Origin of the sequence: Candidatus Solirubrobacter pratensis, assembly GCF_000425945.1 — a bacterium.
GTDB classification, from domain to species: domain Bacteria; phylum Actinomycetota; class Thermoleophilia; order Solirubrobacterales; family Solirubrobacteraceae; genus Solirubrobacter; species Solirubrobacter pratensis.
Map to the genome: position 1 here is coordinate 56,667 of NZ_AUEK01000017.1, position 46,015 is coordinate 102,681.

The 46,015-nt window shown below is 71.2% G+C and carries 46 protein-coding genes and 3 pseudogenes (1 of these 49 running past the window's edge); 29 read left to right on the forward strand and 20 right to left on the reverse strand.

The features are described from left to right. Positions 1-94 carry the final stretch of a glutathione S-transferase family protein gene (locus tag H958_RS0121915; RefSeq protein WP_028060216.1) on the forward strand. The gene continues 560 nt to the left of window position 1, outside the view, so only the last 94 of its 654 coding nucleotides appear in the window; the start codon falls outside the window, past its left edge; it ends in the stop codon at positions 92-94. A 49-nt stretch (positions 95-143) separates the two neighbouring features. Here the strand turns inward: H958_RS0121915 and H958_RS0121920 are convergent, their stop codons facing one another. Both H958_RS0121920 and H958_RS48955 read right to left on the reverse strand, forming a co-directional pair. After that, entirely contained in the window at positions 144-557 is a 414-nt protein-coding gene (locus H958_RS0121920) for a tyrosine-type recombinase/integrase (RefSeq protein ID WP_255325446.1), read from the reverse strand. Positions 558-862: 305 nt separating this feature from the next. After that, positions 863-1,345 (reverse strand): suppressor of fused domain protein, encoded by a 483-nt coding sequence (locus tag H958_RS48955; RefSeq protein ID WP_081686147.1) that lies wholly within the window; start codon positions 1,343-1,345, stop codon positions 863-865. Positions 1,346-1,485: 140 nt separating this feature from the next. On the opposite strand from H958_RS48955, the gene H958_RS39490 reads away from it, so the two are divergent. The 7 genes and pseudogenes from H958_RS39490 (at position 1,486) to H958_RS0121970 (ending at position 5,664) form a co-directional block, all read left to right on the forward strand. Beyond that, entirely contained in the window at positions 1,486-3,117 is a 1,632-nt protein-coding gene (locus tag H958_RS39490) for a M20/M25/M40 family metallo-hydrolase (protein ID WP_081686148.1), read from the forward strand. 394 nt (positions 3,118-3,511) lie between these two features. Next, positions 3,512-3,697, forward strand: a complete 186-nt coding sequence (locus H958_RS46565) for a hypothetical protein (RefSeq protein WP_156028140.1) — start codon at positions 3,512-3,514, stop codon at positions 3,695-3,697. 11 nt (positions 3,698-3,708) lie between these two features. After that, positions 3,709-4,323, forward strand: coding sequence for a hypothetical protein (locus tag H958_RS0121945; RefSeq protein WP_156028142.1), 615 nt, complete (start codon positions 3,709-3,711; stop codon positions 4,321-4,323). A gap of 143 nt (positions 4,324-4,466) precedes the next feature. Next, a pseudogene (locus tag H958_RS49155) lies at positions 4,467-4,706 on the forward strand (sigma-70 domain-containing protein); the annotation flags it as partial. A gap of 85 nt (positions 4,707-4,791) precedes the next feature. Continuing rightward, a complete protein-coding gene (locus tag H958_RS45290; protein ID WP_081686149.1) occupies positions 4,792-4,935 on the forward strand; it encodes a sigma factor-like helix-turn-helix DNA-binding protein in 144 nt (47 codons plus the stop codon). Between the two features lie 49 nt (positions 4,936-4,984). Further along, complete coding sequence (locus H958_RS0121965; protein ID WP_028060219.1) at positions 4,985-5,227, forward strand: hypothetical protein; 243 nt, start codon at positions 4,985-4,987, stop codon at positions 5,225-5,227. Positions 5,228-5,289: 62 nt separating this feature from the next. After that, positions 5,290-5,664 (forward strand): FAD-dependent oxidoreductase, encoded by a 375-nt coding sequence (locus H958_RS0121970; RefSeq protein ID WP_081686150.1) that lies wholly within the window; start codon positions 5,290-5,292, stop codon positions 5,662-5,664. A 285-nt stretch (positions 5,665-5,949) separates the two neighbouring features. On the opposite strand, the gene H958_RS39495 is transcribed toward H958_RS0121970, so the two are convergent. Together H958_RS39495 and H958_RS48905 are read right to left on the reverse strand one after the other, a co-directional pair. Continuing rightward, complete coding sequence (locus H958_RS39495) at positions 5,950-6,723, reverse strand: hypothetical protein (protein ID WP_051324665.1); 774 nt, start codon at positions 6,721-6,723, stop codon at positions 5,950-5,952. After that, positions 6,723-7,499, reverse strand: a complete 777-nt coding sequence (locus H958_RS48905) for a DUF2267 domain-containing protein (RefSeq protein ID WP_051324666.1) — start codon at positions 7,497-7,499, stop codon at positions 6,723-6,725. The genes H958_RS39495 and H958_RS48905 overlap by 1 nt, the downstream gene beginning before the upstream one ends. Before the next feature lie 76 nt (positions 7,500-7,575). Here H958_RS48905 and H958_RS47770 point away from each other — a divergent pair, with 76 nt between their 5' ends. Then, positions 7,576-7,761: a hypothetical protein gene (locus H958_RS47770; protein WP_196807490.1), complete on the forward strand. Its 186-nt coding sequence runs from the start codon at positions 7,576-7,578 to the stop codon at positions 7,759-7,761. A 136-nt stretch (positions 7,762-7,897) separates the two neighbouring features. Here H958_RS47770 and H958_RS0121990 read toward each other — a convergent pair whose 3' ends face one another. The 4 genes from H958_RS0121990 to H958_RS0122010 form a co-directional block, all read right to left on the reverse strand. Continuing rightward, positions 7,898-8,164: a UBP-type zinc finger domain-containing protein gene (locus tag H958_RS0121990; protein ID WP_037411118.1), complete on the reverse strand. Its 267-nt coding sequence runs from the start codon at positions 8,162-8,164 to the stop codon at positions 7,898-7,900. A gap of 2 nt (positions 8,165-8,166) precedes the next feature. Then, positions 8,167-8,352 (reverse strand): hypothetical protein, encoded by a 186-nt coding sequence (locus tag H958_RS0121995; RefSeq protein ID WP_028060223.1) that lies wholly within the window; start codon positions 8,350-8,352, stop codon positions 8,167-8,169. A gap of 36 nt (positions 8,353-8,388) precedes the next feature. Beyond that, the gene (locus H958_RS0122000; protein ID WP_081686152.1) at positions 8,389-9,042 is read right to left on the reverse strand and encodes a LysR substrate-binding domain-containing protein; all 654 of its coding nucleotides are present in this window, start codon (positions 9,040-9,042) and stop codon (positions 8,389-8,391) included. A 336-nt stretch (positions 9,043-9,378) separates the two neighbouring features. Next, on the reverse strand, positions 9,379-11,067 hold the full coding sequence (locus H958_RS0122010) for an FAD-dependent oxidoreductase (RefSeq protein WP_231379339.1): 1,689 nt from the start codon (positions 11,065-11,067) through the stop codon (positions 9,379-9,381). A gap of 83 nt (positions 11,068-11,150) precedes the next feature. Here H958_RS0122010 and H958_RS0122015 point away from each other — a divergent pair, with 83 nt between their 5' ends. The 10 genes from H958_RS0122015 (at position 11,151) to zwf (ending at position 22,700) form a co-directional block, all read left to right on the forward strand. Beyond that, the gene (locus H958_RS0122015) at positions 11,151-12,884 is read left to right on the forward strand and encodes an MFS transporter (RefSeq protein ID WP_028060226.1); all 1,734 of its coding nucleotides are present in this window, start codon (positions 11,151-11,153) and stop codon (positions 12,882-12,884) included. A gap of 69 nt (positions 12,885-12,953) precedes the next feature. Next, positions 12,954-14,837 carry a molecular chaperone DnaK gene (gene dnaK / locus H958_RS0122020; protein ID WP_028060227.1) on the forward strand — a complete coding sequence of 628 codons (1,884 nt, stop codon included), beginning with the start codon at positions 12,954-12,956 and terminating at the stop codon, positions 14,835-14,837. Beyond that, the gene (locus H958_RS39505; protein WP_051324667.1) at positions 14,830-15,279 is read left to right on the forward strand and encodes a nucleotide exchange factor GrpE; all 450 of its coding nucleotides are present in this window, start codon (positions 14,830-14,832) and stop codon (positions 15,277-15,279) included. The genes dnaK and H958_RS39505 overlap by 8 nt, the downstream gene beginning before the upstream one ends. Beyond that, on the forward strand, positions 15,279-16,148 hold the full coding sequence (locus tag H958_RS0122030) for a DnaJ domain-containing protein (protein WP_028060228.1): 870 nt from the start codon (positions 15,279-15,281) through the stop codon (positions 16,146-16,148). The genes H958_RS39505 and H958_RS0122030 overlap by 1 nt, the downstream gene beginning before the upstream one ends. Continuing rightward, entirely contained in the window at positions 16,148-16,408 is a 261-nt protein-coding gene (locus H958_RS0122035) for a chaperone modulator CbpM (RefSeq protein ID WP_028060229.1), read from the forward strand. Before H958_RS0122030 ends, H958_RS0122035 begins: the two co-directional genes overlap by 1 nt. 4 nt (positions 16,409-16,412) lie before the next feature. Further along, positions 16,413-19,034 carry an ATP-dependent chaperone ClpB gene (gene clpB, locus H958_RS0122040; RefSeq protein ID WP_028060230.1) on the forward strand — a complete coding sequence of 874 codons (2,622 nt, stop codon included), beginning with the start codon at positions 16,413-16,415 and terminating at the stop codon, positions 19,032-19,034. Continuing rightward, positions 19,031-19,456 (forward strand): thioredoxin, encoded by a 426-nt coding sequence (gene trxA, locus H958_RS0122045; protein ID WP_028060231.1) that lies wholly within the window; start codon positions 19,031-19,033, stop codon positions 19,454-19,456. The genes clpB and trxA overlap by 4 nt, the downstream gene beginning before the upstream one ends. Before the next feature lie 3 nt (positions 19,457-19,459). Then, entirely contained in the window at positions 19,460-20,287 is an 828-nt protein-coding gene (locus tag H958_RS0122050) for an SDH family Clp fold serine proteinase (RefSeq protein ID WP_028060232.1), read from the forward strand. Continuing rightward, positions 20,284-21,174: an ornithine carbamoyltransferase gene (locus H958_RS0122055; protein ID WP_028060233.1), complete on the forward strand. Its 891-nt coding sequence runs from the start codon at positions 20,284-20,286 to the stop codon at positions 21,172-21,174. The genes H958_RS0122050 and H958_RS0122055 overlap by 4 nt, the downstream gene beginning before the upstream one ends. Further along, complete coding sequence (gene zwf, locus H958_RS0122060) at positions 21,171-22,700, forward strand: glucose-6-phosphate dehydrogenase (RefSeq protein ID WP_028060234.1); 1,530 nt, start codon at positions 21,171-21,173, stop codon at positions 22,698-22,700. Before H958_RS0122055 ends, zwf begins: the two co-directional genes overlap by 4 nt. Before the next feature lie 104 nt (positions 22,701-22,804). Here the strand turns inward: zwf and H958_RS0122065 are convergent, their stop codons facing one another. The 3 genes from H958_RS0122065 to H958_RS0122075 all read right to left on the reverse strand — a co-directional run bounded on the left by H958_RS0122065 (position 22,805) and on the right by H958_RS0122075 (position 24,704). Beyond that, the gene (locus H958_RS0122065; RefSeq protein ID WP_028060235.1) at positions 22,805-23,281 is read right to left on the reverse strand and encodes an HPF/RaiA family ribosome-associated protein; all 477 of its coding nucleotides are present in this window, start codon (positions 23,279-23,281) and stop codon (positions 22,805-22,807) included. A gap of 36 nt (positions 23,282-23,317) precedes the next feature. Beyond that, positions 23,318-24,151 (reverse strand): mechanosensitive ion channel domain-containing protein, encoded by an 834-nt coding sequence (locus tag H958_RS43870; protein WP_196807491.1) that lies wholly within the window; start codon positions 24,149-24,151, stop codon positions 23,318-23,320. A gap of 67 nt (positions 24,152-24,218) precedes the next feature. Continuing rightward, positions 24,219-24,704: a general stress protein gene (locus H958_RS0122075; protein WP_028060236.1), complete on the reverse strand. Its 486-nt coding sequence runs from the start codon at positions 24,702-24,704 to the stop codon at positions 24,219-24,221. Between the two features lie 230 nt (positions 24,705-24,934). On the opposite strand from H958_RS0122075, the gene H958_RS0122085 reads away from it, so the two are divergent. After that, entirely contained in the window at positions 24,935-25,171 is a 237-nt protein-coding gene (locus tag H958_RS0122085) for a hypothetical protein (RefSeq protein ID WP_028060237.1), read from the forward strand. Here the strand turns inward: H958_RS0122085 and H958_RS0122090 are convergent. From H958_RS0122090 to H958_RS0122105, 4 genes are all read right to left on the reverse strand, one after another. Continuing rightward, on the reverse strand, positions 25,158-25,940 hold the full coding sequence (locus H958_RS0122090; RefSeq protein WP_028060238.1) for a sigma-70 family RNA polymerase sigma factor: 783 nt from the start codon (positions 25,938-25,940) through the stop codon (positions 25,158-25,160). The genes H958_RS0122085 and H958_RS0122090 overlap by 14 nt on opposite strands. A gap of 165 nt (positions 25,941-26,105) precedes the next feature. Further along, the gene (locus H958_RS0122095; protein WP_028060239.1) at positions 26,106-28,838 is read right to left on the reverse strand and encodes a helix-turn-helix transcriptional regulator; all 2,733 of its coding nucleotides are present in this window, start codon (positions 28,836-28,838) and stop codon (positions 26,106-26,108) included. Between the two features lie 21 nt (positions 28,839-28,859). Next, positions 28,860-29,117, reverse strand: coding sequence for a MoaD/ThiS family protein (locus tag H958_RS0122100; protein ID WP_028060240.1), 258 nt, complete (start codon positions 29,115-29,117; stop codon positions 28,860-28,862). Then, the gene (locus tag H958_RS0122105) at positions 29,105-30,172 is read right to left on the reverse strand and encodes a WD40/YVTN/BNR-like repeat-containing protein (RefSeq protein WP_028060241.1); all 1,068 of its coding nucleotides are present in this window, start codon (positions 30,170-30,172) and stop codon (positions 29,105-29,107) included. The genes H958_RS0122100 and H958_RS0122105 overlap by 13 nt, the downstream gene beginning before the upstream one ends. A gap of 452 nt (positions 30,173-30,624) precedes the next feature. Here H958_RS0122105 and H958_RS46575 point away from each other — a divergent pair, with 452 nt between their 5' ends. Further along, complete coding sequence (locus H958_RS46575; protein ID WP_156028144.1) at positions 30,625-30,792, forward strand: hypothetical protein; 168 nt, start codon at positions 30,625-30,627, stop codon at positions 30,790-30,792. 270 nt (positions 30,793-31,062) lie between these two features. Next, positions 31,063-31,347, forward strand: coding sequence for a hypothetical protein (locus H958_RS46580; protein WP_156028146.1), 285 nt, complete (start codon positions 31,063-31,065; stop codon positions 31,345-31,347). Here the strand turns inward: H958_RS46580 and H958_RS0122115 are convergent. Then, on the reverse strand, positions 31,328-35,731 hold the full coding sequence (locus H958_RS0122115) for an OmpL47-type beta-barrel domain-containing protein (RefSeq protein WP_156028148.1): 4,404 nt from the start codon (positions 35,729-35,731) through the stop codon (positions 31,328-31,330). The genes H958_RS46580 and H958_RS0122115 overlap by 20 nt on opposite strands. 362 nt (positions 35,732-36,093) lie before the next feature. Here H958_RS0122115 and H958_RS0122130 point away from each other — a divergent pair, with 362 nt between their 5' ends. Continuing rightward, positions 36,094-36,753: a LuxR C-terminal-related transcriptional regulator gene (locus H958_RS0122130; protein WP_028060245.1), complete on the forward strand. Its 660-nt coding sequence runs from the start codon at positions 36,094-36,096 to the stop codon at positions 36,751-36,753. Between the two features lie 16 nt (positions 36,754-36,769). Here the strand turns inward: H958_RS0122130 and H958_RS0122135 are convergent, their stop codons facing one another. After that, positions 36,770-37,417, reverse strand: coding sequence for a response regulator (locus H958_RS0122135; RefSeq protein ID WP_028060246.1), 648 nt, complete (start codon positions 37,415-37,417; stop codon positions 36,770-36,772). Positions 37,418-37,843: 426 nt separating this feature from the next. Here H958_RS0122135 and H958_RS0122145 point away from each other — a divergent pair, with 426 nt between their 5' ends. The 4 genes and pseudogenes from H958_RS0122145 to H958_RS39520 all read left to right on the forward strand — a co-directional run bounded on the left by H958_RS0122145 (position 37,844) and on the right by H958_RS39520 (position 40,657). After that, on the forward strand, positions 37,844-38,545 hold the full coding sequence (locus tag H958_RS0122145) for a response regulator (RefSeq protein ID WP_028060247.1): 702 nt from the start codon (positions 37,844-37,846) through the stop codon (positions 38,543-38,545). Positions 38,546-38,997: 452 nt separating this feature from the next. Then, positions 38,998-39,693: a GAF domain-containing protein gene (locus H958_RS39515; RefSeq protein WP_156028154.1), complete on the forward strand. Its 696-nt coding sequence runs from the start codon at positions 38,998-39,000 to the stop codon at positions 39,691-39,693. After that, positions 39,690-39,845, forward strand: a pseudogene (locus H958_RS49160) (hypothetical protein); the annotation flags it as partial. The gene H958_RS39515 and the pseudogene H958_RS49160, both read left to right, overlap by 4 nt. Positions 39,846-40,039: 194 nt before the next feature. Then, positions 40,040-40,657, forward strand: a complete 618-nt coding sequence (locus tag H958_RS39520; protein WP_051324672.1) for a sensor histidine kinase — start codon at positions 40,040-40,042, stop codon at positions 40,655-40,657. A gap of 21 nt (positions 40,658-40,678) precedes the next feature. Here H958_RS39520 and H958_RS47775 read toward each other — a convergent pair whose 3' ends face one another. The 3 genes from H958_RS47775 to H958_RS46595 all read right to left on the reverse strand — a co-directional run bounded on the left by H958_RS47775 (position 40,679) and on the right by H958_RS46595 (position 41,783). Continuing rightward, complete coding sequence (locus H958_RS47775) at positions 40,679-40,828, reverse strand: hypothetical protein (RefSeq protein ID WP_196807492.1); 150 nt, start codon at positions 40,826-40,828, stop codon at positions 40,679-40,681. A 64-nt stretch (positions 40,829-40,892) separates the two neighbouring features. Further along, the gene (locus H958_RS0122165; RefSeq protein WP_028060249.1) at positions 40,893-41,126 is read right to left on the reverse strand and encodes a hypothetical protein; all 234 of its coding nucleotides are present in this window, start codon (positions 41,124-41,126) and stop codon (positions 40,893-40,895) included. A gap of 333 nt (positions 41,127-41,459) precedes the next feature. Further along, a complete protein-coding gene (locus tag H958_RS46595) occupies positions 41,460-41,783 on the reverse strand; it encodes a hypothetical protein (RefSeq protein WP_156028156.1) in 324 nt (107 codons plus the stop codon). Between the two features lie 1,191 nt (positions 41,784-42,974). On the opposite strand from H958_RS46595, the pseudogene H958_RS49165 reads away from it, so the two are divergent. After that, a pseudogene (locus tag H958_RS49165) lies at positions 42,975-44,906 on the forward strand (chitobiase/beta-hexosaminidase C-terminal domain-containing protein); the annotation flags it as partial. 66 nt (positions 44,907-44,972) lie between these two features. Beyond that, positions 44,973-46,015 (forward strand): chitobiase/beta-hexosaminidase C-terminal domain-containing protein (locus H958_RS49170; protein ID WP_407641161.1); only part of this gene is annotated, 1,043 nt, incomplete at its 3' end.

Here is a 46,015-nt window from a genome sequence, read left to right on the forward strand (position 1 = left end):
CGCCTATGTTGCCCGCGGCGAAGCGCGCCCCGCGTACGAACGGGCTTTCGCCGCCCAATGGGCGATCAACGCCGGGAATCCGCAAGCTGGCTGACGAAGTTCTGCATCGGTCGCCTTTGCGCGATCAGCAATCCCGGCGCTCGTCAGCGGCCAAGCGCGACGTGCACTGGGACCATGGGCGCTCGCCGGGCGTGCACCGTCTCGATGATCTCGGCATTGTCGATGCCCTGCAGGTACACGGACGTGATCCCGAGGTTGCTGTGGCCGAGCTGCCGCTGGATGACCACCAGCGGGACGCCTTCGCGGGCGAGTTCGACGGCGTGCGCGTGGCGAAGCTGGTGCGGGGCAAAGCGGCGCCGGACGCCGGCGGCCGCCGCGGTGTCTCGCAACTGTGCGCGCGCGGCCGCGAGCGACCATCGTCGGCCGCGCGTCGGGCCGGTGACGACACAGAACAGTGGCCCCACCGGGAGCTGGAGCCGGGCGGTCTCCCACGGCTGCAACTGCTCCCACGCCCAGTCGTCCATGCCGACCTCGCGGCGGCGTCCGCCCCTTGCCACGACGCACCAGCACGGCGCCGCGCCGCGGGTCGATGTCGGCCTCGGCGAGCGCCAGCGCCTCGCTGATCCGAAGCCCGGCGCGCCAGAGCACGACGATCAGGCCGCGCAGGCGCTGCCCGTGAATTAGCCTCGCCTGCGGCGCGGCAAGACAAAGGGAGAGAGCGCCCAGACGCACTGGCGCAGCGTGTCAGGCCAGCAGCTCGGGTGACGCCGTGCACCGGAACGCGGCTGCCGCTTTGGACGAGATGCGGCAGTCGCGTTGCGGCTCCCGCCGGCAATCCTTCCGCGGCCATGCCCGCTGTCGCTCAGCGACGGAAGAACCCGCGTCGGCGGCGTCTCGGGACCACGCTGGGTCGGTCCGGGTCGACGATCTCGATGATCGAGGCGTCGTCGAGCAGATCCAAGAGGCGGTCGAGACCTTCGTCGAGCTTGACCTGCATCTCGTCGGCGTGCAGCGGCCAGACGGCGAACAGGTCGATCTCATGCCCGTCGTACTCGAGAGTCTCGGCTCCTTCGTGCTCCCGCGTCGGTATCTCCCTCGCCGTCGAGGTACCACGCGACGCTGCCCATGCTGATCCGCTGAGTGACCGTGAAGACGTCGGCCTCTCGAGCTGCAATCCAGCGCTGCCGACCGCGCAAACCTCGTCGCTGACGCGTTGCGCGACACGCAGCGGTGCCGGCGGGCGGCGACGAAGTCCCCGTATTCGACGAAGAGGCGTCCTCGCGCATTTGCGCCGCGGCTCGGTTCGCCGCCTGAGGCGCGGCGCCAGCGCGTTACCAGTCAGCAAAGTTGACGACGGTCGCGGCCGAGACGTAGTATGCGCGCAACGTCATTGCGGGTCTCGGCGGCCGCACGCAAAGGATGCGTGGTGCGCAAAGATGCGCAACGGTCGCGTGGCTCGTGTCGAGCTATTGAGGAGGGTCTCTCATGCCTTATCGCGTGAGACACTGGTGGTTGCCCGCGCTCTGCGCCACCGCTGCACTCTGCCTGCCGGCCACGGCGAAGGCCCAATCGAACGCCGGTTGCGACAACCGGGTCAACGACACGCCGGGCAAGCTGGTGCCGTGCGTGACCACGGACGATCTCTGGAACCATATGAAGGCATTCCAGGCGATCGCCGACGCCAACCCGGGCGCTGACGGCCATCCGTCGCGCAACCCCGGCGAGCCCGGCTATAAGGCGTCGGTCGACTATGTCGCGGATGCGATGCGCAAGGCCGGCTACGACGTCACGCTCCAGCCGTACACGTTCACGTACTCGTCTTACGTCGGGACGCCGAGCTTCAGCGAGGTCTCACCGACCCCGCGGAGCTTCTCGCTCATCAGCGACTGGAACCCCGGTTCCAGCCAGGGTGACGCGACCGGCGCGCAAGTGAAGCCGGCCGGCGGCACCGTCATGCCTCCGGCACCCAGCCCGAGCTCGGCGAGCGGGTGCAGCCCGAGTGACTTCACCGGCTTCGCGGGGAAGATCGCCCTGATCCAGCGCGGCACGTGCACCTTCGGGACGAAGGTGCTCAACGCCACCAATGCAGGAGCAGTCGGCGTGGTCATCTTCAACGAGGGCAACCCCGGCCGCACGAGCGTGTTCTCCGGCAGCATGGTGGACGCGGACGGCAACCCGTTCGTGGCGAGCATCCCAGTGGCGTTCACGTCGTTCGACATCGGCCAGAGCCTCTACAACGAGTACACGGCCGGCACGCCGCCGGTCATGAGCCTGAGCATCCACCAGATCGTCGACCCGAACCGCACCGACTGGAACGTCATCGCGGAGTCCAAGGGCGGCGACCCGAACCACGTCGTGGTGGTCGACGCGCACCTCGACGCCATCTACGGCGCGGGCATGCTCGACAACGCCTCTGGCTCGGCCACGATCCTGGACATCGCGCAGCAGATGCGCAAGGTCCATCCGCTCAACAAGCTGCGCTTCATCTGGTTCGGGGGCGAGGAGCTCGGTGAGCTGGGCTCGGAGTACTACGTCAGCCACCTCTCGGCGAGCGAATTGGCGAAGATCCGCTACGACCTCGACGCGGACGTGACGGCGACGCCCAACTACTCCATCGGCGTCCTCGACCCCGCGGCCGTCGACCTGTTCGGGCGTACCGTCAGCAAGCAGTTCCCCCCGCAGGTGTACGAACCGTCGAAGGTCGCCCGCGACATGGCGGTGAACTACTTCAGCTCCGTCGGGAAGAACCACATCTTCTTCTCGCCGGTGGGAACCGACGCGGAGCAGTTCCAGTTGGCGGGCGTTCCCGCCAGCGGTCTGCTGACCGGGCAGGACTGCTGCAAGACCCAGGAGGAGGTCGACCTGTTCGGCGGGTCTCTCGGCAACTACGAGGGCAACGTGCCGAGCTTCGACGGCGGATGCGTCGACAACCCGTTCCGCTGGTGCGACAACCTGAGCAACAACGATCCGAACGTCCTGACGTTCATGTCGAAGGCGTTCGCCGACATGACGGTGCGCATGGCGTACAACACGAACGTCGTGTGGGCGGGCGAAGACGTCCACAAACCGACGGGGACGCCGGCCGCGGCAGGACCGCGAGGAGCGGCGGCCCAGTAGTCATGCGCGTGGCGCCGGGCGACGCCTCGCCCGGCGCCTACCGCGCTCGCTCAAGCGACGAGACAGCGGTCGCGACCAGTTGCGGCTGTGCGCCGAGTCGAGCCGCGTGAGCTCGCGCAGCCGCCATGAGCCGAACCTCATCGGCGGGATGTCGCTCAAGGACTCGTGCAGCCGGCTGGTGTTGAACCAGCCGACGTACACGACGATCGCGAACTCCGTCGTAGCTCTTCGAGAAGCCGATGCATGCGGACGCGAACCGCTCGGGGTGCTGCACCGACGATCACCCCGAGCTCGCTGCTCGACCTCTGCCAGGTTGCAGGAACATCGGTGCGCTGCAACCTGTGCAGCAGCGGTTCCTACGCAAGGCTTATGCCGCTCGGCGAAGCTTGACGCCATGACGATCGCTCGTGGCCGGCAGGTGCGAGACGTCGTGGACTCGCGGCGGCTGCGGGCGCGTGACGCCGCGGTTTCGCGGCCCGCCCGCGTGGTCCGCTGGATGGCCGGCGAAAGCGCCGGGCAGTGTGGATCGTGCGTGCACGGCCTCGCGCTGCGCCTGCGCAGCGGCCGGGAGGCGGAGTGAGCCGGCCGGCGGTGGCGAGTGCGAGCGCGACCGCCGAGCGGCGCGACCGCCTCGGCGGGACCGCCGGCAACCGGCTGCTGACGAGCACGACCGCCCTCGTGCTCGCCGCCCTGCTCGCGGCCGAGGGCGTGACGATCCTATGGCTGGGCAATCTCCGTACCGAGCACATGTTCATCGGGCTGGTGCTGATCGGACCCGTCGCGCTCAAGCTCGCGAGCACGGGCTATCGCTTCGCCCGCTACTACACGCGCGCGCCGCGCTACCGCGCCGAAGGCCCGCCAGTACTGGCGCTGCGCGTGCTCGCGCCCGTCCTCGTGGCGACGACGCTGCTCATCTTCGCGTCCGGCGTGCTGTTGGTGATCATCGGCCACCGCTCGGGCATCGTGCTGGAGCTGCACAAGGTCGCCTTCATCGTGTGGAGTGGCTGCTTCGGCGTGCACTTCCTCTGGTACCTTCCGCGCGCCTGGAGCACACTCGCGACGAGCCTGCGCGCGACAAGCTCCGAGCGCGCGCCCGGCTCGGGCCTGCGCGGGCTGCTGTTAGGTGCCGCCCTCGGAGGCGGTACCGCGCTCGCGCTGGCGCTGCTCCCGAGCGTTGAGGCGTGGCACAGTGGACGCGGCGGCTAGCAGGCCATCCCCCTCGTGGCGGTGCTGTCCGGTGCCGTGGTCCCTGTTCCCCAGAAGAGCGCCCCGGCTCGCGACGAGATCGTCTTCTTCCCCTGCCCGGGACCCCGTTCTGGGCCTATGCGGCGTGGTGGGTCCGCCAGCCGATGCAGCAGCTCGTCGCCGAGTTCACGCGCCCGGTGATCCTGTCGGACCGCGCCGTCAGGCAGCTCGCCCGCGTGCGCAACGCCGAGCGCGAGCAGGCTCAGGGCAAGGTGCCGACGCTGCACGAGATCGCCTGGGACACGGGACTCACGCGCCGGCAGGTCGAGCACCTGATCGCGGCGTCGCGCACGCCGCGCGCGCTCCACGAGCCGATCGGCAGCGAGGAGTCGGGCAGCACGTTCGGCGACCTCGTCTTACGCGTGCCGACGCGCGCCCAGGCCGGCGAGCTGGAGTCCCTGCTCGAGCAGCTCGACGAGCGCGGAACGGATGATCATGCGCGCGCGCTCCGGGCTCGACGGATCCGAGCGCACGCTGCGCGAGCTCGCGCTCGTGCTGGGCGTCAGCGCCAAGCGCGTGCGGCAGATCGAGGGGCGGGCGCTGGACAAGCTGCGCGAGGGGGTCGACGCTTGAGCTCCGCACTGGCGCGCCGCGGGTGACGACGGCCTATCACCACTGGCCGATGCTGCGTTGCCGGGCGCTCGGCCACCGGGTGCGCTTCGTCGCCGACGGAGCGCAGCTGCGCTGGTACTGCGAGCGCGGCTGCGGTGTGCTGGGCACCAGGGACTACGCGAGCGTGGAGGACGCACGCCGCTACGCGCGCGCCCTCGATCGCGATCGGCGTGCCGACCTGGGCCGCCGCGCGCCGCCGTTCGGGTTGCTGCCGCTACGGCTCGCCCACCGGCTGCGCGCGCGCCGGCAGTAGGCCCGTGAAGGTCGCCGCCAAGCGGGCTGGATTTGCGCGGCGGGCGTCCTATCTGACGTGCGGTGAGCACGACTTACGGCTCCTCCCCCCACCGCGTGTTCGTCGTGGGGGGCGGCTTCGGCGGCCTCGAGGCCGTGCGCGGCCTTCGGTCCGCGCCCGTCGACGTCACACTGGTCGACCGGCGTAGCTTCCACTTCTTCCAGCGGCTGGCGTATCAGGTCGGCGGCAGCGAGCTCGCGGAGACGCTGGCGAAGGCCGCCGGCGCCCCGGCCGCGCGGGGCCGGCGGATCGCGGTCGGACCCGACCTGAGCGTCGGCGGGCACCCGGAGATCCTCGCGATCGGCGACATGGCGCAGGTGCACGAATGCCGCTGGGGTCCTCGGGTGGGAAGCTGCCGATCAGCGACGCCTTCAGCTGCCGCCCGCCGGCCAGCGTGACGGTGAACTCCTTGCTCGAGCCGACGACGTGGTGGTTGGTCACGATGTCGCCCCGGTCGTCATAGACGATGCCCGAGCCGAGGCCGCTCCCCGACTCGATCTGCCCGACCGACGGCGAGACGCGCGCGACCGCCTCCTCGAAGCGCTTCCCGAGCGCCATCGTCTGGTCACGCGCCGGCGCCGGCGCCTCGCGCGGCGGGGCGGTCGTCACCGCCGCCGCCGGCGGCGGCTTGTGCTCGCCGCCGCACCCCGCAAGCAGCACCGCCGCGACGAGCAGTCCGGCCTTCATGCCGCCGCCCGCGGTTGCAGAGGGGCGAGGGCGATGGGCGCGCCGGTCGCCGGGTGGTCGAAGAGCTCCGCCGCGCTGCCGCCCTGGACGCCCAGCTCGAGCAACCGCCGCCGGCTCCCGTCGCGTGTCGGCCAGCCGATCGAGCAGGGCGCGAGCGCGAGCTCGCCCTCGGGGACCGCGTCGCGATCGGCCGCGACGAGCGCGACGCCGCCGGCGTCGCCGATGTCGACGCGCACCCGCTCGCCGGCCTCGGCGGGTGCGCGGGAGAGCGTGGTCGTTAGGTTGCCGGCGCGGTCGATCCACGCGATCGCGCACGCCGGCACGCGCGGCACGCTGTCGCGCGGCACGAGCTCGGTCACGGCGTGCGGATGGCGCGTGACGGCATGGCGCACCGCGAGCGAGACGAGATCGCGCACGGGGCGCCGCGCGCCGCGCGAGCCCACGTCGAGGTAGAAGAGCTCGCGCACCTCGTCGACCACGAACGACCAGGACCAGCCGGCGTCGGGCCCGACGACGATCGCACCGGCGCGGGTGCGGCCGACGCACAGGCGCTCGCCCGCGCCGACGTCATGGACCACCATCCATCCCGGCGGCCCGTGCGCGAGCGCGAGCTGCGCGACGCACAGCCCCGCGGCCAGCGTGTCGCCGGGAGCGACGAACGTGGCGTTGACGACGCAGTCGGGGACGCCGAGCTCCAGGCGCTGCAGCTGCTCGGCGAACGCGAGCTCGCCTGGTTCGTAGTCGGCGATCAGCTGCACCAGCCGATGCATCAGGTCGCGAGCGCCTTGTAGTCGTGCGGAAGCTGCGCCGTCACGTCGCGCCATTCTGCGTCGGGAAGCAGCTCGCGCAGCGTCCCGAGCACGGCCGCGACGTGCTCGCGCGCGGCCTCGAGCGAGATGCCCTCGCGCTCGGCCACGCGGCGCACGAAGTCGTCCAGCGACATCCGCACCGCCTTCCCGTTCCCGCGCTGCTTGCCGCGCTCCAGCGAAGCGTGCAGCTCGAGCGGGAGCAGGGCGGTCAGATCGTCGACCTCGCCGGCGGCGATCCGCTCCGCGAGCGTCTCGAGCACCGCCTCGGTCGCTTTGCGCGCGCCGTCCGGGAACAGGCCCGCGCGGTCCGCGACGCCGTCCAGCAGCGCCTCGAGTGTCACGGGGCTGCAGAACCGGTTCTCCGCCTCCGCCACGAGCGGCGCGAACTCCTGTCGCAGCTCGGCGGTCATGTCGGCGATCTCGCTCGGGTCCACCGTCCTGCCCAGCGCGGTGAACACGGCGTGCGCGTAGCGCTGGGCGCTCTCGACGTCCACGCCCAGGCGCTCGGCGACCCTGCGCAGGAACTCCTCGAGGCCGAAGGGAGCGGCGTCGGTGTCGGTGAACAGCCAGCCGGCGAGCGGCTCCGGAAGCTGCGCGGCCAGGTCGCGCGCCTGCCCCTGAGAGAGCCGCTCGGCCAGCGTCTGCAGCGTCGCCTGCGCGGCCCGCTCGGCGGCCTCGCGGTTGATCGACGCCTTCTGCTGGACCGCGGTGACGAACCGCTCGTATTGCTCGCTCATCGGCCAGTTCGTTAGGCCGCGAGCCGCCCGCGACAACCGCTTGGCGATGCCCGAGGACGGCCTACTCGTCCGGGCCATGCGCCGCACGACGACCCAGCCACCCGATCTCGGCCCGGCGGCGCGCGAGCGCCTCGCCGACGAGGAGAACGAGTTCATCGCCGAGCACGGCTGGGACGAATACGGGCGCTGGCACCTCGGCGTGGACGACCGGATGCCACCGGCCCGCAATGAGCCCCGCGATAGCACCTCGGCCGTCTCGTAGCCTCCGAGCGGCGGCGGGTCCGCGAACTGCGACGGCACGGGCAGCGCCGCCGATCTCGTACAGCTCGGCCACACGCATGGCACCGTCAATAGGCGCGCGCAGTGGCGGCGCAAGGTGCCCTTCCGGCCCGGACGCGTCACACGTAGGTCTCGTCGATGAAGCACCAGCGCCAGTCCTCTCCGGCCTCGAACGACTGCACGATCGGATGCCCTGCCGCGTGGGCGTGGCGCCGCGCGTGCCGTCCCGGGGACGCGTCGCAGCAGCCGACGTGCCCGCACGTCAGGCACAGGCGCAGGTGGACCCAGGGCATGCCGAGCGCGAGGCAGTCCTCGCAGCCCTGCGGCGTGCGGGGGACGACGGGGCGGATCTGGTCGAGGTGGGTGCAGACGACGACAGGGCGCACGGTCAGTCCTTTCTCACGTTCTCGCGGACGACGACGACGGCGCACGGCCCGGCGCGGATGACGCCGCGCGAGACGCTTCCCAGCACGGGCGCGGGGCGACCCGCGAGGAATGCGGCGGCCTCCCGCAGCGCGCGCTCGGACGCGGGCGTTGCGTCATACGCGACCACGACCGAACCGGTGCGGGGCATCCTCGGCGGGGCTAGGCCGCGCGTGGCCGCGCGCAACTACCGCTCGTCGCTGAGCGGCCGATCTGTGCGTGTCCATGCGCCGGCCAGTTCCACGAGCGCGCGGACAAGCGGGTTGTCGTCGGCGGCGCGCCACACGAGGCGAGTCGTGACCATCGGCCCGTCGCGCAGCGGTAGCGCGACCACGCCGGGGTGGTCCAGGCCGTGGACGACAGATGCCGCGATGGTGCCGATCGCGCGGCCTTGGGCGATGACCTCGAGCCCGTGCGCGACGGTCCTGACGTCGTCGTCGGTGGAAACAGGCGGCCCGCCTCGGTGCTCGTCGAGCGTCCAGAACGCGTTCCACCCGGGATGCAGCCGCGGGCCGCCCGGGAACGGCTCGCCGAGCACGTCGGCGACGCACAGCTCGCCCTGGCCGGCGAGACGGTGGCCCGCGCCGACGATCACGACCATCGGGCTGACGTCGAGCGTGAGCGCCCCGAGGCCGGGCTCCAGCGGCGGCTCTAGAAACAGACCGACGTCGGCGCCGTCGAGGAGCGGAACGTCGCGCGTCGGGAAGCCGTCGGGCCGCCAGTCCAGCAGGACATCGGGCTGCTCGAGCCGGAAGACATGAAACAGCGGTCCCCAGCGTGCCTGCGGCAAGCACGCGTCATAGCGGATCCTCACTCGTGACGCCTCGTGCTGATCTGTCATCGCCGCCGAGCCTGGAACGGGTGGGAGTCGCACGACCAAGCGCCCATTGTGCTAGGCCACATTCGCGAGCGTAACAGCGACGGCGCAGCGTGCGGACAAGTCGCCGGCGAGTTGTGGCGTCCCCGCGCGCCTTGAGCGGCCGGCGTGCTCGAGCACGCACCGCGATCGAGCTGGGCGCTGCCGACGATCGCGTTCGTCAGCTACGGCTTGCCGGGCTGGCCGTTCCCGTACGAGGACCGCGGCGAGGCCGCGATCCGCCGGATCGAGCGCGGCTTCGGCCGCTTCGAGCGCACGCTGCGCGTGCCGCAGCGCCTGAACCCGGACGCCGTCCGCTCCTCACCGGGGGGCGGCCATCGCCACACGCTGGAGCTCGCCGTGGGACCGGCCGACGTACGCGCGCACGAGCTTGACCGCCATCGCGCCCTCGCCGACCGCCGACGCGATGCGCATGATCGAGCCGTGGCGCACGTCGCCGGCGGCCAGCACGCCCGGGAGGCTCGTCTCCAGGTACAGCGCGCCGGGCCGACCGGTGTCCGGACCGGTGAGGATGTAGCCGCCGTCGTCGAGCGCGACCTGGCCGTCGAGCCACTTGGTGCGCGGGCTCGCGCCGATGAAGACGAACAGCGCCTTGGCCGGCACCGTCCGGCGCTCGCTGGTCAGGTCGTCCTCTGCCACCACGGCATCCAGGCAACCGTCGCCGCGCAGCTCGCGCAGCTGGTGGTGGAGGAGGACCTCGACGTTCTCGAGCCGGCCGATCCGGTCGGCGAGATAGCGGCTCATGTTCACATCGAGCTCCGGCTCGCGCACGACGAGCGCGACCCGCGCGGCGTAGCGGGAGAGGAACACCGTCGCCTGCCCGGCCGAGTTGCCGCCGCCGACGACCACGACGGGGTCGCCGAGGCACAGGCGCGCCTCGATCTGCGTCGCCGCGTAGTAGACGCAGGTCGGCTCGAAATCCTCGAGTCGCGGGACGGAAAGCCGGCGGTAGTGGGCGCCGGTGGCGATCACGACGGTGCGACCGACGACCGTCTCACCGTCGCCGAGCCTGACCGCGTAGGTGCCGTCGCGTCCCTCGAGCGCGACCGCCTCGGCGGGAACGGTGATGCGGGCGCCGAACTTGCGCGCCTGGATCGTCGCGCGATCGGCGAGCTCGCCGCCTGAGACGCCGGACGGGAAGCCGACATAGTTCTCGATCCGCGACGACGTGCCGGCCTGCCCGCCGGTCGCCACGCCGTCGACGACGACGATGTCCAACCCCTCCGACGCGCCGTACACGGCGGCGGCTAGGCCGGCCGGGCCGGCGCCGACGACGACGAGGTCGCGGACGGTCTCGCCGCCGCCGGTGTCGCGCAGGCCGAGTACGCGCGCGAGCTCTTCGGCGCTGGGATTGCGCAGCACCGCGTCGCCGCGGACGATCACGACCGGCGTCTCCTCCGGCGCGATCCCCAGGCGTCGCAGGAGCAGCTCCGCCGACGTGTCGTCTTCGAGGTCGATCCAGCCGTGCGGGAGGCGGTTGCGTGCCGCGAACTCGCGCAGGCGACGGGTGTCGGGCGAGTACCGCGAGCCGATGATGCGAAAGCCCGCGCCGATCCCGAGCAGCAGCGTGCGGCGCAGCACGAACGCGCGCAGGATCAGGTCGCCGAGCACGGTGTCCTGGGTGGCGAGGTCGCGCAGCCGCTCGGACGGGACCTGCAACACCTCGCCCGGCTGGCGCACGATCGCCGTGAACGGCGACGCCTGCTCCGTCAACAGGCTCAGCTCGCCGAGGAACCGGCGCGGGCCGTGCACGGCGACCAGCTCGGGGAGCGGCGGGCCCTCGTCGAGGATCGCGACCTTGCCCGAGAGGACGACGAAGAAGTCGTAGCCGACGTCGCCGGTGCGGACGAGGACCTCGCCGGAGCGCACCGCCCGGCGGCGCCCGGCGATCTCGATCGCCGAGATCTGCTGCTCGCTGAGCCGGGGATAGGCGCCGCTGGAGTCGGGCGTCTCGACGAGCGCGTCGGTCTGCATCTGAGGGGTGTTCACGCGCGCTGTACTAGGCCGCGGCGGCCGAGCCTCCAACCGTGCTGCTTGAATCGCGCCGCAAGCGCCCTAGATGCGAACCACAGATGACTCGCGCCGACGTCATCGAGACCGACGTACCCGCCCGCCTCGACCGTCTACCGTGGTCGCGCTTCCACTGGCGGATCGTGATCGGGCTCGGCACCGTCTGGATCCTCGACGGCCTGCAGGTCACGATCGTCGGCGCGATCGCGCCGCGCATGACCGAGGCCGGCAGCGGGATCGACCTCAGCTCCGCCGACGTCGGTCTGGCCGGCGCCCTTTACGTCGCCGGCGCGTGCCTGGGCGCGCTCTTCTTCGGGCAGCTGACCGACCGCTACGGGCGCAAGAAGCTCTTCATGGTCACGCTGGGCCTCTACATCCTCGCGTCGGTGGCGACCGCGTTCGCGTTCGCCCCGTGGTACTTCTTCCTCTTCCGCGCGCTGACCGGGTTCGCCATCGGCGGCGAGTACTCGGCGATCAACACCGCCATCGACGAGCTGATCCCCGCACGCAACCGCGGCGCGGTCGACATCGCGATCAACGGCAGCTTCTGGGTCGGCGCCGGGGTCGGCGCGATCGGCGCGCTGCTGTTCCTCGACGAGGGGATCTTCGCCTCCGACGTCGGCTGGCGGCTCGCGTTCGGCATCGGCGCGGTGCTCGCGTTCGCGATCCTGCTCGTGCGCCGCAACGTTCCCGAGAGCCCGCGCTGGCTGTACATCCACGGCCGCCCTGAGGAGGCGGAGCGGATCGTCGACGAGATCGAGGCGCAGGTGCGCACCGAGCTTGCCCACGAGCTTCCGCCGCCCGCGTTCGAGATCACGGTCCACCCGCGCGACGCGATCCCGTTCCGCGAGATCGCCTCCGTCGCGTTCAGGCGCTACCCGAGGCGCGCGGTGCTCGGCGTCGCGCTGTTCGTCGGCCAGGCGTTCCTCTACAACGCGGTGACGTTCGACCTCGGCACGATCCTGCACGGGTTCTTCGCCGTCTCCTCGGGCTCGGTGCCGTGGTTCATGGTGGCGTTCGCCGCGAGCAACTTCCTCGGCCCGCTGCTTCTCGGGCGCCTGTTCGACACCGTCGGGCGGATCCCGATGATCGCCGGCACCTACCTCGCGTCGGCGGCGATCGTGGTCGCGCTCGGGCTGCTTCTGCGCTCGGTCACGCTGACCACATGGACGTTCATGGCGCTCGTGATGGCCGCGTTCTTCATCGCCTCCGCCGGCGCGAGCTCGGCGTACCTGACGGTCAGCGAGATCTTCCCGATGGAGACGCGCGCGCTCGCGATCGCGTTCTTCTACGCGCTCGGCACGGCCGTCGGCGGGATCACCGGCCCGCTCCTGTTCGGCCGCTTCATCCACAGCGGCAGCATCGACCAGGTGGCGACCGGATTCCTGATCGGCGCGGGCGCGATGGCGCTCGGCGGCGTCGCCGAGCTGCTCTTCGGCGTGCGCGCCGAGGGGCGCTCGCTGGAGGCGATCGCCGAGCCCTTGACCGCGGCGAAGGCCAAGGCGAAGCGGCTGCGCCCGGGCCCGGGCCGCGGCGAGATGTTCTACTCGCCGGGAATGGTTGGCTCGTGCTCGCACTCGACGCGCGAGGACGAGGGCACGCGCGAGCGCGAGGTCGAGGCGCTGGCCGATGCCGCGCGCGACGCGGGCCCCGCCACGCGCGCCGACCTCAGCCGGCGCGTCCACGCTCGCGAGTGGGGCCCAGGCCGGTTTGGGGGGGCGCTGCGCGACGCCGTCGAGCGCGGCCGCCTGCGCCGCCTCTCGCGGCGCCGGTACGGCCCGCCCGCGACCGGCTGAGCAGCCGGGTTTGCGATCGGCCGCGGACGGCCTAACGCATCGACTACCACCCCGAGAGGAGGCGTCGTCATGGCCAGAGCTGTTGGGATCGATCTGGGAACCACGAATTCGGTGGTCGCCGCGACGATGGAAGGAGGCCGCGCGGAGGTGATCCCCAACGCCGAGGGCTCCCGCACGACGCCGTCGGTCGTGGCGTTCACCGATGACGGGCAGCGGCTGGTCGGACAGGTCGCCCGGCGCCAGGCGATCCTGAACCCGGAGGCGACGATCTACTCGGCAAAGCGCTTCATCGGTCGCAAGTTCCATGAGGTCGACGAGGAGACGAAGATCGTCTCCTTCAAGGTCGTCGCGGGATCCAGCGATGCCGCCCGCTTCGAGGTCCGCGGCAAGCAGTACGCGCCGGAGGAGATCTCGGCACTCGTGCTGCGCAAGCTGGCCGACGACGCGGCGAAGTTCCTCGGGGAGCGCGTCACCGAGGCGGTCATCACCGTCCCGGCGTACTTCAACGACGCGCAGCGGCAGGCGACCAAGGACGCCGGCAAGATCGCCGGCCTGGAGGTGCTGCGGATCATCAACGAGCCGACCGCGGCCGCGCTCGCCTACGGCCTTGACAAGAAGGGCTCCGAGACCGTGCTCGTGTACGACTTCGGCGGCGGGACGTTCGACGTGTCGATCCTCGACGTCGGCGACGGCGTGGTCGAGGTGCGGTCGACCAGCGGCGACGGCCACCTCGGCGGCGACGACTTCGACAAGCGCATCGTCGACTGGCTCGCCGACCAGTTCAAGAACGACACCGGCATCGACCTGCGCACCGACCCGCAGGCGCTGCAGCGCCTCTATGAGGCCGCCGAGCGCGCGAAGGTCGACCTCTCTTCGGCGACCACGGCCCAGATCAACCTGCCGTTCATCACAGCAGACGCGTCGGGGCCGAAACACCTCAACACGCAGCTCACGCGCGCGCAGTTCGAGCAACTCGTCAACGACCTGATCGAGCGCACACGCGGGCCCGTCGAGGAGGCGCTGTCGGACGCGAAGCTGACCGCCGATGACATCGACGAGGTCATCCTCGTCGGCGGCACGACACGGATCCCGAAGGTGCAGGAGCTCGTGCGCCGCCTGACCGGCGGCAAGGACCCGAACATGACGGTCAACCCCGACGAGGTCGTGGCGATCGGGGCCGCGCTGCAGGCCGGAGTGCTCAAGGGCGAGGTCGAGGACGTCGTGCTGCTCGACGTGCTGCCGCTGTCGGTCGGTCTGGAGACGCTCGGCGGCGTGATGACGAAGGTGATCGAGCGCGGCACGACGATCCCGGCCCGCCGGACCGAGACATTCTCGACCGCCGAGGACAACCAGACGGCCGTCGACGTCGTCGTGTTGCAGGGCGAGCGCGAGCTGGCCCGCGACAACCGCCAACTCGCCCGCTTCAGGCTCGAGGGCATCCGCCCCGCGCCGCGCGGCGTGCCGCAGATCGAGGTCACCTTCGACGTCGACGCCAACGGCATCCTGCACGTCTCGGCGCGCGACAAGGACACCGGCGCCGAGCAGGAGGTCACGATCGCCGAGAGCACCAACCTCGACCAGAGCGAGGTCGAGCGAATGGTGCGCGAGGCCGAGGAGCATGCGTCCGAGGACCGGCGCCGGCGCCAGGAGATCGACGCGCGCAACGAGCTGGACTCACTCGCCTACCAGGTCGAGCAGCTCGTCAACCAGCTCTCCGACCGCCTGCCCGTGCACGAGAAGGCGCGCGCCGAGCAGGTGATCGCGGACGCTCGCTCGGCGATCTCCGAGGAGGCCGGACTGGACCGCGTCCGGCCACTGAGCTCGGACCTGCAACAGCTCGCGCAGGCGCTGCCGGCCGCCGCCGCGCAGGCGGCGCCGAGCGGCAACGGCGCCGAGGCCGCGGCTGACGCCGAAGACGACGATGTCGTCGACGCCGAGTTCACCCGTGAGTGACGAAGCCCAACAGACCCCGACCGTCGAGGAGCTCGAGGCCCGCAACGCGGAGCTCGAGGACCGCTACAAGCGCGCCCTCGCCGATCTCGACAACTACCGCAAACGCGTCGCGCGGGACGTACAGCGGCGCCTGGACGAGGGCACGGATGCTCTCGTCCGCGACTGGCTGGAGCTGGTCGACAGCGTCGATCGCGCGACGCGCGCCGACGGCGACGCCTTCGCGCCGCTGCGTGAGCAGATCGCCGCGATCCTCGAGCGCGAAGGGATCGCCCGCCTGGGTGCGGCGGGCGAGCCGTTCGATCCGGAGCGCCATGAGGCGGTCGGCGTGCGCGAGACCGACGAGGTCCCTGACCGCACGATCGTCGACGTCGCGCGCTCCGGGTTCGAGCGCCGCGATCGCGTGCTGCGCCCAGCACAGGTCATCGTCTCGCGGAGGCGCTGATGGCCGTCGGCTACCAGGACTACTACGAGGCGCTCGGCGTCCCGCGCGACGCGAGCAACGAGGACATCCGGCGGGCATACCGCCGCCTCGCCCGCGAGTACCACCCGGACGTCAACAAGGACCCGGGCGCCGAGGACCGCTTCAAGGAGATCTCGGAGGCCTACGAGGTGCTGCGCGATCCCGAGAAGCGCGAGCGCTACGACCGCCTCGGTTCCAACTGGCGCTCCGGGCAGGACGTCTCGGGGGCGCCCGGCTTCGAGGAGTACTTCAGCCAGGGCCGTGGCGCGCCCGACGGCTTCGAGGACGTGCGGGTCCAATTCGGCGGCGACGGCGACTTCAGCGACCTGTTCGAGGGCCTGTTCGGCGGCCGCGGCGGTCGCCGCTCGGCGCGCCGCGCCGCCACCCGCGACGCCGTGCTCGAGCTCGACCTCGAGGAGGCCGCGCGCGGCGGGCGGCGGCGCGTGACGCTCGGCGACGGGCGCGAGTTCGAGGTCGACATCCCGCCGGGCGTGCGCGACGGCGAGGCGATCAGGGTCCCAGGCGCCAACCTGCTGCTGCGCATTCAGCTGCGCCCGCACCGCCGCTTCCGCTTCCGCGGCGACGACCTCGAGACCGACGTCGACGTCGCTCCATGGGAGGCCGCGCTCGGCGCGGAGGTGCGCGTGCCGACGCTCGACGGCGGCGCGCGCGTGAAGGTCCCCGCGGGCTCGTCGTGCGGGCGGCGCCTGCGTCTGCGCGGCGCCGGGCTCGGCGGCAGCGATCTCTACGCGGTCGTGAGGATCGTCGTGCCCAAGAAGCTGTCCAGGAAGGAGCGCGAGCTGTTCCGGGAGCTCGCCGACACGTCCAAGTTCGATCCGCGGAGGTCCTGATGCCGACGCTGGCGCTGGTGCGGATGAACGGCAGGCTGGACAGGCTCGCGCGCGAGGCCGGGATGCACCCCGATCTGGTCGCGCGCTTCATCCGCCTCGGGCTGGTCGATCCCGCCGAGCCGGGCGCGGGCGCACGGCTGGCGCAGGCCGCACGGCTGCGGCGCGACCTCGGGATCGGCTACTCGGGCGCGGTGCTGGCGTGCCGGCTGCTGGCGCGGATCGACGAACTGGAGGCGCGGCTGCGCCGCTACGAGAGGTGACGACATGGATCCAAACCGGCTGACCCAGAAGAGCCAGGAGGCGCTTCACGACGCGCAGACGAAGGCAATGCGCTTCGGGCATACCGAGGTCGACGTCGAGCACGTACTGCTCGCGCTGCTCGACCAGCGCGACGGCATCGCCGTCCGGCTTCTCGCCCGCCTGGGCGCCGACCTCGACGGCATCCGGCGCGACGTCGAGCAGGCGCTCGAGCGCCGGCCTCGCGTGTCCGGCTCGGGCCAGGGCAACGTCACCGTCACGCGCGCGCTCGGGGTGCTGCTCGACCGCGCCGAGCAGGAGGCCGAGCGGCTCAAGGACGATTACGTGTCCGTGGAGCACCTGCTGCTCGCGCTGTTGGAGGCCGATACGCCGGCCAAGCGGATCCTGCATCAGCACGGCGTTGACCGCGACCGCGTGCTCGAGGCGCTGACCGCCGTGCGCGGCGCGCAGCGCGTCACCTCGGCAACGCCCGAGAGCGCGTACGAGGCGCTGGAGAAGTACGGGCGGGACCTCGTCGCGGAGGCGTCCAAGGGCAAGCTCGACCCCGTGATCGGGCGCGACGAGGAGATCCGCCGCACGATCCAGATCCTCAGCCGCAAGACCAAGAACAACCCGGTCCTGATCGGCGAGCCGGGCGTCGGCAAGACGGCGATCGTCGAGGGGCTGGCGCAGCGGATCGTCAACGGCGACGTGCCGGAGGGGCTGCGCGACAAGACCGTGTTCGCACTCGACATGTCCTCGCTCGTCGCGGGCGCCAAGTACCGCGGCGAGTTCGAGGAGCGCCTGCAGGCCGTGCTCGGCGAGATCAAAGCGGCCGAGGGCCGCATCCTGCTGTTCATCGACGAGCTGCACACCGTCGTCGGCGCCGGCGCCGCCGAGGGCGCCATGGACGCCGGCAACATGCTCAAGCCGATGCTCGCGCGCGGCGAGCTGCACTGCATCGGCGCCACGACGCTGTCCGAGTACGGCAAGCACATCGAGAAGGACGCCGCGCTGGAGCGCCGCTTCCAGCCGGTGATGGTCGACGAGCCGACGGTCGAGGACACGATCTCGATCCTGCGCGGCCTGCGCGAGCGGCTCGAGGTCCACCACGGCGTGCGGATCCAGGACGCCGCGCTTGTCGCTGCCGCCACGCTCTCGCACCGCTACATCACCGACCGCTTCCTGCCCGACAAGGCGATCGACCTCGTCGACGAGGCGTGCGCGGTGGTGCGCACCGAGATCGACTCGATGCCGCAGGAGCTGGACCAGATCACGCGCCGCGTGATGCGGCTGGAGATCGAGGAGGCGGCGCTCCAGAAGGAGTCCGACGAGGCCTCCAAGCAGCGTCTGGAGGCGCTGCGCGCCGAGCTCGCCGACCTGCGCGCCCAGGCCGACGCGATGCGCGCCCAGTGGGAGGCCGAGCGCAGCGCGATCCGCAAGCTGCAGGCGCTGCGCGAGGAGCTCGAGCGCCTGCGGCGCGAGATCGAGGACGCGGAGCGCCGCTACGACCTCAACCGCGCCGCCGAGCTGCGCTACGGCCGCCTGCAGGAGCTCGAGCGCCGGCTGCAGGGCGAGGAGGAGCGCCTCGAGTCCAAGCAAGGCGGCGTCCGGCTGCTGCGCGAGGAGGTCACCGACGACGAGATCGCCGAGATCGTCGCGCGCTGGACGGGCATCCCGGTTGCGCGCCTGATGGAGGGCGAGCGCGAGAAGCTGCTGCGGCTCGACGAGGTGCTGCACGAGCGCGTGATCGGCCAGGACGAGGCGGTCCAGCTCGTCGCCGACGCGATCATCCGCGCTCGCGCCGGGATCAAGGACCCGAAGCGGCCGATCGGCTCGTTCATCTTCCTCGGCCCGACCGGCGTCGGGAAGACCGAGCTCTCGCGCGCGCTGGCCGAGGCGCTGTTCGACTCCGAGGACAACATCGTCCGGCTGGACATGTCCGAGTACCAGGAGCGCCACACCGTCAGCCGGCTTGTCGGGGCGCCTCCCGGCTACATCGGCTACGAGGAGGGCGGCCAGCTGACCGAGGCAGTGCGCCGCAAGCCGTACGCGGTCGTGCTGTTCGACGAGATCGAGAAGGCGCATCCCGACGTCTTCAACACGCTGCTGCAGGTGCTCGACGACGGCCGCCTGACCGACAGCCAGGGCCGCCGCGTCGACTTCCGCAACACCGTGATCATCATGACCTCGAACATCGGCTCCGTGTACCTGCTGGAAGGAATCACGGAGAGCGGCGAGCTCCCCGGGGACGTGCGCGCCCGCGTGATGGCCGAGCTGCGCGAGCACTTCCGGCCCGAGTTCCTCAACCGCGTCGACGAGACGGTGCTCTTCAAGCCGCTCACGCTGGACGAGATCGAGCGGATCGTCGAGCTGCAGATCGACTCGCTGCGTGAGCGCCTGGCCGAGCGCCGGATCGCGCTGGAGCTGAACGAGGCGGCGCAGCACTTCATCGCGCGCGAGGGCTACGACCCGGTGTATGGCGCGCGCCCGCTGCGGCGGTTCATCCAGCGCGAGGTCGAGACGCGCGTCGGGCGCGCGCTCCTGTCCGGCGAGATCGTCGACGGCTCGACGATCACGATCGACGCCGACGACGACGGGCTCGTCGTCGGCTGGGGCGTCCGGGAACGGGTCGGAGCGGCGGCATGACGATCATCGCGTGTCCGCACTGCGGCAAGAAGAACCGGGTCGGGCCGCGCCCCGAGGGCGTCCCGCGCTGCGGCAACTGCCACAACCTGCTGCCCTGGATCGTCGAGGCGGCGCCGGAGACCTTCGACGCGGAGATCGCCGCGTCGGTGCCCGTCCTCGTGGACTTCTGGGCGCCGTGGTGCGGGCCGTGCCGGATGGTCTCGCCCGCCGTCGAGGCACACGCCCGTAACCGTCCCGGCGAGCTGAAGGTGGTCAAGCTCAACGTCGACACGGCGCCGGACATCGGCGCCCGCTACCAGGCCATGAGCATCCCGCTGCTCGTGCTGATCCGCGGCGGCCAAGAGGTCGACCGGATGGTCGGCGCGGTGCCCGAGCGGCAGTTGCGCGACTGGCTGGACCGCACCCTCGCGGCGGCGGCGTAAGCGATGGATCCGCTCAGCCTCCTGTGGCTGTTCTTCATCCTTGCCTCGATGCAGCCGGCGTTCCAGCGCCAGGTGCTCATGACCCGCCGCCGCTACGCCATGGCGGCGATCTCGCGCAAGCGGCAGACGACTGTGATCAGCCTGATCCACCGGCAGGAGTCGATGTCGCTGTTCGGCTTCCCGATCGTCCGCTTCATCGACATCGACGACGCCGAGGGCATCCTGCGCGCGATCCAGGAGACGCCGCAGGGCCGGTCGATCGAGATCATCCTGCACACGCCCGGCGGCATGGTCCTGGCCGCCCAGCAGATCGCGAGCGCGCTCGCCGACCACGACGGACGCGTGACCGCGGTCGTGCCGCATTACGCGATGAGCGGCGGCACCCTGATCGCGATGGCCGCCGACGAGATCCTGATCGACGCGCATTCGGCGCTCGGCCCGGTCGACCCGCAGCTCGGCGAGTTCCCGGCCGCGTCGCTCGTCGAGGTGTCCGAGATGCCCGGCGACCACGAGGACAAGACGCTGCTGCTCGCCGACGTCGGCCGCAAGGCGCTCGTGCAGGTCGAGAGCTTCGTGACGCGCCTGCTCGCGAAGCGCATGCCGCCCGATCGGGCGGCGGCCGTCGCGCAGCTGCTGGCGACCGGGAGGTGGACGCACGACCACCCGCTGCTCGCGCGGGACCTGGCGCTGCTGGGCCTCCCGGTCAAGGTCGGCGTGCCGGAGGACGAGCGCGAGCTGATGACGCTCTATCCGCAGCCGCGCGGGCGCACGTCGCCGGTGGAGTACGTGCCCGTTGAGCCGGGGATGCCGAACCGGCGCGCGCGCCAATGAACGCGCCGCCCCGGACCTCGAGCGATCTGCTGCGGATCGGGGACCTGACCGCGGTGGAGCTCGACGACGCGCTCGCGCTCGCGGGCGCGATGAAGGCGGAGCCGATGGCGCGGCGCGACGCGCTCGAAGGGCGCTCGCTGGCGTGCTTCCTCGACGATCCGGCCACGCGTCAGCACGTCGTCGTCGCCACCGCGGCGCGTCGGCTCGGGCTGCTGCCCGTGATGCTGACGCGGCGCGAGGTGGAGCGCCTGCGCACCGACCCGACGGGCGACACCGCGCGTGTGCTGTCCGCCTACGCCGAGGGGCTCGTCGTCGCGACGCTCACGCAGCGCGCGCTGCGCGATCTCGCGCGCGTGTCCCCCGCCCCCGTCGTGAACGCGGTCTCCGACGAAGAGAACCCGCTGCAGGCGCTCGCCGACCTGCTCACGCTGCGCACGCGCTTCGGGCCGCTCGCCGGGCTCCCGATCGCGTACGTCGGCGCCGGCGAGCTGCCCGTCGTCCACTCGCTGATGGAGGCGGCCGCGCGCGCGGGCATGGAGTTGCGGATCGCGTGCCCGCCCAAGCACCGCCCGATCGGCGAGATCGCCGCGGCGACCGAGGCGCTGGCCGAGGCGCACGGGGGCCGCATCCGGATCGTCAGCGATCCGCGCGAGGCGGTCGAAGGCGTGCGCGTCGTGTACACGGCGGCGTGGCCCGGGCGGTTGGATGCGAGCTACCGCGTCGACACGGCGCTGCTGCGCGAGGCACTGCTGATGCACCCGCTGCCGGCATGGCGCGGCGCCGAGGTGACGCGGGCGGCGCTCGAGGGGCCGCGCTCGCTGGTCGCCGAGCAGGCTGCGAACGCGCTGCCGGCGACCCAGGCGGCGATCTTCTCGGTGCTCCGGTGACCGGCCTAGCGACGCTCGAGAACCCGCTGGTGGAAGGGCTCGAGCGCCTGCCGGCGGACCCGACCGCGCTGTGCATCTTCGGCGCCACCGGCGACCTCGCCCGGCGCAAGCTGATGCCCGCGCTGTACAACCTCGCGCACGAGGGCTCGCTGCCGGAGCGCTTCTTCCTGATCGGCGTCGCGCGCGGCGACCTCACCGACGAGGACTTCCGCTCGCAGGCCGCCGAGGCGATCTTGACCTACTCGCGGCGGCCGCCTGACGCGGCGGTGCTCCGCGCGCTGCTCGAGGGCGCGCGCTTCGTCCCTGGCTCCTTCGGCGAGGACCCGCTCTACGACGCGCTCGCGAGCGCGCTCGGCGACTGCGACGCGCAGGCCGGGGTGCCGCTCAACCGCACGTTCTACCTGTCCACGGCGCCCGAGTTCTTCAGCGTGATCGCCGAACGGCTCGGCGCGCACGGGCTCAACCGGCGCGAGAACGCCGCCGTGCGGATCGTGATCGAGAAGCCGTTCGGCACCACCCTCGCCGAGGCGAAGGCGCTCAACCGGCACGTGCTGGCCGTGTTCAGCGAGTCCCAGGTGTTCCGGATCGACCACTACCTCGGCAAGGAGACCGTCCAGAACCTGCTCGCGTTCCGCTTCGCCAACTCGCTGTTCGAGCCGGCCTGGAACCGCAACACGGTCGACTCCGTGCAGATCACGGCGGCCGAGGACCTCGGCATCGGCGGCCGCGCGGGCTACTACGAGCGCGCCGGCGCGCTGCGCGACCTGGTGCAGAACCACATGCTGCAGCTGCTCTCTCACGTGGCGATGGAGCCGCCGGTCGACTTCAGCGCCGACGAGGTGCGCGACGAGAAGGTCAAGGTGCTGCGCGCGATCCCGCTGCCGACCGAGGACGGGGCGTTCCGCATGGCGGTGCGCGCGCAGTACGGGCCGGGCGTGGTCGGCGGCGAGCCGGTCCCGGGCTACCTCGAGGAGCCGGGCGTGCCGCGGGACTCCATCACCGAGACCTATGCGGCGCTGCGGCTGAACGTGGAGAGCTGGCGCTGGGCGGGCGTCCCGTTCTATCTGCGGACCGGGAAGCGGCTGGCGCGCAAGGTGACCGAGATCGCGATCCGGCTGAAGCCGGTACCGCACCCGGGCTTCACCCAACAGGGCTCGATCGGCGCGCAGCCGAATCAGGTGATCCTCACGATCCAGCCCGACGAGGGCGTCTCGATCTCGCTGTCGGCCAAGATCCCCGGCACGCGGATGCGGATCCGTCCGGTGCTGATGCAGTTCCTGTACGGCTCGTCGTTCCTGTCGGAGTCGCCGGAGGCCTACGAGCGCCTGATCGCCGACGCCATGCGCGGGGACGCGACGCTGTTCACGCGCAACGACGAGGTCGAGGCGCAGTGGCGTATCTGCGACCCGATCGTGCAGGCGTGGGGAAGCACGCCGGGTCCGCTGCCGCAGTACTCGGCGGGCTCTCAGGGGCCGCCGGAGGCCGATCTGATCCTGCGCCCGGGCGACGCCTGGAGACGCATCTGAAGCGCTTCGTCGACCTTGGCGGCCAGGCGCTCCTCGGCGCGCGTGATGCCGGCGTGGTGGAGGTCGCCGACCGGCGATGAACTCCGCGGCCTCCTTCGCTCCTCTCACTCCGGCTCGACGAGCCCGTAGTCGCCGGGCGGATTGTCGGAGTACGTGCGCTGCCGGACGATCTCGCGTTCCTCGGGCGGCTTGAGCCACGGCCGCGCGCGCTCGCCGAGCCCGAGGTCGGCGAGCGCGCGCTGCAGCGTGCGCGGCTCGTCGCGCTGGGCGACGTCGGCGCCGGCCACGCGGCGCAGCTGGCGACGCAGCCGGTCGGCCGCCGCTTCGGCGGCGGCGTCCGGGCCGGGCGCCGAGACATGCGCCGCGAGGGTGCGCGACGACCCGGAGCGGATGTGCGCGTCGACGGTGTACGGGCGTTCGCCGGGTCCGCCGTGGGCGTGCCGCACGGTCGCGCGGACGACGAGCGGCTCGTTGGAGTACCGGGCAAGCTGCTCGAAGTGGCGCCGGACGGCGGCGAGCCGTCGCTCGGGGACGTCGTCGGGCACCGACAGCTCGACCTCGGCTGGACGCGTCGTGGCCATGCGTCGTTGACTACGACGCAGCGCGCCGCGATCAAGTCAGTCGCCGGCGCGCACGAACGGCGCGACCGCGCGCAGCACTTCGCTCGCCAGCTGCGGGCCTTCGGCGGGGTTCAGCGGCGTCGCCCCGATCCGCACGATGACCTCGTCGCCGTCGAGCTCCTCGAGCGTGATCCGGGGGCCGCCGCGGATCGGCGTCGAGATGTGCTCGCTCAGGTGCTGCTCGACGTCCATCGGCGAGATGCCCGCGCGCAGCCGGGCGCGCAGGTCGACGCCGGTCGGCTCGCGCAGCGGCACGATCGCGACGTTGAGGAGGACCGCGTTCGGGACCAGGATCGGGTCGCCGCCGCTGGAGAACGTCGTGTAGAGCAGGCCGAGCATGGAGACCGTCCCCTCGAGCGAGCCGGCCAGCGGGCCGCCCTGCAGGCGCACGCGCTCGCCGACGCGGAACGGGTGCGCGGTCAGCAGCACCGTGCCGGCGATCAGGTGACCGATCGTCTGCTGCGCCGCAAGGCCGACGATCACCGCGGTGACGGCGCCGCCGAGCGCCAGCGTGCGCGGCGCGATGCCGGCGATCCGAAGCGCGACGACGATGGCGGCCAGCATCGTGAGCAGCCGCAGCAGGAAGTCCATCGTGCCCGCCGTCCCCGGCTCAAGCCGGTCGAGCAGCGGCGGGGCGAGCGCTCGCTCGATGTCGCGCCCGAGCTCCCAGCCGAGCACGACGACCGCAACAGCGGTGAGCCAGCGCACCGCGGTGTCGGCGTCGTCGCCAAACAGGTCGCCTCGGAAGTGGTAGATGACGAGGACGCCGACGAGCAGCGGGAGCAGCGCGACCGACTTGATGCGCGCGCGCTTGACGGCGCGGCGGCTCAAGCGCCGTCCCAGCTCCAGCGCGGCCGGGTGCGCGCGTGACCATCCATGGCGCCGCGCCGCCATTCGCCTACCCGGCGGAGGCCGCCATCAGGCGCTGCGCCTCGTCGGCGACCTCATCGTCGACGACGACGTCGAAGTGGTCGGCCGAGAGCTGCCGCGTCGAGGCGAAGTCGCGCCGGCCGCCGCTCAGCGCGTGCAGAAGGACGGCGATCAGCGCGCCGAGAACGGCGCCGAACCAGAGGCCGTCGAGCGCGAGCCAGAACGAGCCGACGACCGGAGCGAACCAGTTGAAGACGCCGAACAGCCAGCCGATCAGGAAGCCGATCACGGCGCCGCTCAGCGCGCCACCGAGCGCCGCGCGGCCGTAGGTCATGCGGCCGGTCACCTGCTCGACGAGCTTGAGGTCGCGCCCGACGATCGCCACGCGTTCGACCGGGAACCCCCGGTCGGCGAGGCGGTCGACGGAGCGCTCGGCGTCCTCGTAGCTGCGGAACGTGGCCACGGCGCGGCGGGCCGACGGCGCGGCGGCCGGGCGCGAGAAGTAGGTGCTCATGCCGCTGCCGATAGGACGCCACCCGAGACCGTCAATCGCGGCCGCATGGCCGGCGGTCGCCTCGACGGCCTGCAGCCGCCCCCTCGACGCGCCCGATGCGGGGGTGGGCGCCGCATCGCGCTGCGCGGTCCGGGTCGCCCTCGATCTCCACCTCACGGCGCACGACACCTTCCGCCTCGATGACGCGTTCCCGCCGCCACGCGGACCGCGGCCGCTCGAGATGATCTGAGATGACGACCGAACCGATCGACGTCGTCGCCGTCAGTCTCGAGGAGGCCGAGGCGCAGATCGCCGAGTTCTGGGTCGGCGGCGTGCTGTTCGCGCAGACGCTCCCGGACGTCGGCCAACTCGTGCTGCGAATCGAGCCCCGTAGCGACGGACGGCCCTGGAAGGTGAGCTTCAGCGAATTGCGTCGCGCCCTGGCCCGAGCGGCCGAGCTGCTGGCGCTGCAAGCTAGACCGAGCTGAGCCACCGGCCGCTCGCGGGCTCCACCGCCGGCCAGGTCACCATCGCCCGCAGCGCCTCCAGCGCGCTCTGCTCGATCTGGCGCACCCGTTCCGCGCTGAGGCCGAGATCCTCGGCGATCTCGCGCAGCGTGAGCTGCACGCCGTCAAGTCCGAAGCGGCCGGACAGGACGAACCGCTCGCGCTCGTCGAGCTGCGCCAAGAGCGCCGGGAGCGACTCCGCGGTCGTCTGGCGGGTGACGCACTCGAACTCGTCTTCGGCGCGAGGGTCGACCAACAGGTCGCCGAGGCGGTCACGGTCGTCACCGCCACCGACCGGCTCCTCGAGTGCTCGCGGGCGAGCGCCGGCGGCCATCAGGCGGTCGACACGGTCCTCGTCCATCTCGGCCGCCGCGGCGAGCTGGGCTCGGGTCGGTTCCGTTCTGTGCTGTTGCAGGTAGGTCTGCCGCGAGGCGCCCAGGCGAGCAAGCTCGCGGTGCGCGCGGTCCGAGAGCACGACCGGGCCGGCGAGCTCAGAGACCAGCTGCTGCATCGCCTGCCGGACCCACCAGGTGGCGTACGCCCAGAACGGCGTGCCGAGCGAGGGGTCGTAGCGCTCGAGCGCACGCAGGAGCCCGACCACCCCCTGCTGCATCAGCTCGCTGCGATCGATGACGCCCCAGCGGACATACCCGCGCGCCACGCGCCCGATCAGCGGGCAGAACGCCTCGATGAGCTCCTCGCGCCGACCGCGATCGTGCTTGGCGGCAAGAACCAGCTCGCGGCGGTCCATGCTCGCGTCGTGCCGACGCCCATTGTCTCGCTGGCGGCCCACGGTCACCTCCCGACTCGCTCGGGCGAGTGTCGATCGCGCAGCCGGCACTCGCGTCCGCCAGGTGCACAGTCCGAGTGGCCAGTCAGTCGCTAGCCGCGGCCGGCGCGCCGCGGGCCGCTCCCGCTAGGCGGCCTGTGGGTCATCTGGAAGCGCGCGGTGAAGCTGGGTCCGAGAGTTGATTCCGAGCTTCGCGAACACCTTGCGGAGGTGGTACTGCACAGTGCGGGGGCTGATGAACAGGCGGGTGGCGATCTCCGGGTTCGAGAGCCCATCGCGGGCAAGCCGGGCGATCTGTGCTTCCTGCGCGGTGAGCTGGTCGCGCGTGTCGGGAGTGCGCACGCGGACGGTCTCGCCGGTGGCCATCAGCTCCCGGCGGGCGCGCTCTGCGAACGCCGCAGCCTCCATCGACGCGAACATCTCGTGCGCGGTGCGCAACTGCTCGCGCGCATCGGTGCGGCGCTGCTCGCGCCGCAGCCATTCGCCGTATAGAAGGTGCGCACGAGCGAGGTCCAGCGCGAAGCGGCAGCGCCCGAGCCGGTCGATCGCCTCGCGGTAGAGGCCTTCGGCGGACGCGGGGCCGCTCACGAGCGCGCGCACGCGCGCCTCGATCCCGAGCGCCAGTTCGGTTCCCGCCGCCCGGCAGCGCTCGGCAAGGCGCTCCACCCCGGCATCGGCGAGCTCGATCCTGCCGCTCCGCGACGCCGCTTCGACCAGCTCCGGCAGCGCCCACGCGGAGAGCATCAGCTCATCCCGGAAACCCGCGCTCTGGGCCGGCGCGAGCGCGGCCGCGTGTTGACCGAGGCCGTTATGGAGCACGGCACGGGCATGCTCGCCGAAGGTGAGCACGACTCCCTCGCTGCGCCCGATCGCCGCCGTCACGCCGGCCTCGATCAGCGCCAGGCCGTCCCTCTCCTCGCCTCGGAAGCCGGCGAGCGTGACCCTCCCGAAGCCGATCGGTTGCATGCCGGTCGCATCCGCGATCTCGTCGGCCTCGTCCAGCAGCGCCTCGGCGGCGGCCAGCTTGCCCTCGAAACACCGCAGCAGCGAGAGCAGGTTGAGCGCGAGTGGAAGCACCGCAAGCGCGCCGGACTCGCGCGAGATCTGCACGTTGCGAGTGGCGAGCGCATGCCAGGTGTCGTCGTCGAACAGGTCCGGCGCGACGCGACGAGCGATCCAGGGCCAGCGCACGTTCTGCGCGCCGCGACCGCCCTCGTCGCGAACCGCGACAAGCGCCCGCTTGAGCGTGTGCGCGCTGGCGGCGTAGCCATCCGTGAAGCGGACGGCCAGGCCGTCGAGCAGCACGTCGATCGGATGCGCCGCTCCTGGCCGGGGCGGCGCGCCGCGCGCGGCCTTCGCCGCGGCGAGCATGCCGCCGCCTAGGCGGCCGGCGATGCTCGCCGCCCGCAGCGCTTCAACGTAGGTCTCGCGCGCGAGGCCGGGATCGAGCGATTCGAGTCGCTTGGCCGCGTCGAGGAGCAGCGGCACCGCGTCTTCCCCGCGTCTCAGGTCGAGAGCGATCTGTCCGTTGAGCCGCTGGAGCACGGCGCCGTCGAACTCCTCCAGCGGCCCGTCCGCGGCCGCCGACAGCAGCGCCATCGCCTCCTCGGGCGCCCCGGCCAGCTGCGTTGCACCTGCGGCCCGGAGCGAGCGCCGCGCTTGCGCGTCGGGATCGAGCGTGAGTGCCGCGGCGCGCTGCAGGAACGCGGCGGCTGCCGCCAGTCCGCCGCGTGCCTGTGCGCGCCCAGCCGAGCGCTCCAGGTCCGCGGCCACGTTCTCGTCGGGTCCGAGTGCGGCCTGGGCGCGGTGCCAGACCTGGCGATCGGGATCGGTCTCGGCATCGGTGCCTGCGGCCAGCGCGCGATGAACGGCCTGCCGCTCCTCAGCGGTGGCCGCTCGGTAGATCGCCGAGCGCAGGAGCGGGTGGCGGAAGGCGACCCGCGCACCGAGCTCGAGCATGCCATCGCCCACGGCGGGCTCCATCGCGTCCGTGGCGATCCCGAGCTCTGCCGCCGATCGCCACAAGAGCGCCGGCTCGCCGGTCGGCTCGGCCGCGGCCAGCAGCAGCAGCCGCTGCGTGGCGGCCGGCAGTTGCTGCGCGCGGCGCCAGAAAGTCGCCTCGATTCGGCTCTCCAGCGGCAGCTGGGCCGGGATGCCGAAGCCGCCTGCGAACTCGGCGGGCGACAATGCGCGTGGCAGCTCGAGCAACGCGAGCGGGTTGCCGCGAGCCTCGGCGAGGATACGCTCGCGCACGCGCCGATCCAGCGGTGCGCCGATCACCGATGAGAGCAGCTCGCGCGCGTTCGCGTCCGGCAGTCCTTCGAGCCGCAGTTGCGGCAGCCGCGCGTACGCATCGAGCTCGAGCGGCTCGCGCACCGCGAACAGGAGGACGACCGCGTCGGCCTTCAGGCGACGGGCCACGAACGCGAGGGTTTGCGCCGACGACCGGTCAAGCCATTGGACGTCATCGACGAGGCACAGCACCGGCGTCCGCTCCGCAGCCTCGGAGAGCAGGCTGAGCACGGCGAGACTGATCAGGAAGCGCTCGGGCGGGGCGCCGGAGCTCAGCCCGAAGGCGGTCTCGAGCGCGTCGCGCCGTGGCGGTGGCAGCCGATCGAGATGGCCGAGCAGCTCCCCACACAACTGATGAAGACCGGCAAACGGGAGCTCCATCTCCCATTCGGCCCCGACCGCGCGGACCACCGTGTAGCCCTCGGCCGACTCGGCGGCGTAGTCCAGAAGCGCCGTCTTGCCTGCGCCCGGCGCGCCGCGCAGCAGCAGGACCGCGCTCTGTCCCGCCTTCGCATCGGCGAGCAGGCGATCGAGCCTGGCGCACTCCCCGCTACGGCCGACCAGCACGATTACGCGCCCGTTCCGGCGCTACCCGCCGGAGACCATGGCCACGACCCGTATCTCACGGGCGTCCCCAAGCGGGCTGTCCAGACCGCCGCGCTCGCGATGATCGGTCCCGTCGACATACACGTTCAGATGCCGATGCAACTCACCTCGCTCGGTGAACAGCAGGTCCGCAACGGGCAGCGCGCGCAGCGCTTCCCCGACGGTCTCCGCCTCGACCTCGAAGCGTCGCCTGCCCTCCGCCTGCGCGGCCAGGATGCTCGGGACCACTAACTCGACCATCGTGTGACCTCGATCGACAGGATGGGCGGAAGGTGCCGCACCGCCTCCACCCAGCGGTCGCCGTCGGTGAGCACGAAGAACGAGCCGCTCTGCGTGCCGAAATAGAGCGACTCGGCGTCGTAGGCCGAAGCTTCGCGCAGCACCGCCGCCCAGGCCTGCTCGGGCAGGCCGTCGGTCATCGCCTCCCACGTCGCGCCCGCGTCTCGCGTCCGGTATACGGCGAGCCGCGCGCCGGGGCTGTAGTGATACTCAAAACTCGTCTCCGGGATCACGAAAGCGGCATCCGGATCTTTCGGGTCCAGCATGAGAGGAAAGCCGAAGCCGCCCGGCAGCCCGTCCTCGTCGAGCCGCACCCACGAATCGCCGCGGTCGTCGGAGCGGTACACCCCGAAATGATTCTGCTGCCAGAGCCGGTCCGGTCGCGCCGGGTGCAGCAGCAGCTTGTGCGGGCACTGCCCGACCTCGGCATGCGGGTCCCCCAGGAACTCGGCTACGACGTTGTTGTTGAGCGGGTTCCAGGTCTCACCGCCGTCATCGGAACCGAAGACGCCGGCCGCGGTGATGCCGACGTACATGCGCCCGCCGTCGCGGGGGTCGAGCTGGATCGAATGGCAGCTCATCCCTCCGGCGCCTGGAAGCCAGCGATCACGCGTAGGGTGCTCGAGCAGCCCGCGATTCACCTCCCAGCTCTCGCCACCGTCATCGGATCGGAAGAGCACACCGGGGTCGGCGCCGAGATAGAGCGTCTCGGGCTCCTCCGGCCGCCCCGGCTCGATGTGCCACGTCGCGTTCAGTGTCAGCCCCGACTCCTCGGGCAACCCGATCTTCTTCGACCGCGTCCAGGTCGCACCGCCGTCCGTCGAGCGCTGGACGGTAGGCCCATAGACGAGGTGATTCGCCGCCGCGAACAGCGTGCCGTCACGCGGATCGAACGTCGCGTGGTAGATCCCCCAGCCGTCGAGCAGCGGGCCGTCGACGCGCCACTTACGGCGATCGTCGGCGCCCCATAGACAGAAGAGCCCCTTGCGAGTGCCGACGAGCGCCACGACCCCCATCGCCGGTATCGCCTAGATCTTCGAGTAGTTCGGCATCTCGGCCCCGCAGTCGTGCTGCCAGGACGGCTAATCGACCATCAACAGGATTCTGTCACGCGCCGAGCGGACGTCTCCAGGCACGGCCGCAGGCGAGCTCGTCCGGGGTCATCGCCGGGTTGCGCGAGGATCTCGAGCGACGAACCGGGGCTCGCGGGGCTTCGCCGGAGGAGCACGACGTCTCGGCGCGGATCGACCCTTCCAAGCGGAGCGTTGGCTACCGGCCGGCAAAGGCCTCTAGGCGGGCGACCGCGATCGACAAGTGGCGTTGCTCCTCGCATGCGGCGGCCTATCGCGACGGCACTCGTGCCTTCGGCCTCGATCCACTTCGCGCGCGGCGCGGGACCGCCACGAGGTTGACGCGCAAGCGGGCCGTCCTACGTGCACACGCACCCGCAAACGACTGAAGGAGGCGCATGACAGCGCTCGTAGAGACGTTTCCCGACCGGCTGCGAGAGCTCAACCGCGGCGTGACCGTCTACATGGATGTTCCAGGAGTCCGCTCCGAGGATCTCGCGATCGAGCTCCAGAAGCTCGGGATGGAGAACATCGGCACGCCGACGCTCATCGGACCCGCGAACTGACTCGGCGCCGGCGCCATCGCGTCGGCGGGCTTAGCCGCGGGATTCGGGGTCGGAGCCGACGTCGGCTGCGCGCGCTCGGGCCTCGCGCGGCGCTTCTCCCTCGGCCGGGAGTGGTTGGCGGGCGACGTGTGCTCGCTTGGCTCGCCGGCGAGCCGGCCGTGGACGAAGGAGCAGCCGGCGCCGGCGCAGCCGCAGGGCTCGGCACGAGCTCGGTCGGCGTGGCGCTCGGTTCCGCTCGGTCGGCGTGGCGCTCGGTTCCGCTGGGCCGGCGTGGCAGTGGACTCGGGCACCAGCGCCGTGGCGTCCGGCGTCGGCGTCGGGTCGCCCTCGGGCCGCTCGGCCGGCATCGTGCCGGGAGCCGGAGTCGCCGAGATCGCGGGTGCCTGCGCGTCCGCCCCGGCGCCGAAGCCGGTGGCGAAGATCCCCGTGCCCAGCAGGCCGATCCCGAGCACGCGCCTCGAGCGCGCCGAGCGCAGGCGCCGCCCGGGCGCCGGCCTCGCCGCCGGCGCCCTGTTCCGCTCCACGGCCATCGGGCTTACCGGAGACCGATGTTGACGAAGTACGTCTGGCCGTCGTCGAGCTTGACCCCGATCCGGTGGTAGTAGCCCTTGCCGGCAGGATCCGTGCCCCAGTTGTACATGTACTGCTGGTTCGTCCCGTCCCAACGGTATGTGGCGGCGCCGTCGGCGACGACTGAGTAGGCGGCCTCGCTGACCGGCGCCGTCATCGGGCTGCCCTTGGCGGGCACCTCCCAGATCGGGGCGGTCGTCGCCTGGACCGTGCTCCCGTCGGCACGCTTGAGCTGGAGCTTCACGGGCACGGTGCTCCCGGCCTTGAAGATGCTCGTCGTCGTGTCGACCTGATGCGCGGTGTCGTTGATCGGCTGCAGGAACCCGTCGAAGCGGTAGATCACCCGGTAGGTGCCCGTCAGCGTCGTCGTGTTCCCCGCCTTGTCCGTGGCGGTCGCGGTGTAGGCGAAGTCGCCTACACCGTTGGCCTTGCCTCCGGCCGTGGTCACCGAGCAGGCTCCGGCGCCGGAGAAGCCGTCCTGCGCCGAGCACGACGGGACGGGGACGGCGCCGAGCGTGTAGATGCCGCCGTTCTTGATCCCGCTCAGCGTGATCGCCGGCTTCTCCTGGTCGATGTCGATGCCGCTCACCTTGGCCGTGGCCTTGTTGCCGGCGAAGTCGACGGCCTCACGGGTGACCGACTGACCGGCGCCGTTGGACGTCAGGGTGACGTCGTCCGGGCAGACCGCGACGTTCGACCCGTCGTCGGAGCAGGTGAAGTGGACCTTCACCGGCCCGACATACCAGCCACCGGCGCCGAGCTGGCCGCTGACGACCGCCCCGGAGATCGTCGGCGCCGTCTTGTCGAGCTTGACCAGGACGGAGTCCGTGCCACGGTTGCCGGCGACGTCGAACGCCTCGCCGTTGACCGTCAGCCCCGCCGTCTCGCCGGCGACGGTGACGTCAGGGGTCGTCTTGCCGGGGTCGACGCCCGAGCCGCCGTCGTTGTCCTTCGCGTCGAAGTGGACCGTCACGTCGGACCGGTTCCACTGGTCGGCGTTCGGCGAGGGGGCGAGCGTGTGGGTGACGATCGGCGCGATGTTGTCGTACTGCAGCGACACGCCGTTCTGGGGCTCCTGGTTGCCCGCCTTGTCGACCGCGTAGAACGTCACGCCGGCCTCGCCGCTGCCGTCGAGCGCCACGTTGACGCTCTTCGTGGCGCCGGCGGCGACCTGCTCGGCTCCGCCGTTGACGCGGTAGTGGATCTCCTTGACGCCGGAGAGCGCGGGCTGGTCCGTCGCGGTGAGGACGACGGTCGCGGACGAGCCGGTGCACCAGCCGTTGGTCTTCGTGCACTGATTGGCGGCCACGGTCTGCGGCGGGAGGCCGTCGATGTTCAGCCCGCCGACGGTCTTGCCGGCGCTGTTGTTGCCGGCGTTGTCGGTCGCCGGGTCGCTGCTGACGCTCTGGCCGGCGCCGTTGCCGCTGACGAGCTTGTCGCTCGGGCAGCCGGCGACGCCGGACAGGTTGTCCGTGCAGCTGAACCCGACCACGACGGCGCCGCCGTACCAGCCGTCGTTGTTGGGCTGGGACTTCGGCGCGCCGGTGATCATTGGCGCCGTGCGGTCGATTCTGATCGCGCTGACCGACGAGGCATCGCTGACGTTGCCGGCCTTGTCGGAGACGGTGACCGGGCCCGCGCCGAGGTTGTCGCCCTCGCCACCGATCGTGCTGTCCGCGGGCGAGGTTGCCGGGTCGATCCCGGACAGCCCGTCCTGGCCGGTCCAGTGGATCGTGACGTCGCCCCGGTACCAGCCGGCAGCGTTCGCGTCCGTCGTCGGAGCTGCCGTCAGCGTCGGCGCGGTCAGGTCGATGTTGATGTCGTTGAGGTCGGCGCCGCCGTGGTTGCCGGCGTTGTCCACGGCCTCACCGTGGGCCGACTGGGCGGCGCCCTCGCCGGAGAGCGTGACCGGATCCGAGCAGCCGCCGATGCCGGATTCGTCGTCGTTGCAGTCGAACGTGACCGTCACAGGCGTGTTGTTCCAGCCGAACCCATTGGCCGTCGGCGTGGGGTTGCCGACGATCGTCGGGGGGATCCCGTCGATCTTGAGCGTGATCGAGTGGCCGGCGTCGGAGTGGCCCTCCACGTTGCCCGCTTTGTCGACGCTCCAGAACGTGATCGCGTGAACCCCCTTCTCGCCGAAGTCGAACGGAGAGGAGTAGTCCTGTGCCGCGCCGCCGTCGACGCTGTAGTAGGTGCGGTCGACGTGCGACAGGCTGTCGAGGCCGTTCAGGGTCACCTTGACCGCGGCGGCGTACCAGCCGCTCTCGAGCGGCTCGGCGACATCGGAAGTCGTGGTCGGCGCCATACGGTCGATCTTGATCCCGTCGACCGTGCGGGTGGTCGTGTTGCCCGCCTTGTCGTTCACCGTCGCGATCGCCGAGAGGTTGCTCCCCTCGCCGTCCACGGTGCTGTCGGCCGGCGTGTCGCCGTCGAGGCCCGAGAGCTCGTCCGAGGCGGTCCAGGCGACGGTGACGTCGCCGCGGTACCAGCCGTTGCCGTTCGGCGCCGTGGTGGCCTCGCCGCTCAGCGCGGGCGAGGTCTTGTCGACGTCGATGCCGCTGACGCCGTCGGTCGCCGTGTTGCCCGCCGCGTCGGCGACGGTCGCGCTCGCGGACTGGTCCTTGCCCTCGCCGAGCGTCTTGGCCGCAGGACATGTGTCGACGCCGGAGAGCGCGTCGCCGCAGGCGAAGCTGACCGTGACGGCGCCGTCGTACCAGCCGTTGGCGTTCGCGGGGCGATCGACGGACGCCTTGATCGTCGGCAGCGTGCGGTCGATCGAGACCTGGGCGGGATCGCTCGCCTTGTTGCCGGCATTGTCGATTGCCTCGCCGCTCGCGTTCTGGTCGGCGCCCTCATCGGAGACGACGCGATCGGGGCCGCAGCTCTTGATGCCCGACAGCGAGTCGGCGCAGCTGAACGTCACGCTGACGGCGTCCTTGAACCAGCCGTTCGCGTTGGCGCCCGGCGCGAACGTGTGGGTGATCGTCGGCGACGTCTTGTCGATCCGCACGCTCACGTCCTTGCCGTCCTCGACGTTGCCGGCCTTGTCGACGCTCCAGTACTCGAGGCTGTGCACGCCCTCGTCCGAGAGCGAGACCTGTGTGCCGTCCTGCGTGCTCCCGCCGTCGACGCGATAGTGGGTCGCGGCGACGCCGGACATGGCGTCGTTGGGCGTCAGGCTCACGATCACGTCGACGTTGTTCCAGGCGTCGACGGCCGAGGCGTCGGTGTTCGGCGCTGTCTTGTCGATCTTCACCGTCGGGCTGTCGGCGACCGTCTGGTTACCGGCCCTGTCGGAGACCGAAGCCGTGGCCTTCAGCGCCTGACCTTCGCCGGCGACGGTGCTGTCGGCGGGAGCGGTCGCGATGCCGGAGAGCGCGTCGGCGGCGGTCCAGTGGATCGTGACGTTGCCGCGGTACCAGCCGTTGTCGCCGAGCGCGCCGCCCGCGACCGCGCCGGTCAGCGTGGGCGGCGTCTTGTCGACGTTGAGCGGACTGACGCTGGTCGTCGCCGAGTTGTCCGCGTTGTCGACCGCGGTCGCCGTGACCGACTGGTTCGCGCCCTCGGTGGAGAGGACCTTCGTCCCGCCGCCGGTGCAGCTCTTGATGCCCGAGAGCGCGTCCGCGCACGTGAGGCTCACCGTCACGTCGCCGTTGTTCCAGCCGTTCGCGTTCGCGGCGGGGCTGCGCGTGCCGTCGATCGTGGGCGCGGTCTTGTCGAGCTTGACGGTGACCGAGCCCGACCCCTGGTTGCCGAGCCGGTCGGTCGCGGTTGCGGTCTTGGTCGCTCCGGCGGTGTTGGAGGTCACCGAGTCGGTGGCGGGCGCCGCGGCGCCTGCGACGCCGGAGCCGGCATCCGTCGCCGACCAGGTCAGGGCGACGTCGCCGCGGTTCCAGCCGGCCGCGTTCGGCGCCGGAGAGACGGCGCCCGTCACCGTCGGCCCCATGTTGTCAAGCTCGTAGACCGCGGTGCCTGTATTCGTTTGCTTCGTGCAGACGTTGCTCTTGTTGAAGTCCTCGCCGATGACAATGTTCACCGTCTGCAGGCCATTGCCCGCCGGCGCGGTGAGCGCGGGGAAGGTCCACGTCGACTTGGGGCTAGCCGACGTCTGGACATCGGTCTGCACGCCGCTGATGCTCACGCACTTCGTGTCCGGGGAAGTCGTGACGGTAAGGGTCACCCTCTGCCCCTGCCTGGCGTAGAGCTTTCCGCCCACGATTGCAGTCCCCGGACCGCCGCTGAACGCCGCGCCGGTCACCGACGCGCCGAGCGCGCTGCTCCCTACGATCGCCAGCGCTGCTGACGCCCCGACCGCCGCGAGCAGGCTGAGCCTGCGGAGCCGGCGACTATTGCCCTTCGCTGACATCGATCCTCCTGATCGTTCGAGAGCAGGCATCCCGCCCACCTCCTCCAAGCTTGCTGCCGAGAGTCGCCCGTCCGCTCGCCACCGGCAAGAGGCCGTCCGGCCACTCGGCGTTCAGATGCATGAACGCGTGCCTCAGCCGAAGACGACGACGGCGGCATCGAGGTCGTCGGCGCGACGCATGACGGGGCCGCAGGTGCTGCCGCTCATCGAGCGCCGCCGGCCCGAGGTCGTCGGGGGCGCGTCGCCGGCCATGGCGACGCTCGGTGTCCCTGCGGCCTGGGAGTCCAACCAGGCTGTCCACCACTCTGGTCCGGGCTCGCCCCCTCCGCGATCGTCCGGTAGTACGTTGTGCGTTCAAGCACATGAACGCGGCCGGATCCCACTCGCGCGTGCTGGTCGCCGAGTCGGCCGCGCCCATTCGCATGGGCCTCCGCGCCGCCCTCACGGAGGGCGGCTTCGAGGTCGGCGCGGACGCCGCCACGGCGGACGAGGCGGTCGAGACCGCGCTGGCGGGCAGCTTCGACGTGGGCCTGATCGACGTCGAGCTGCCGGGCGACGGGATCGACGCGGTGCGCCGGATCGCGGCGCGGCTGCCCGCGATGCGGCTCGTCCTGCTGACCCGGCGCCCGAGCGGCGAGGAGTTGCTCGCCGCCGTCCTGGCCGGCGCCTCCGGCTACCTCGGGAAGGACATCAGCGCCGCCCGCCTTCCCGCGGCGGTGCGAGGCGTGCTGGCAGGCGAGGTCGCGCTGCCGCGCCGCTATACGCACCACCTGCTCGACGCGCTGCGGGGTCGCGACGTCCGCCGGGCGCTCGTGGCGGCGCGGACGAATGCCGCGCTGACCGACCGCGAGTGGGAGGTGCTGCAGATGCTGGCCGGGGATGCCTCGACGGCCGAGATGGCGCGCGGGCTCGGCATCTCGGAGGTGACCGTGCGCCGCCACGTCTCCACGCTGCTGGCCAAGCTCGGCGTGAGCGATCGCGCGAGCGCCGCGGCGCTGCTGCGCCCCGACGCGCAGGGCTGACGCGCGGGCCGGCGTGTCAGCCAGACAAGGACCGGTCGCCGTCGACCAGCCCTTCCTGCGCCGCGTACACCGCGGCCTGCACGCGATTGCGCACAGAGAGCTTCTCCATCAGCCGCGAGACATGGTTCTTGACCGTGCTCGAGCTGATCTGGAGCCGCTGCGCGATCTCGGCGTTGTCCCAGCCCTGGGCCAGTAGGTCGAGCACTTGACGCTCCCGCTCGGAGAGCACGGGTGCGGGCGCCGGCGGCTGTGCGCGGGTGGAGGAGCGAAGCCGCTCGACCAGCCCGGCCGCGACCCGCGGCGCGATCGGCGACTCGCCGGCCAGCGTCGCTTCGATCCCCGCGACGATGTCAGGCATCTGCGCGTCTTTGAGCAGGTACCCGGATGCACCGGCCACGAGCGCCTCGAGCACCTGCGCGTCGTCGCTCAGGGCGCTCAGCATGACGACGACAGTGCGGGGATCGTGCGCGAGCACCTGTCGCGTCGCCGCGATGCCTGATATGCCGGGCATGTCGACGTCCATCAGGACGACGTCGGCCGGGAACGTGCGCAGGCGGCACAGCGCGGCTTCACCGCTGTCCGCGTCCGCGACCTCGAATCCCTGGTGCTCCAGCAGGAGCCGCAGGCCGGAGCGGAACAGATCGTGATCGTCGACGATCAGCACCGCGCCTCGGCGCGCGGCCGGGGCGTGTGCCGCGGGAGCGCCGCCTGTCGCCTGCCATGCCATACCGCTCCGTTGAGCGGCCGGTCCGGCCGGATCTTGAACGGCGCAGGGCCGGCAAGTCACGGTCATTACATGTCGCCGGCGGGCGCCGGCCGCAGCGTGTCCCCGTGGCGCACGCCGCGCCGAGCCGCCTCACCCGCCGCGAGCTCGAGCACGGCACGGGCTCCGCGCGACCCCGCGACGCGGCCCCGGTCCGAGCGTCCGCTCGATCGCGACGACGCGCAGGTCCCCGTCGAGGAACACGGCGTCGATCGCGAAGCGCATGAAGAACGTGTGGGGATCGAGGGAGCCGGGGTCCGCTTCCGCTCAAGATTCGATGCGCGGCGTCGATCACTTCGGGTGAAGAGACCGATGGCCAGGAGCGCAATGACGGACCGAGCGGAAGCCACCATCGCCGGCAGCGGCGTGCGGGTGCTGGTCGTCGATGACGACGGCGGGGTTCGCGCGGGGCTGCGGGCGCTCTTGGAGCAACACGGATTCGAGGTGGCTGCGGAGGCCGGCGCGGAGGCCGCTCTGCGGCGCATCCTCTCGTTCGCGGCCGACGTCGCGCTGGTCGATGCCGACATGCCAGGCATGTCGGGCGTCGAGGCTACGCGGCGGCTCGTCCGGCGCGTGCCGGCGACGCGCGTCGTGCTGCTGACCGTCGCAGCCGACGACGACGGCGTGCTCGAGGCCGTCTGGGCCGGGGCGTCGGGCCTGCTGCTCAAGGACGCGGAGGTCGACGAGATCGTCGCCGGCGTGCGCGCGGTGGCGACCGGGCACGTGGCGTTCGACGGGCGCGTCACCGGCGCGCTCGTCGCGGCGGCGCGCAGGATGGCGGCGCCGGCCGAGTTCGCGCGCGAGCCGGTCGCGGTGGCGCTCTCGGCGCGTGAGCGCGAGCTGCTCGAGCTCGTGGCCGAAGGCCTGGACAACGCGGCGATCGGGCAGCGGATGTTCGTCAGCCCCAGCACGGTCAAGAGCCGCGTGTCCCGGCTGTTGGCCACGCTAGGGGTCCACAATCGCGTCCAAGCGGCCACGTACGCCGTGCGCCACGGCATGATCGGCAGCGAGCACCGCGCCGCGGCCTGAGTTGCCGCGCTCATAGGGAAGCTATCGCGCGGACACTCGAGCGTCCGTCCGGACGCCGTCCTGCTCATCCGCGCCCCGCTCGACGCGCCGGGAAACGTTGTTCCCCGTGTATCCCCCGTCGCCCCGAGAACGGGGCTTGGTCCCCGAATTGCACCGTCCGCGGAGTCTTGTCTGTCGACCGCCACCGGCTGCCTCCGAGCCGAGGCCCGTGCGCAGAGCCACATACCGCTCTGCGGCGGATCGCGACATCGCCGCGGAGCGGTCACAGCGGCCGTTGAGTCGCCATACCGCCGGCTCGTGGATCCACAGCCGACGCTCAGCTCGGCGCGGGCGTCCCCGAGCGTCCTGCTCGCGCCGGCTCCCGGCATCCGCGGTGAACACGGCGCCGGACCGAGCGTAGGCACGGTGCCCGATGGGTGTTAGCGTCCGATCGTGTCGGGACGGAGGTAGCCGTGTCCTCCCACGTCACACCCGATCGTGAGCGCGTCGCGGAACTGGCCGGCGAACAGACCGCGTTGCGTCACATAGCGACGCTCGTCGCGCGCGGCGTGCCGGCGGCCCAGATCTTCGATGCGGTCGCCGAGCAGGTGGGGCTCCTCCTGGGAGTCGAAGCCGCAGGGGTCGAGCGCTTCGAACGGAACGGAGAGGGCACCGTCGTCGGCCGCTGGGGGCGGCTGGCGGGTGACGCGTTTCCGGCCGGCCGCCGGTTCAAGCTCGACGGCAACAGCCCGATCATCGTCAACGGGCATCTCTGGGGTGCGCTCGTGGCCGCATCGTCCCGGCCCGAGCCGCTGCCGGCGGACGCCGAGTCGCGGACCGCGCAGTTCACCGAGCTGGTGGCCACGGCGATCTCCAAGGTCCATGCGAGCGTCGAGGCGGCACGGCTGGGCGAGGAGCAGGCGGCGCTGCGGCGGGTCGCAATCATGGTCGCGCGGGGGGACACCCAGGAGCGCGTCGAGAAGCTGCGATCGCAAATGCGCAGAGCCGCGCGGCGCTCGCCGCCTCGGAAGCGCGCGCTCACAGCCTGCCGAAAGAACAGGCGGGGTTGCGCCGGGTTGCGACCCTCATCGCCGAAGCTGCGCAGCCTGACGACGTGCTCTCGGCGGTGGCGCAAGAGGTGGCGAGTGTGTTCGGTGTGGAACTGGTGACGGTCTGTCGGTACGACGCCGACGACATCGTCGTCCTCAGCTCTGTCGGGGTTCCCGCGTTCCCCGCGGGGAGCCGCTGGTCGCTCGAGATCCCGAGTCTCCCCGGCTCCATCCACGCGACCCGCGGCCCCATCCGAATCGACGATTTCACCGACGCCGCAGGCCTCGATGCACTTGCACGCGACGCGGGCGTCAAGGCCGCGGTCGGCGTCCGATCCTCGTCGAGGGAACCGTCTGCGGGAGTATCAACATCGCGTCCACGCAGGACGAGCCACTCCCCGCCGGCGCCGAGGAACGCCTCGCCCGCTTCACCGAGCTCGTCGCGACGTCGATCTCGAACGCGACCATGCGCTCCGGGCTCGCCGCCTCCCGCGCCCGGATCGCGGCAACGGCCGACCGGGAGCGCCGCCGCGTCGTGCGCGAGCTGCACGACGGCGCGCAGCAGCGGCTCGTCCACACCATCATCACGCTCAAGCTGGCACAGCGTGCCGAGGACCAGAAGGAGGCCAGGGCGCTGGTCGACGACGCGCGCCAACACGCAGAACAGGCAAACGCCGAGCTGCGCGACCTCGCCCACGGCATCCTCCCGTCCGTCCTCACCCGCGGCGGCGTGGGCGCGGCGGTCGGGGAACTCTGCTCCCGGACGTCGATCCCGATCGAGATCGACATCGCCGTGGACCGCCTCCCCGCCGCGGTCGAGGCGACCGCCTACTTCATCGTGGCCGAAGCGCTCACCAACATCGACAAGCACGCCTGCGCACACCGCGCCGAGGTCACCGCCCGCATGCGCAACGCCACGCTCGAGATCTGCATCGGCGACGACGGAGCCGGCGGCGCACGCCCTGACGGCAGCGGGCTCGTCGGTCTCCGCGACCGCGTCGAGGCGCTGGGCGCAACGATGACCATCGACAGCCCCGACGGGCGCGGAACGACCCTCATCGCAACGCTCCCGCTCGACGGATGAGCGACCGGCTTCGAGTCGGAGTCACAGGCGCAAGTGCGCGCCTTGTGCGGCAAGGCGCGCGATCTGCGTCTCCTGCGGGGTCAGCTGGTCCAGGGTGTCCGGGGTGCGCTTGCGGGCGCGCTCACCGGTCGCCTCCAGCTCGAGCCGTGCGCGCTCGGCGAACGCCTCCATTCCGGTGTCTCTGAAGAACTCGTGGGTGGTCCGCAGCTGCTCGCGAGCATCTCGACGTCGGCGCTCACGCCGGAGCACTCGCCGTAGAGAAGCTTGCGTGTGTGCGACCGAGCCTTCTGATCGCCTCCACGTAGAGCTCATCGGCCTCATCGCCATCACTGAGCATGAACAACGCGATCAAGCAGGCCAACCACAGCCACCGGGCGTCGTCCGGTGACAGGTCGGCCTCGGGCTGGAACGCGTTGAGCGCCTCCGTGAGCAATGGCGCCCCCGCCGTATGGCGCTCGGTGGCCCGCACCGCCAACCCCTGCAGGAGCCGATCAGACGGCTGCGGCGTCTCTGGCGCCGGGCCGGCAAGGCCCCGCGGGGTTGGCGCGACCGGAGTGCTGAGGCGTCGAGGACGGTCTGGTTGAGCCGCTTGGTGCCCGCCCGCAGATCGCTGAGCGTCTCATGCTCGGCTCCCCTGATGACCCCCCGATGAGGATCTAATCGCTCTACGTGCAAGGCCGCGGCGCGCGCTCGAGCGTAAGCCGATGGCGTGTCTCAGGACCGCGCGCGCTGCGTGCCACGTGCCCTCGCGCGACAATTCACCGGCGGGCGGCGGAAGCTCTGCTGGGTGATCCAATTCGGGTCAATTGTCTTTGGCAGGACAGGTCATTCCCTCCCCCTGGAAGATCCCCGTTGCGGGCTTGTCCGGACTCCGATAAGACCGCGGCCTGCGGCGCTGCCACAGCCGGGTCAGGACGACGAGGAGGAGAGGGATGAGGACGCTATTGATGGCGGTTGCCGTCCTGGCGGCGGCGTTGGTGCCGTCGTTGTCGCACGCTGCACCGGCGACGACCAACCTGGCATTGGGTTCCGTGGCGAGCGCCAGTTCGCAGGAGAGCTCGGCCCAAGATTCGCCAACACGTGCGGCGAACGAGCCGCTCGCGAGTACATCGCACACCGGCTTCACCAGTCAGCCGTTCCACTCGGGTGACGGCACTCACCACTCCAGGGAAGGTAGGAAAATGCGGCACCAGCGAAACCAGAATCACGTCGGTGGGGTCGGCGGTATCGGCCGATCACCATCACAGCCTCACCCGGCCGGTTCGGCGTGGCTCAGCGACCGTACCCACCGAGATGCGACGCGCCCCAGCGCGACGGGAAGGCGACAGGCGGTCCGATGACTGCTCGACCTCGCTTTCCCCGCAAGGGGCGCGGCGCGATCGCGGTCGCGGCCATCACTCTCGCGACATGCACAGGAGTGCAGCCTGCATCGGCCGCGCCTTGGTCAGGCGTGGCGCCGGCCGCATTCCGGTCGCTCTCCTCGTCGTCTGCGCCGACGCCGCCCGCAGGCTGGACGACGACGTTCAGCGATACCTTCGACGGCGCAGCCAACTCGGCCCTCGACGACGATTGGATATACGACACCGGCACGGGCTATCCGGGCGGTGCCGGCAACTGGGGCACCGGCGAAATCGAGACGTCGACCAACTCGACCGCCAACGTCTACCACGACGGCAACGGTCATCTCGTCATCAAGCCGATCCGGGATGCGCAGGGCAACTGGACGTCTGGCCGGATCGAGACCGCGCGCACCGACTTCGCCGCGCCCGCCGGCGGTGCGATGGAGCTGACGGCCACGTTGCAGCAGCCCGACCCGGCCAACGCGCTCGGGTACTGGCCCGCCTTCTGGGCGATGGGCTCCGCGGCTCGCGGCGTGGGCGCCACCAACTGGCCGAGCATCGGCGAGATGGACATCATGGAAGATGTCAACGGGCTCTCGCAGGTCTCGCACACCTTCCACTGTGGCGTCTGGAACGGTGGCCCGTGCAACGAGACCAATGGCATCAGCAGCGGCCTGCTGCCTTGCTCAGGCTGCCAAGCGGGGATGCACACGTACTCGCTCATCATCGACCGCACCGACCCCAGCGCCGAACAACTGCGCTTCTACACCGATGACGCGCTGGAGTTCACGGTCAATCAGAACCAGGTGCCGGCCGCCACATGGACCGCGGCCGTCGACCATGGCTTCTTCATGATCCTCGATGTCGCCATCGGCGGTCAGTATCCGCAGAAGGTCTGCAACTGTGCCCAGCCCACGGCGAGCACGACCTCCGGCGCGCCGCTGATCGTCGACAGCGTGTCCGTCTTCACCAAGCCCAGCGCCGGCACGGTGACGACACCGATGATCACGCCGGCGGGCGGCACGTTCACCGAGAGCCAGAAGGTGACGATCGCCGACGAGACCGAGGGGGCGGCCATCCACTACACGGAGGACGGAACCACCCCGACCGCGAGCTCGCCCGTGTACACCGGCTCCCTCACCGTAGACACCACGACCGTGTTGAAGGCCATCGCCACCAAGGTCGGCATGGGCACCTCCGCGGTGGCGAGCGAGACCTACAGGATCTGCTCGACGGCGTGCGCCGCCGTGCCGGACTTCGGCCCCAACGTCCACGTCTTCGATCCGAGCATGTCGAGCGCGACCATCCAGGCCGAGCTGGACAGTCAGTTCGCCGCGATGAAGGACACCCAAACCGCCCAATTCTCCGACAAACGCATCGCCGACCTCTACATGCCCGGTACCTACAACGTCAGGCACGACGTCCCCTATTACACCTCCGTGGCGGGCCTCGGGCAGAACCCGGATGACGTAACGATCAACGGCGACGTGACCGTCGATGCGTTCAACGCCAGCGATCAGGGCCAGGCCCTGCAGAACTTCTGGAGGTCGGCCGAGAACCTGTCCATCAATCCGTCCAGCGGGGCCGACCGTTGGGCGGTTGCCCAGGCGGCGCCGTTCCGCCGGATCGACGTCCACGGCAACCTGCAGCTCTACCCCGCCAGCTACGGCTACGCGAGCGGTGGCTACATCGCCGATTCTCGGGTCTCGGGCGAAGTGTCGACGGCGTCCCAGCAGCAGTGGTACTCGCGCGACAGCCAGTACGGCAGCTGGAACGGTGGCGTGTGGAACATGGTGTTCTCCGGCACGACAGGTGCGCCGGCGAACACGTTCCCGAGTCCCCCGGAAACGACATTGGCCAAGACGCCGGTGAGCCGAGACGTCCCCTACCTCTACGTCGATGACAACCGCAACTTCCGCGTCTTTCTCCCGGCGCTGCGCACCGACGCCTCAGGCCCAAGCTGGGCCAACGGCAACACGCCCGGTACATCGCTGCCGATCAGCCGCTTCTACATCGTCAAGGAAGGCGACACCGCGACGACGATCAACACGGCGTTGTCGGAGGGCTACAACCTGTTCGTGACGCCCGGGGTCTACCACCTCGACAAGACAATCGAGATCACCAAGCCCGACACGGTGGTCCTCGGGATCGGCTATCCCACGTTCGTTCCCGACGGTGGCGTCGACGCGATGCACGTCGCCGACGTCGACGGCGTCCGGCTCAAGGGCCTGTTGTTCGACGCGGGCACGACGAACTCCGACGCGCTGGTGACCGTCGGCACGGCCGGGGGACGCGCGAGCCACGCCAGCGACCCGGCGACGATCCAGGACGTGTTCTTCCGCATCGGGGGAAGCATCGCCGGCAAGGCCACCAACAGCCTCGTCGTCAACAGCAACGACACCCTCATCGACCACATCTGGGCTTGGCGCGCCGACCACGGCAACGCCGGCACCGTCGGCTGGGCCGTCAACACCGCCGACACCGGCCTCATTGTCAACGGCGACAACGTCCTGGCGACCGGCCTGTTCGTCGAGCATTACCGCAAGTACCAGGTCGTGTGGAACGGAGAGAACGGCAGGACCATCTTCTTCCAGAACGAGATGCCTTACGACGCGCCCGACCAGGCGGCCTGGCAACACGGCGGAGTGAACGGCTACGCGGCCTACAAGGTGGCGGACACGGTGAAGACGCACGAGGCCTGGGGACTCGGCAGCTACATCTACACGAACGTCAACCCGGACCTGCACGCGGCGAATGCGTTTGAGGTTCCCGACACGCCCAAGGTCGTGATGCACGACCTGCTGACGGTCTCACTCAACAAGGCCGGCACCATCGACCACGTCATCAACGGTGTGGGGGCACCAGTCACACCCACACACGCCGGTCCGACGAACGTAGTCAGCTACCCCGCCAGCGCTACGGTTGCGACCCCGACGTTCACCCCGCCCGCCGGAAACTATCTGCAACCGCAGTCTGTGACGATCACCGACGAGACGGCCGGGGCGAAGATCTACTACACCACTGACGGGTCGACGCCGACCGCCTCCTCGAAGCTCTACACCGGCCCGGTCAACGTCGCCGCGACGGAAACGATCAACGCGATCGCCAACACGGACGCCGCCGGCGACTCGGCGGTCGCCACCGCGGCATACGTCATCGGCGACCCGAGAGCGGCCGACTACAAGCAGGGCGTCAGCCAGCTCAGCGCCACCCAGGCGCAGATCTCGTTCACGCCGACCATCCCGGCTGCGTTCGTCGACATTCACTACGTCGTGAACGGCGGTCCCCAGCAGAATCTGCGCATGACCAACACCGCCGGCACGTGGACGCAAGGCGTCAACGGCCTCACCGCGGGCAGCATGGTGACCTACTGGTTCACCTATGAGAAGAGCGGACAGCAGTTTGACACTGTCCGGCTCACATACACGCAGGGCGCCCCCAGCGGCGCCGTGGCGATGCCGACGTTCACGCCGGCCGGTGGGTCATACCCGTCAGCGCAGTCTGTGACCATCACCGACGCGACGGCCGGGGCGAGCATCCACTACACGACGGATGGATCCGCCCCAACGACCTCGTCGACCATCTACACGGGTCCGATCAACGTCGCGGCGAGCACGACGATCAAGGCAATCGCCGTCAAGGAGGGCCTGAGTGACTCGCCGGTCGCTAGCGCGGCGTACGTCATCGGCGACGTGACGTCGGCGGATTTCACGCAGACCGCCACCCAACTCGCGGGGACCCAGGCCCAGATCTCGTTCACGCCGACGACCCCTGCCGCGTACGTCGACATTCACTACGTCGTCAATGGCGGCCCTCAGCAGAATCAGCGCATGACCAACAATGCCGGCACGTGGACGCAAGTCGTCAGCGCCCTCGCGACCGGCAGCGTGGTGACCTACTGGTTCACCTATGAGAAGAGCGGAGCGCAGTACGACAGCGCGCACTTCACATACACGCAAGGCTCGACCCCGACCCCGACCCCGACCCCGACCCCGACCCCGACCCCGACCCCGACCCC

Excerpts from the sequence above, each read along its gene's own strand:
- dnaK (WP_028060227.1), top strand. The coding sequence starts at position 12,954 with ATGGCCAGAGCTGTTGGGATCGATCTGGGAACCACGAATTCGGTGGTC.
- H958_RS39495 (WP_051324665.1), bottom strand. The coding sequence starts at position 6,723 with ATGCATCGGCTGGTGCAGCTGATCGCCGACTACGAACCAGGCGAGCTC.
- H958_RS0122130 (WP_028060245.1), top strand. The coding sequence starts at position 36,094 with ATGAACGCGGCCGGATCCCACTCGCGCGTGCTGGTCGCCGAGTCGGCC.
- H958_RS0122035 (WP_028060229.1), top strand. The coding sequence starts at position 16,148 with ATGCCGACGCTGGCGCTGGTGCGGATGAACGGCAGGCTGGACAGGCTC.
- H958_RS0122050 (WP_028060232.1), top strand. The coding sequence starts at position 19,460 with ATGGATCCGCTCAGCCTCCTGTGGCTGTTCTTCATCCTTGCCTCGATG.
- H958_RS0122030 (WP_028060228.1), top strand. The coding sequence starts at position 15,279 with ATGGCCGTCGGCTACCAGGACTACTACGAGGCGCTCGGCGTCCCGCGC.
- H958_RS0121965 (WP_028060219.1), top strand. The coding sequence starts at position 4,985 with ATGCTGCGTTGCCGGGCGCTCGGCCACCGGGTGCGCTTCGTCGCCGAC.
- H958_RS0122075 (WP_028060236.1), bottom strand. The coding sequence starts at position 24,704 with ATGAGCACCTACTTCTCGCGCCCGGCCGCCGCGCCGTCGGCCCGCCGC.
- clpB (WP_028060230.1), top strand. The coding sequence starts at position 16,413 with ATGGATCCAAACCGGCTGACCCAGAAGAGCCAGGAGGCGCTTCACGAC.
- H958_RS48905 (WP_051324666.1), bottom strand. The coding sequence starts at position 7,499 with ATGAGCGAGCAATACGAGCGGTTCGTCACCGCGGTCCAGCAGAAGGCG.
- H958_RS0122000 (WP_081686152.1), bottom strand. The coding sequence starts at position 9,042 with ATGACAGATCAGCACGAGGCGTCACGAGTGAGGATCCGCTATGACGCG.
- H958_RS0122145 (WP_028060247.1), top strand. The coding sequence starts at position 37,844 with ATGACGGACCGAGCGGAAGCCACCATCGCCGGCAGCGGCGTGCGGGTG.
- H958_RS0122105 (WP_028060241.1), bottom strand. The coding sequence starts at position 30,172 with ATGGGGGTCGTGGCGCTCGTCGGCACTCGCAAGGGGCTCTTCTGTCTA.
- H958_RS47770 (WP_196807490.1), top strand. The coding sequence starts at position 7,576 with ATGCGCCGCACGACGACCCAGCCACCCGATCTCGGCCCGGCGGCGCGC.
- H958_RS46575 (WP_156028144.1), top strand. The coding sequence starts at position 30,625 with ATGACAGCGCTCGTAGAGACGTTTCCCGACCGGCTGCGAGAGCTCAAC.
- H958_RS0122085 (WP_028060237.1), top strand. The coding sequence starts at position 24,935 with ATGACGACCGAACCGATCGACGTCGTCGCCGTCAGTCTCGAGGAGGCC.
- H958_RS0121995 (WP_028060223.1), bottom strand. The coding sequence starts at position 8,352 with ATGCCCCGCACCGGTTCGGTCGTGGTCGCGTATGACGCAACGCCCGCG.
- H958_RS46565 (WP_156028140.1), top strand. The coding sequence starts at position 3,512 with ATGACGATCGCTCGTGGCCGGCAGGTGCGAGACGTCGTGGACTCGCGG.
- trxA (WP_028060231.1), top strand. The coding sequence starts at position 19,031 with ATGACGATCATCGCGTGTCCGCACTGCGGCAAGAAGAACCGGGTCGGG.
- H958_RS0122055 (WP_028060233.1), top strand. The coding sequence starts at position 20,284 with ATGAACGCGCCGCCCCGGACCTCGAGCGATCTGCTGCGGATCGGGGAC.
- H958_RS39490 (WP_081686148.1), top strand. The coding sequence starts at position 1,486 with ATGCCTTATCGCGTGAGACACTGGTGGTTGCCCGCGCTCTGCGCCACC.
- H958_RS0122090 (WP_028060238.1), bottom strand. The coding sequence starts at position 25,940 with ATGGACCGCCGCGAGCTGGTTCTTGCCGCCAAGCACGATCGCGGTCGG.
- H958_RS45290 (WP_081686149.1), top strand. The coding sequence starts at position 4,792 with ATGATCATGCGCGCGCGCTCCGGGCTCGACGGATCCGAGCGCACGCTG.
- H958_RS39520 (WP_051324672.1), top strand. The coding sequence starts at position 40,040 with ATGCGCTCCGGGCTCGCCGCCTCCCGCGCCCGGATCGCGGCAACGGCC.
- H958_RS0122100 (WP_028060240.1), bottom strand. The coding sequence starts at position 29,117 with ATGGTCGAGTTAGTGGTCCCGAGCATCCTGGCCGCGCAGGCGGAGGGC.
- H958_RS47775 (WP_196807492.1), bottom strand. The coding sequence starts at position 40,828 with ATGGAGGCGTTCGCCGAGCGCGCACGGCTCGAGCTGGAGGCGACCGGT.
- H958_RS0122065 (WP_028060235.1), bottom strand. The coding sequence starts at position 23,281 with ATGGCCACGACGCGTCCAGCCGAGGTCGAGCTGTCGGTGCCCGACGAC.
- H958_RS0122115 (WP_156028148.1), bottom strand. The coding sequence starts at position 35,731 with ATGTCAGCGAAGGGCAATAGTCGCCGGCTCCGCAGGCTCAGCCTGCTC.
- H958_RS0122015 (WP_028060226.1), top strand. The coding sequence starts at position 11,151 with ATGACTCGCGCCGACGTCATCGAGACCGACGTACCCGCCCGCCTCGAC.